The sequence below is a fragment of the Petrimonas mucosa genome (assembly GCF_900095795.1).
GTDB lineage: Bacteria > Bacteroidota > Bacteroidia > Bacteroidales > Dysgonomonadaceae > Petrimonas > Petrimonas mucosa.
This window is the reverse complement of record NZ_LT608328.1, coordinates 1,367,056-1,424,726: the sequence shown is the minus strand read 5'-3', so window position 1 is coordinate 1,424,726 and position 57,671 is coordinate 1,367,056. Positions and strand designations below refer to the sequence as shown.

46 protein-coding genes, 1 tRNA gene and 1 pseudogene (1 of these 48 running past the window's edge) are annotated in these 57,671 nt (G+C 49.4%); 25 read left to right on the top strand and 23 right to left on the bottom strand.

The window, feature by feature from the left end; all coding sequences use genetic code 11:
* Nucleotides 1–235 precede the first annotated feature (235 nt).
* The gene (locus tag ING2E5A_RS05640) at nt 236–1,627 is read right to left on the bottom strand and encodes an IS5 family transposase (RefSeq protein WP_394332597.1); all 1,392 of its coding nucleotides are present in this window, start codon (nt 1,625–1,627) and stop codon (nt 236–238) included.
* A gap of 84 nt (nt 1,628–1,711) precedes the next feature.
* Nucleotides 1,712–2,806, bottom strand: a pseudogene (gene tnpC, locus ING2E5A_RS05635) (IS66 family transposase); the annotation flags it as partial.
* 144 nt (nt 2,807–2,950) lie between these two features.
* Here tnpC and ING2E5A_RS05630 point away from each other — a divergent pair.
* On the top strand, nt 2,951–4,558 hold the full coding sequence (locus tag ING2E5A_RS05630) for an IS1634 family transposase (protein ID WP_071136568.1): 1,608 nt from the start codon (nt 2,951–2,953) through the stop codon (nt 4,556–4,558).
* 214 nt (nt 4,559–4,772) lie between these two features.
* Nucleotides 4,773–6,002, top strand: coding sequence for an IS4 family transposase (locus tag ING2E5A_RS05625; protein ID WP_083373209.1), 1,230 nt, complete (start codon nt 4,773–4,775; stop codon nt 6,000–6,002).
* Between the two features lie 195 nt (nt 6,003–6,197).
* On the opposite strand, the gene ING2E5A_RS05620 is transcribed toward ING2E5A_RS05625, so the two are convergent.
* Genes ING2E5A_RS05620 through ING2E5A_RS05610 form a run of 3 tightly spaced genes read right to left on the bottom strand, consistent with a single transcriptional unit; the run spans nt 6,198 to nt 8,192 of the window.
* Nucleotides 6,198–7,151, bottom strand: a complete 954-nt coding sequence (locus ING2E5A_RS05620; protein WP_071136566.1) for a nucleoside recognition domain-containing protein — start codon at nt 7,149–7,151, stop codon at nt 6,198–6,200.
* Nucleotides 7,148–7,600, bottom strand: a complete 453-nt coding sequence (gene smpB, locus ING2E5A_RS05615; RefSeq protein ID WP_071138216.1) for an SsrA-binding protein SmpB — start codon at nt 7,598–7,600, stop codon at nt 7,148–7,150. Before smpB ends, ING2E5A_RS05620 begins: the two co-directional genes overlap by 4 nt.
* Nucleotides 7,601–7,628: 28 nt before the next feature.
* Nucleotides 7,629–8,192: a hypothetical protein gene (locus ING2E5A_RS05610; RefSeq protein WP_071136565.1), complete on the bottom strand. Its 564-nt coding sequence runs from the start codon at nt 8,190–8,192 to the stop codon at nt 7,629–7,631.
* Nucleotides 8,193–8,297: 105 nt separating this feature from the next.
* On the opposite strand from ING2E5A_RS05610, the gene ING2E5A_RS05605 reads away from it, so the two are divergent.
* The 9 genes from ING2E5A_RS05605 (at nt 8,298) to ING2E5A_RS05565 (ending at nt 18,298) form a co-directional block, all read left to right on the top strand.
* Entirely contained in the window at nt 8,298–8,822 is a 525-nt protein-coding gene (locus ING2E5A_RS05605) for an RNA polymerase sigma factor (RefSeq protein WP_071136564.1), read from the top strand.
* A complete protein-coding gene (locus ING2E5A_RS05600) occupies nt 8,803–9,330 on the top strand; it encodes a hypothetical protein (RefSeq protein ID WP_071136563.1) in 528 nt (175 codons plus the stop codon). Before ING2E5A_RS05605 ends, ING2E5A_RS05600 begins: the two co-directional genes overlap by 20 nt.
* Before the next feature lie 18 nt (nt 9,331–9,348).
* Nucleotides 9,349–9,789: a DUF4252 domain-containing protein gene (locus tag ING2E5A_RS05595; RefSeq protein WP_083373208.1), complete on the top strand. Its 441-nt coding sequence runs from the start codon at nt 9,349–9,351 to the stop codon at nt 9,787–9,789.
* 107 nt (nt 9,790–9,896) lie between these two features.
* Entirely contained in the window at nt 9,897–10,832 is a 936-nt protein-coding gene (locus tag ING2E5A_RS05590) for a TIGR01212 family radical SAM protein (RefSeq protein WP_071138215.1), read from the top strand.
* Between the two features lie 22 nt (nt 10,833–10,854).
* Nucleotides 10,855–13,134, top strand: a complete 2,280-nt coding sequence (locus tag ING2E5A_RS05585; protein ID WP_071136561.1) for an alpha-L-rhamnosidase-related protein — start codon at nt 10,855–10,857, stop codon at nt 13,132–13,134.
* Nucleotides 13,135–13,214: 80 nt separating this feature from the next.
* Nucleotides 13,215–14,126, top strand: a complete 912-nt coding sequence (locus ING2E5A_RS05580) for an MBL fold metallo-hydrolase (protein ID WP_083373207.1) — start codon at nt 13,215–13,217, stop codon at nt 14,124–14,126.
* Nucleotides 14,127–14,216: 90 nt separating this feature from the next.
* Entirely contained in the window at nt 14,217–15,173 is a 957-nt protein-coding gene (locus tag ING2E5A_RS05575) for a metallophosphoesterase (protein WP_071136559.1), read from the top strand.
* 13 nt (nt 15,174–15,186) lie between these two features.
* The gene (locus ING2E5A_RS05570; RefSeq protein ID WP_154670041.1) at nt 15,187–17,055 is read left to right on the top strand and encodes a glycoside hydrolase family 127 protein; all 1,869 of its coding nucleotides are present in this window, start codon (nt 15,187–15,189) and stop codon (nt 17,053–17,055) included.
* Between the two features lie 40 nt (nt 17,056–17,095).
* Nucleotides 17,096–18,298, top strand: coding sequence for a glycosyltransferase WbsX family protein (locus ING2E5A_RS05565; protein WP_071136557.1), 1,203 nt, complete (start codon nt 17,096–17,098; stop codon nt 18,296–18,298).
* A gap of 15 nt (nt 18,299–18,313) precedes the next feature.
* Here ING2E5A_RS05565 and ING2E5A_RS05560 read toward each other — a convergent pair whose 3' ends face one another.
* The 8 genes from ING2E5A_RS05560 to ING2E5A_RS05525 all read right to left on the bottom strand — a co-directional run bounded on the left by ING2E5A_RS05560 (nt 18,314) and on the right by ING2E5A_RS05525 (nt 30,064).
* On the bottom strand, nt 18,314–19,087 hold the full coding sequence (locus tag ING2E5A_RS05560; RefSeq protein WP_071136556.1) for a lipoate--protein ligase family protein: 774 nt from the start codon (nt 19,085–19,087) through the stop codon (nt 18,314–18,316).
* Entirely contained in the window at nt 19,056–20,354 is a 1,299-nt protein-coding gene (locus tag ING2E5A_RS05555) for a class II aldolase/adducin family protein (protein WP_071136555.1), read from the bottom strand. Before ING2E5A_RS05555 ends, ING2E5A_RS05560 begins: the two co-directional genes overlap by 32 nt.
* A 24-nt stretch (nt 20,355–20,378) precedes the next feature.
* The gene (locus ING2E5A_RS05550; RefSeq protein WP_071136554.1) at nt 20,379–21,662 is read right to left on the bottom strand and encodes a zinc-binding dehydrogenase; all 1,284 of its coding nucleotides are present in this window, start codon (nt 21,660–21,662) and stop codon (nt 20,379–20,381) included.
* Between the two features lie 18 nt (nt 21,663–21,680).
* Entirely contained in the window at nt 21,681–23,642 is a 1,962-nt protein-coding gene (locus ING2E5A_RS05545; protein WP_071136553.1) for an SDR family NAD(P)-dependent oxidoreductase, read from the bottom strand.
* A 5-nt stretch (nt 23,643–23,647) separates the two neighbouring features.
* Nucleotides 23,648–24,814, bottom strand: a complete 1,167-nt coding sequence (locus ING2E5A_RS05540) for a PHP domain-containing protein (protein WP_071136552.1) — start codon at nt 24,812–24,814, stop codon at nt 23,648–23,650.
* Nucleotides 24,815–24,816: 2 nt separating this feature from the next.
* A complete protein-coding gene (locus tag ING2E5A_RS05535; RefSeq protein ID WP_071136551.1) occupies nt 24,817–27,276 on the bottom strand; it encodes an alpha-ketoacid dehydrogenase subunit alpha/beta in 2,460 nt (819 codons plus the stop codon).
* Nucleotides 27,277–27,341: 65 nt separating this feature from the next.
* The gene (lpdA, locus tag ING2E5A_RS05530) at nt 27,342–28,697 is read right to left on the bottom strand and encodes a dihydrolipoyl dehydrogenase (RefSeq protein ID WP_083373206.1); all 1,356 of its coding nucleotides are present in this window, start codon (nt 28,695–28,697) and stop codon (nt 27,342–27,344) included.
* A 17-nt stretch (nt 28,698–28,714) separates the two neighbouring features.
* On the bottom strand, nt 28,715–30,064 hold the full coding sequence (locus tag ING2E5A_RS05525) for a dihydrolipoamide acetyltransferase family protein (RefSeq protein WP_071136550.1): 1,350 nt from the start codon (nt 30,062–30,064) through the stop codon (nt 28,715–28,717).
* A gap of 466 nt (nt 30,065–30,530) precedes the next feature.
* Between ING2E5A_RS05525 and rhaB the strand changes: the two genes are divergently transcribed.
* The 4 genes from rhaB (at nt 30,531) to ING2E5A_RS05500 (ending at nt 35,370) form a co-directional block, all read left to right on the top strand.
* Entirely contained in the window at nt 30,531–32,018 is a 1,488-nt protein-coding gene (gene rhaB, locus ING2E5A_RS05515) for a rhamnulokinase (RefSeq protein ID WP_071136548.1), read from the top strand.
* Between the two features lie 24 nt (nt 32,019–32,042).
* Nucleotides 32,043–33,302, top strand: coding sequence for an L-rhamnose isomerase (locus tag ING2E5A_RS05510; RefSeq protein WP_071136547.1), 1,260 nt, complete (start codon nt 32,043–32,045; stop codon nt 33,300–33,302).
* Nucleotides 33,303–33,307: 5 nt separating this feature from the next.
* Nucleotides 33,308–34,336, top strand: a complete 1,029-nt coding sequence (rhaT, locus tag ING2E5A_RS05505) for an L-rhamnose/proton symporter RhaT (RefSeq protein WP_071136546.1) — start codon at nt 33,308–33,310, stop codon at nt 34,334–34,336.
* A gap of 128 nt (nt 34,337–34,464) precedes the next feature.
* A complete protein-coding gene (locus ING2E5A_RS05500; protein WP_071136545.1) occupies nt 34,465–35,370 on the top strand; it encodes an AraC family transcriptional regulator in 906 nt (301 codons plus the stop codon).
* Nucleotides 35,371–35,393: 23 nt separating this feature from the next.
* Here ING2E5A_RS05500 and serS read toward each other — a convergent pair whose 3' ends face one another.
* The 4 genes from serS to tilS all read right to left on the bottom strand — a co-directional run bounded on the left by serS (nt 35,394) and on the right by tilS (nt 39,628).
* Entirely contained in the window at nt 35,394–36,665 is a 1,272-nt protein-coding gene (gene serS / locus ING2E5A_RS05495; RefSeq protein WP_071136544.1) for a serine--tRNA ligase, read from the bottom strand.
* A gap of 116 nt (nt 36,666–36,781) precedes the next feature.
* Nucleotides 36,782–36,919, bottom strand: coding sequence for a hypothetical protein (locus ING2E5A_RS15280; protein ID WP_154670040.1), 138 nt, complete (start codon nt 36,917–36,919; stop codon nt 36,782–36,784).
* Nucleotides 36,920–37,049: 130 nt separating this feature from the next.
* Nucleotides 37,050–38,153, bottom strand: a complete 1,104-nt coding sequence (locus ING2E5A_RS05490; protein WP_071136433.1) for an ISAs1 family transposase — start codon at nt 38,151–38,153, stop codon at nt 37,050–37,052.
* A gap of 149 nt (nt 38,154–38,302) precedes the next feature.
* Nucleotides 38,303–39,628 (bottom strand): tRNA lysidine(34) synthetase TilS, encoded by a 1,326-nt coding sequence (tilS, locus tag ING2E5A_RS05485; RefSeq protein ID WP_071136543.1) that lies wholly within the window; start codon nt 39,626–39,628, stop codon nt 38,303–38,305.
* Between the two features lie 152 nt (nt 39,629–39,780).
* Here tilS and pheS point away from each other — a divergent pair, with 152 nt between their 5' ends.
* The 3 genes from pheS (at nt 39,781) to ING2E5A_RS05470 (ending at nt 42,877) form a co-directional block, all read left to right on the top strand.
* Nucleotides 39,781–40,800: a phenylalanine--tRNA ligase subunit alpha gene (gene pheS / locus ING2E5A_RS05480; protein ID WP_071138213.1), complete on the top strand. Its 1,020-nt coding sequence runs from the start codon at nt 39,781–39,783 to the stop codon at nt 40,798–40,800.
* A gap of 50 nt (nt 40,801–40,850) precedes the next feature.
* Complete coding sequence (locus ING2E5A_RS05475; RefSeq protein WP_092032861.1) at nt 40,851–41,933, top strand: DUF4831 family protein; 1,083 nt, start codon at nt 40,851–40,853, stop codon at nt 41,931–41,933.
* 80 nt (nt 41,934–42,013) lie between these two features.
* A complete protein-coding gene (locus ING2E5A_RS05470; protein WP_083373205.1) occupies nt 42,014–42,877 on the top strand; it encodes a DUF3298 and DUF4163 domain-containing protein in 864 nt (287 codons plus the stop codon).
* Nucleotides 42,878–42,951: 74 nt separating this feature from the next.
* Here ING2E5A_RS05470 and ING2E5A_RS05465 read toward each other — a convergent pair whose 3' ends face one another.
* Nucleotides 42,952–43,521 (bottom strand): YceI family protein, encoded by a 570-nt coding sequence (locus tag ING2E5A_RS05465; RefSeq protein ID WP_071136541.1) that lies wholly within the window; start codon nt 43,519–43,521, stop codon nt 42,952–42,954.
* 183 nt (nt 43,522–43,704) lie between these two features.
* Here ING2E5A_RS05465 and sufB point away from each other — a divergent pair, with 183 nt between their 5' ends.
* The 3 genes from sufB to ING2E5A_RS05450 all read left to right on the top strand — a co-directional run bounded on the left by sufB (nt 43,705) and on the right by ING2E5A_RS05450 (nt 47,869).
* Nucleotides 43,705–45,156, top strand: coding sequence for a Fe-S cluster assembly protein SufB (gene sufB / locus ING2E5A_RS05460; RefSeq protein WP_071136540.1), 1,452 nt, complete (start codon nt 43,705–43,707; stop codon nt 45,154–45,156).
* Nucleotides 45,157–45,218: 62 nt separating this feature from the next.
* Nucleotides 45,219–46,547 carry a GntP family permease gene (locus tag ING2E5A_RS05455; RefSeq protein ID WP_071136539.1) on the top strand — a complete coding sequence of 443 codons (1,329 nt, stop codon included), beginning with the start codon at nt 45,219–45,221 and terminating at the stop codon, nt 46,545–46,547.
* A gap of 11 nt (nt 46,548–46,558) precedes the next feature.
* Nucleotides 46,559–47,869, top strand: coding sequence for a glycerate kinase type-2 family protein (locus ING2E5A_RS05450; RefSeq protein ID WP_071136538.1), 1,311 nt, complete (start codon nt 46,559–46,561; stop codon nt 47,867–47,869).
* A 6-nt stretch (nt 47,870–47,875) separates the two neighbouring features.
* Here the strand turns inward: ING2E5A_RS05450 and ING2E5A_RS05445 are convergent, their stop codons facing one another.
* Nucleotides 47,876–49,519, bottom strand: coding sequence for an alpha/beta hydrolase (locus ING2E5A_RS05445; protein WP_231960448.1), 1,644 nt, complete (start codon nt 49,517–49,519; stop codon nt 47,876–47,878).
* A gap of 304 nt (nt 49,520–49,823) precedes the next feature.
* Nucleotides 49,824–49,898 (bottom strand) — tRNA-Pro (locus ING2E5A_RS05440).
* Nucleotides 49,899–50,042: 144 nt separating this feature from the next.
* Between ING2E5A_RS05440 and aspS the strand changes: the two genes are divergently transcribed.
* The gene (gene aspS / locus ING2E5A_RS05435) at nt 50,043–51,797 is read left to right on the top strand and encodes an aspartate--tRNA ligase (RefSeq protein ID WP_071136536.1); all 1,755 of its coding nucleotides are present in this window, start codon (nt 50,043–50,045) and stop codon (nt 51,795–51,797) included.
* Between the two features lie 90 nt (nt 51,798–51,887).
* Here the strand turns inward: aspS and ING2E5A_RS05430 are convergent, their stop codons facing one another.
* The 3 genes from ING2E5A_RS05430 to ING2E5A_RS05420 form a co-directional block, all read right to left on the bottom strand.
* Entirely contained in the window at nt 51,888–53,210 is a 1,323-nt protein-coding gene (locus tag ING2E5A_RS05430) for a Gfo/Idh/MocA family protein (protein ID WP_071136535.1), read from the bottom strand.
* A gap of 131 nt (nt 53,211–53,341) precedes the next feature.
* Nucleotides 53,342–54,655 carry a Gfo/Idh/MocA family oxidoreductase gene (locus ING2E5A_RS05425; protein WP_071136534.1) on the bottom strand — a complete coding sequence of 438 codons (1,314 nt, stop codon included), beginning with the start codon at nt 54,653–54,655 and terminating at the stop codon, nt 53,342–53,344.
* A 103-nt stretch (nt 54,656–54,758) separates the two neighbouring features.
* Nucleotides 54,759–55,421, bottom strand: coding sequence for a Crp/Fnr family transcriptional regulator (locus ING2E5A_RS05420; RefSeq protein ID WP_071136533.1), 663 nt, complete (start codon nt 55,419–55,421; stop codon nt 54,759–54,761).
* 205 nt (nt 55,422–55,626) lie between these two features.
* On the opposite strand from ING2E5A_RS05420, the gene hcp reads away from it, so the two are divergent.
* The 3 genes in view from hcp to ING2E5A_RS05405 are tightly spaced (at most 11 nt apart) and all read left to right on the top strand, a layout consistent with a single transcriptional unit that may run on beyond the window.
* The gene (gene hcp / locus ING2E5A_RS05415; protein ID WP_071138211.1) at nt 55,627–57,282 is read left to right on the top strand and encodes a hydroxylamine reductase; all 1,656 of its coding nucleotides are present in this window, start codon (nt 55,627–55,629) and stop codon (nt 57,280–57,282) included.
* Between the two features lie 11 nt (nt 57,283–57,293).
* Nucleotides 57,294–57,620, top strand: a complete 327-nt coding sequence (locus ING2E5A_RS05410; RefSeq protein WP_071136532.1) for a cupin domain-containing protein — start codon at nt 57,294–57,296, stop codon at nt 57,618–57,620.
* 3 nt (nt 57,621–57,623) lie between these two features.
* On the top strand, nt 57,624–57,671 hold the beginning of the coding sequence (locus tag ING2E5A_RS05405) for a DUF438 domain-containing protein (RefSeq protein ID WP_071136531.1). It continues 1,188 nt past the right edge of the window; 48 of the gene's 1,236 nt are visible here — the first part of the coding sequence; its start codon is at nt 57,624–57,626; the stop codon falls past the right edge of the window.

Here is a 57,671-nt window from a genome sequence, read left to right as displayed (position 1 = left end):
CCGGTAAATTGGGTGCATATGCTCCGGAATACCTTGTGTTTTTGCACCTCGCGACGAGACTGGGTGCATATGCTCCGGAAAAGGTGTCACCGACCCCTTTTCACCTCTTTATCCTATACTCATTCTTTACATTTTGTAAACACATAGGATGAATAAATGACCTAACGATTAAATATTAATGCAATTCCTTTCTTTCTGAATTATGGATATTTAGGGTCTGCTTATTAATTCCCAATCAGGCACACAATTTCATTTGTGGCCCGAGTGGATAAATGTTTATATTTCTCACTATCATTAACTTCTGTAGTAACGAGACAAAATAAGGTAAGGGAATATCCCTCATATGCCGGATCAGATTCATCACAAAAATGATAGCCCCTATCCAACTCCTTGACGTCGAGGAGAGTCTGGCCCGGATATCATTTAAACCATATCCACGCTTGCCTTGACCAAACTTCCCTTCAACCTGGTTGCGTTCTGCAGCCTCTCGTCGCTCTTTACGTTTTTGGTATTTGCTCTTGATCTCTTTTGCCGGCTTTCGTCCCAGTGGTTCCCCGGTGTAGCGGATTCTTTTCTCTTTCAAGAACCGTCTGTTCTCCCGGGTAAGATATATCTTGTCCACCTGAACCAGCTCCGGATACTTCCCTGTCAGCTTCCTGAAGCGTTCAACCTGTGACTGAAGATCCTGCCCCTCATTGAACGCATCCCAGTGGAAATGATCTACCCTGGCATAGCCATCCAACAGACTGATGTTGATCTTTGCTCCAAACTCCGTCTTGGCCTTGGCCTTGCCACGGACAATAGGGCGAACATGCGGCTGATGAATGCTCACGATGCGATCTTCTACCTGATGGCTCTTCTTCTTGTACATTGTCTCCTGTTGTTCCAGCAGATGCTGGATGACAAAAAAATATTTCAGTTGCCGCCTCTCGAAAGGAATCGGTTCATCCTTTATGGTGTCCAGCATCTTGTTAATAATCCGTACATCCCGTTTCAGGTAGTTGATCTGCTTGCGTATCGCTTTTCGTAACACGTTGGCTGGTTTTCTCTTCATTTTCGACACATTCAGGAACTCCTTGCGCGCTGCTCTCCTGTATGTGCGGGGTTTATCCTGAACTCCCAGTTTCAAACACAGTTCATCAATCAGTTCTTCTGCCTTTTGACGGCTTTCGTTCAACAAATCCAGGTCTGTGGGATACTTAATGTCCGCATCACAGACCGTTGCGTCCATTTGAAGCTTACCCTTGTTACCCGGATGCGGATCGTCATCATGATCATCTCCATCTTCATCTTCATCATCCTTCGTAACCGTGTCAGCCTCTTCTTGTTTTGCCCCGGCTTTTAGCTTTAATCCCTTTCTTATCAAATCATCTGTCAATGATTCAAAGACGTCCAGATCGATTCGCTTTCTGATAGAGACCAGCAGTGACGGTGTCATCACCTGTTCATAGGTGAAAGCTTCGAGACCAAGAAAATACTGCATGTAAGGATTCTCCTGGATCATCTCTATCACCCCGCGATCGTCCGTCTTCATGATGTGTTTGATGATGATCACTCCCAGCACAAGCCTGGCATCTTTGGTGGGGGCACCCCGGTTGCTTTTGAAGTTCTGTAAGCATTCGGTGATGTCCGTATTTGATTCTATGATTTCCTGGTCTAAGAAAGTGGACTTTCAAAAACCTCCAAAACATTCGGAGTCGATGTGGAGTTTTTAGGGGTTTCTCCTGGAGTAGTTGCCCGGGAGCAGTTCTGCAAGATCTCTGGTGTAGTCTTCGTCATAGTCGTGGATACGACTCAGCACATAAACCATCCAGTCACGGAAGTTCACATCGGCAGCCTTGCAGCACCCCAGCAATGAATACATGACTGCAGCATCCTCGGCAGCATCATGGTTACCGCAAAAAAGGTAATTCTTTCTTCCCAGGGCCAGGCCTCTCAGGCTGTTTTCGGCGAGATTATTGTCAATGCGGTATCTGCCATCCAGGTGGTAACGTGTCAAACGGTGGTAGATGTCATAAGTGTACTTTATCGCCTTTCCTATCGGGCTCTTGGGCAGAACCTTTTCATATTCACGCACCAGCCACTTTTCAAAGGCAACCATGATGGGGTAAGCATGACTCTCCCTGAGATTCGCCCTCTCCTGGCAAGAGAGTTTCTTATCATCGGCTTCCCTTTCCACCTCGTAGAGAAGGCCGATCTGCTCAAGGGCATATTCGGCCCTGGACCTGTCATTTTTCAATGACTCTTCAAACTTCCTTCTGGCATGGGCCCAACATCCAAGGGGCAGTACGCCCTGTTTCTGCTCGTAGATCTTGTACACGCCGTACCCGTCCGTCTGCATGGCACCACTGAAGTCTTTCAACAGGGACAAGGCAACATTCTGGGCCCTTGAACCATGGTCATAATGGAAGAAGAGCTGTGAGTCCATGACGGAACGCACCATCCACATGTATCCATTGACGGTTTTATGCTTCTCGTTATTGATCACGGGCACGGTTGTCTCGTCCACCTGGATGTAATCGGTGGCAAGAACGAGCTCCTTGAGACGATAATAAAGCGGTCTTAGTAAATCGGCCGTATCTTTGAACCAATCATTGACCGTGGGTGGTGGCAGATTGGCACCCATCTGCTTCATCATCTGTATCTGGCGGTAAAAAGGGAGATGATTTACATACTTGTTTATCATCAGCTCCGCCAAAAGTGAGGCTCCGGCATAGCTGCGTGCGATAGGCCGGTATCTTGTCGGCAGGGATGCCGTAACAATGGGAGAAGGCTCCTCTCCAGACTCCTGTGATGGCTTGTTTTTTAAAACTGAAATTCCCGCTTTTTTCTAACCAGATTATTGTCAATCACACGTAATTTACTGATAAATAGTGAAAATATTTTGGAAAACCCTTGTTTTTCTCAAACAATATGGTTACATTTGTAACCATATTGAAGATTCATTGTCATGGGAAAAAGGGTCATCGAGATCAAGGCGAAGAATGGAACGGTATATCTCTACGAGGATGAGTCATACTGGGACAGGGAAAAGGGTTACTCAACGCACAAGCGCACCTGTATTGGCAAGAAGGGGGCAGATGGTGAGGCTATTTACAACACTTACTATAGGAACCGGGAAAAGATGCATCAACTAGCCGCAGAGGTAAAGAAGCCCAACGAGGTATCCAACACCACATTCGTTGGAGAGACGATGATACTTGACAAGGTGACCCGGGATACTGGTGTTTCACGCGTTTTGACCGAGAGCTTCGGGGAAAATGATGCCCGCAAGATCATCGCGTTGTCTTACTACCAGATATGTCGGGGGAAGGCATTGAGCAACGCGGAAGACTGGTTGGAGCAGCGCGGTTTGGGGAATATGGGGTTGAGTTCACAAAGGGTATCCGAATTGCTCGAGAGATTGAAGCAAGACAAGGTGAACACGTTCTTTCAACTCTGGGCGGGGGAACACGCGGAAAAAGGGAGCCAGCTATTCGATTTGACCAGCGTGAGTACCTACGGCAAACGAAACCCTTACGCGGAGTACGGGTACAACAGGGATAGGGAAAACCTCGAGCAAATCAACCTGGCACTGCTGACCTCGTGTGGGAGCGGGCTGCCTATGTGGTACCAGGTGCTCCCCGGGAGCATGTCCGACAAGGTGATCCTGGATCAGGTGTTGTCGATGATGAAGAAGATGGAAGTCCCAAGGTTTACCTTCGTGGGTGATCGCGGTTTTTATAGTGACTACAACCTTGAGCTGTTGTCACGCGAGGGCTACAAGTTCACCATCCCGGTGCCGTCCAATGTCGCATGGCAAAAGAAATTGATCGCGGAACATCGCGACACACTTGTGCGCCCGGGGAACCTGATCGAGCAAAATGGGAGTATCATGTACGGGAAGACCATCTACAAGACTACCCCTGCTCATGGCAGAACCTGGTATCACCTGTATTTTGACCCCGCGAGAAAAGACAAGATCATAGCCTCTTTCATGCAAAAGCTAAGGGCTTTGAAAGATGAGCTGGAAGCAGACAAGCTTGTAGAATCACACCGGACGATGTATGAGCGTTACTTCATCGTCAAGGAGACCCCCGTTCGGGGCCGGTCGGTGAATTATAACGATGAGGCGATACAGGAGTTCATCAACAGTGACAGTTGTTACTGGGTACTGATCTCTACCTCAGCCAAAACGGCGGTTCAGGCACTGGAACAATACCGGGAGAGAAACGGTGTGGAATTGTACTTCGATGATGAGAAGAATCTCCTGGACTTGAGACGCCTGAAGAACCATAGCGAGCAGACGATCAAGGGTAAAATTTTCGTGACCTTCATCTCTCTGATCATCCTTGCAAGGTTACGAAAAATGGTGGGCCAGATTGACAAGAAGAAACGCAAACACTGGTCTGAACAAGATATGTTGCGCAAGGTGGAAACTTATGCAAGGGTTCACTTCGAGGGAAAATACAAGGATGTGTACTCCACACCCACCGCGGCTCAGCGACTAGTCTTCGACCTCCTGGAGATACCATACACCTTCAAGGGTAAGGAAAGAACATCGGGAAGAGAGCTGTAAATATGGTTACAAAAGCACGGGATTTTCGGTTATTAACATGATTTACTTTACCTGTGGCAAACTCAAATTTGACTACCCACAGTATTTCATATAGAACCAAATTTTTCTATTTTAAATCACTACTGACCGACAAAAATATTTAGAAAAAAGTAGGGGTTCCACCTAAGTTTCACCCCTAAGTTGTAAATTTGTATTGCAACGCAAATTTTCAACTATGAGCAAAGGTAAGACAAAAAATTTAGTCGGTCAGCCGATTTTTAAACAAATTGTAAAAATGCTGCCACGCGAGCAGTTTGACTTATTGGTACAACAATGCGGTAGCGACCGTTATTATAAAACCTTTTTTTCATGGGATCAGCTAATTGTCATGCTATTCGGGATATTTTCACGCTGCGATTCGATGGGCGAAGTGTGCGACAGCATGCGAGCTTTGGAAGGCAAATTGAATTACCTGAATATGGACTGTTCGCCGGCTAAAAGCACTGCAGGCGATGCTTTGCGCGACAGAAGCGAAGAGCTTTTCAAGCTTTATTATTTTGCATTGATAGCTTATTTTCGTCCGCTTTTGTCGGTCAGCCGAAAAAAAGATGTGAGTTTTGAAGAATTCTACGCCTTTGATTCAAGCACATTCACTCTGTTTTCGGAAGTCATGAAGGGTGTTGGGCGCAACCGTAAAGATGACGGCAAGAAAAAAGGCGGGCTAAAAGTGCATATGCTGACCGACATACACGCCGACACGGCGGTTTTTGCCACTATCAGCGAAGCCAAAATGCATGACAAAAAGTTTCTGGCACATCTAAATCCGGCAAAAGGCAGTATGTTGGTTTTCGATAAAGCCTACAACTTTTATCAGCAGTTTGCCGATTGGACAAGGGAGGGCGTAAATTTCGTCTGCCGCCTGAAAGATAATGCCAAAGCCCAATTACAGGAGGTTCTTTTTGAAAAAAATCTCACAAAAGAAGAATTTGGCGTTTATAAGATAGGACACATTCATTTGGAGTATAAGCGAGAGAAGAAACCCGAAACGCTATGTCTTCGCTTGGTTTACTACAAAGACGAAAAAGGCAGAAAGTACAAGTTTATCACCAACAATTGGGAAATAACGCCCGAAGAGGTGGCTTTGATTTATAAATACCGCTGGACGATAGAGTTGACGTTCAAGAAACTGAAACAAAACTTTCAGTTGCATTTCTTTTACTCAGAAACAGAGAACGGAATAAAAACGCAAATCTGGTGTACGCTGATTGCACACTTGCTGTTGAACGTTGTAAGGGTTTTGTCCGAAAGCAAAAAAGCGTTTTCAACCATTGCTGCTTTGATCAGGATACACCTAATAAGCCATTTGAACTTAACATGGGTAGTAACCGAAGGACGCAGAGCCTACACTAAACGCACAAAAAGTAGAAATAAAAGTCCAGCAAACGTGCAGATGTCGTTGTTCTAAGTGGGGGGGTAGCTTTTTGAAAAAAGGCAAGCAAGAAATACAACTAATTAATAAACAGTAAACTAAAAATAAATATCGACTGATTTTAAGTTTAGTCGGTTAATAGTAAAAATTTAACTATAATAAACAAGAAAAGAAACGAAAAAAATGATCAATTTTTTAATGAGAAAGCCATATCCATTCACCAGCTGCAACTTACTGCTTAACACCTTCACCTCTATAGGGGAAGTGGACTTTTTGTTTCATCTTCAGGAGAAACCGGCGAAGCCAGACTACGATCCAGGCGACCAGCAGCCGAACACCGAGAATCCACCATATCGATACGCCCAGGGCGACAAAGAGCAGGTTATCCTCGATTACGGAGTGCGAGACGGCCAGGTGGTAGTTCAACAGTTCGGCATCCTTCCGGCTTACCTTTCCCTCACTCATCTGGTCAATCATCAATGCTCCTCCATATGCCAGGCCGACAATATAACCGATAAGCCAGAGAAATCCAGTGCTTGCAGGCAATCCGAAGAACCGCAACAGCGGCTCGATGGCCTTGGAGAGTTTTGTAGTCAGGTTGTGTTGCTCCAGAAGCTTGTAGAGAACATTCAAGGAGGTGATGATTGTAAAGATCAACAACGACATCTGGAAAGATCCCTTCAACCAGAGGAGCAGTACGTCGGCGATAGAGGTCATTGCCTCGGCATCTATCTTGACGAAAAGAGGCATCCCCATGTCGGCGGGAAGAATATGGTTAAGTGAAATGCCAACAAGAATGCTGACAACAACCCGCAACGAGAACATAGACCAGAAGGAGGTTCCCGTCTTTGCCTGAATGGCGCTTTCAACCGGCAGGCTGTGGGCGATCTGGCACATCAGCGCCAAAATGGTCAGTTCACGCAGGGGCACCGTCATCGACATGATGATCGCCAGCGGAGCATAAAGGGGAAGAAAGATACTGGTGATGAATATAATTGCAGTGCTCCCCGGCAGGCCGAGATGGAGGAAAACGGGATCGAGAAATTGTGCAACGAATGCCAATATCCCAAAATAATCGAGAAACCTGACCAATAAGGAGATGGGCAAGATGATCTTGAGCAACCAGAGTGTTGTGTTTCCCGATTTCTTTATGGAGGGGAGAACTATATCCTTGAAAAAGCTCATTTCTTAAACATCCTGTCCATTGATCGCTTATCCTCTTTTTCCTTCAGCGATTGCCGCTTATCGTACTGTTTTTTACCTTTGGCAACGGCAATGACCAGTTTTGCCAGTCCCTTCTCGTTGATGAACAGACGTACCGGGACGATGGTAAATCCGGTCTCCTTGGTGGCACGGAGAAGCTTCCTCAACTCGCTCTTGTTCAATAACAGTTTCCGGTCTCGCCGTGCCGCGTGATTGTTGTAGGTTCCGTAGAAGTATTCGGCGATATGCATGTTCCTTACCCAGAGTTCGCCTCTTTCAAAGAGGCAATAGGTATCCACCAGGCTGGCCTTGCCCAGGCGGATCGATTTTATTTCGGTCCCGGTAAGTACAATACCTGCGGTATAGGTATCCAGCAGTTCGTAATCGAACGTGGCTCGCTTATTCTTTATATTTATGGGTGTTTGTTTCATTTTCATTCAAACTTTCCAACGGCATACATCAACCGGGAAGTATGGTCATCAACGATTTCAACAGGAGCGACAAACCAACTGGGACAACAACAATCAACAGTGACGCAATAACAGTGACACTCAGTTTTTTGTTCGCAGTTACACATAAAAACACTTCAGCACCCGCATAGACTACATAGAGCGTATAGATTGCGGCGAACCACAGATAGCCGGCCCCGTGGAGCAGCGGCATCAGGAAGAACAACAAGTATACCACCACCGACGAATAACCAACAAAGAGTTGTGCCACATGCAACTGCTTGACCAACCCGAATCTCGGAAAGAGCTCATTCAGCAGATACGACACAAGGTAAAATCCGCCGAAGAGGGCAGACACCAGAATAATTACCTGCTTTAATCCCCAGTGGATGCCTCCGTTATCGGTCAGCCACATTCCGCCGACAAATGCAGGAATGGCAATGAATCCAAATACCGGAAAGAGGAAATTACTGATAAAATCCTGTTGCTCAACATCCCTATCTGCAACCCTCCTCCATCCTCTGTGAGGAGCGGCGATAAGAAAGAAAATCGCTTGAATGATGTTTTTAACCATTCCCCTTTGATTTTGAAGTGCAAAGGTAATGAATTATTGTATTATCTTTGAAAAAAACCGCCGGACGATGTAAGGTTTTTCCCGGTCAGTCGTCTATAGAATTGTATGAACGCTCAGCAATTTCAACATCAGATCCTGTGCTATTCCGATAAACTGTACCGGATGGCACGCTCGGTACTAAAGGACGAAAGCCTCTCGAAGGATGCCTACCAGGAGTTGATGGTACGGTTATGGGAAAAACGGATAGATCTGGAGGCAGTGAAAAACCGGCAGGCCTTTCTGTTCACATCGATGCGAAACCTCTGTATCGATCTGCTGCGAAAGCAACAACCTAACGGGGAGATCCCCAAAAACATGCCATATTCCGAACCCTGCCCCCATCAACTTGCGGAAGAGGCCGACATGGTGAATATGATCAGTAGAATGATTGACATGTTACCCGAGATGCAACGAACCATAATCAGGATGAAGGATGTTGAAGAGATGGAGACTGCAGAAATTGCAGAGATTTTGTCATTGACAGAGAACGCGGTTACCGTAAACTTGTCGCGAGCCCGAAAAAAGCTTCGCGAGATGATTCTAACCCACCAAAAACAGGAGAGAGTGCTATATGAACAACAATATCGATAACATATTGAACAGCTATTTTGAGGGCTCGGCCTTGCCTGAAGAGGAGAGACAGCTGAAAGAGTATTTCAGGAGCAACACTGTTCTTCCGGAGCATGAGGTTTACAAGCCACTTTTTGCAGCTTTCGACAGGGAGAGGCAGATTGCTGCCCCCCAGTTTGAAGTTCCGGCCAGTAAAAAGAGCAAACCCAGGCTATCCAAAGTCTTATGGAGCGCCGTAGCAGGTGCAGCCGCAATTATTTCCCTAGTAATCATTCTCTTTCCAATAAAAGAGGAAAACGGAGTATCGCCCGATGACTATACGGTCTTCATCAACGGAAGAGCAGTTACCAACCCCAGGAAAGCGCAGCAATATGCCGACAAGATGTTTATGCAAGCATATGAAATCATACGTACCAGCTACCAGCCCGTAGTAGAGGTAAACGCGATACAAAACGAGATGGATGCCGACAAGATCTTCCGGAACCTGTCTCAAAAGATCAATTATATCGAAACTGGAAATCAACAATAACAAATAAAAAAAGTAACAATGAAGAAGATTCTATCAATTACACTGATGATGCTTGCCTTTGCCGCCGGCACATCGGCTCAACAACTCGAAAAGTTGTTCGAGAAGTACATGGAAGATGAACGGTTCAATTATGTCTATCAAAAAAAGCCGGGTATGGTAGAGAGACTGAACGATGCCGGAAGCCCCGATCTCTGGGTCTTCGAGAAATCGAACGCAAGCCTGGGACGCCGGATGCTCACACTAAATGGGGGGGAGAAGTCACTCGAGGAAAGCTTTACCCGGGAGGTGGAAACAGCTCTCAAAGCTGACAAGTACGAACAGGTTTCAATCGTGCGAAACGGGAAAAACCGGGTAGAGACATATGAGAAGATTACCGATCAGGGAATAGCCAAGGTGAACTTTATAAAAAATCCAGGCAACATCATGGTGACGTTAAATCTCTATGCCCAAAAAAAATAACTACTACTCTTAAATTATCATACTGTTACGGGAACTGGATGCAATATCCGGTTTCCGTTTTTCTATTTTTGATTATCTTTGTCCATCAAACGAGCAAAGAAAAACAGATGCAGCCAGCCAAACCCTACCGCGATTTTGCAGAATTCCTCTCACAGAAATTTGCCTTTAAGGTGCAGAAAATTTCCATCAATGCCGGCTTTACTTGTCCGAACAGGGATGGGAGCAAGGGTCGCGGCGGATGCACCTATTGCAACAACCAAAGTTTCAGCCCGGGGTATGGAAAGCCCACCAAAAACGTTTCGGAGCAGCTGCGCGACGGGATCGGTTTCTTCTCGCACAAGTACCCGGAGATGAAATATCTGGCCTATTTTCAATCGTATACCAATACATACGACACGATTGAGAAGCTTACAGCCCTATACGAGGAGGCACTCGCGTACCCCGACGTAGTGGGATTGATCGTCGGCACACGCCCCGATTGCATGCCCGGGGAGCTGCTCGACTATTTTGAGGAACTCGGCAGGGAGAGATTTCTCCTGATTGAGTATGGCGTGGAAAGCACTCTCAACAAAACACTGGAAAGGATCAACAGGCAACACAGCTGGGAAGAATCGGCAGAGGCGATCATCAAAACGGCCGAACGGGGTATCCCGGTGGGTGCGCACCTCATTCTTGGGTTGCCGGGGGAGACGTATGACGATATCTTGCGACATGCCGATGAAATCTCCAGATTGCCACTGACAACCGTCAAGCTTCATCAACTGCAGATTATCAGAGGAACGGCAATGGCAAAGGAGTACCGGTTGCTCCCCGAGTCATTCCACCTGTTCGAGCTCGACGAGTATGTGGATCTCTGCGTAGATTTCTCCGAACGGCTCAATCCCTCGTTCTACATTGAACGGTTTGCCTCGCAATCTCCCCCGTCACTGCTGATTGCACCCGATTGGGGAGTAAAGAATTATGAACTGACCGACAAGGTGATGAAGCGGTTCCTGAAAAGGGAGACCTGGCAGGGACGGAAGTTCAGTGTAAAGGATTCATAATATCTAATTACTAATAAAAACAATGTTACGACAACGATTTACATTATTGATGATCTGCATGCTTGTTGCCTGCTGCAAGGTGGCCGCGCAAGAAGTACTTTCACCACATGGCTTAACGGTGAATATGCTACAGAACACAGACCAGGCTTTCCTGAATGGATATCTGGCAGATACTCCACTGGAGAAGGCAATGCTCTATCGGGAAAACTGGCAGTTTGCCGAGATATCTACCAAGCGACCGGTCTTCGGATGGAGGTTCGGTTCAGATCAGGAGAACAGCTATCAGACGGCCTACCGCATACTGGTAGCTTCTACCCTGGAGTTGTTGGAGAGTGAGAAGGGCGACATGTGGGACACCGGCAAGATTGAGAGCGACCACTCTCTCCACATCTTGTACGAGGGAAAAGAGCTCACGCCCGGAGCGGTCTACTTCTGGAAAGTTAAGACCTGGGACAACCACGGTAGGGAGTCGGATTTCTCAAAAACGGCACGGTTCAAGATGGCCGACAAGCTGGTCAACTACGCAACTGACAGGTATCCTATCCAGAGAGAGGACAACTATCCGGTTCGTTTTGAAAAGTTGAATGGAAACAGCTATTTTGCAGATTTCGGAAAGGACGCCTTTGGAAGGCTGCGAATCAACCTCTACTCCGACAATGATGCCGACAGCGTGATTATCCATTTGGGTGAAGCGGTGAAAGAGGGTCGGATCGACCGGTCGCCAGGTGGCACAATCCGTTACTCACGCTATACGGTCAAACCCCGGAAAGGGTGGAACACCTATCTGATCGTGATTCGTCCCGACAAGCGGAATACCGGTCCCCAGGCCGTCCTGATGCCCGAGTATATCGGCGAGGTTACCCCGTTCCGATACTGTGAAATTGAGAACTACTCCCATCCCCTGCAAGAGAAGGACGTGGTGCGGGAGAGCGCCTCTTATCCCTTCAATGAGCACGACTCCCACTTCCATAGTTCCGATACGGTACTGAACCAGGTGTGGGAGATCTGCAAATACTCCATTAAGGCGACCTCATTCCTGGGGGTTTACATCGATGGCGACAGGGAGAGGATCTCTTACGAGGGTGATGCGGTAATCAATCAGCTGTCTCACTATAGCGTGGCTCGAGAGTATAACATGGCCCGATACTCCCACGAGTATCTGATCCACCACCCCACCTGGCCCACCGAATGGATCCTGCAATCGGTACTGATGGCGTGGGAAGACTACATGTATACCGGGAACAGGCAATCGATGGAGCACCATTATGCCGATCTCAAGGCCAAGACATTGACGACACTTGCGGACAAGAACGGATTTATCAGTACAACCACCGGAAAGGTTACCCCCGAAGTTCTGGAATCGATCCATTTCAAGGGACAGCTGCGGGATATTGTCGACTGGCCACATACCGGCATCCTGGGACTAGAAAAGGAGGAAGGGGGTGAAACCGACGGTTTTGTCTTTACAGATGTGAATACCGTGGTCAATGCCTTCCACTACCGGGCATTAACACTGATGGCGCAGATTGCGGAAGCCCTGGGCAAAGGCAACGACCAGAAATTCTATCAAGAACGGGCCGACCTGCTCAAACGCTCTTTCAACACCTATCTTTTTGACAGGAAGAGAGGGGTCTATGTAGACGGTATCGGCACCAACCATGCTTCGCTCCATGCAAACATGTTTCCGCTCGCATTCGGACTCGTTCCTGAAAAGCATCGCCAGAGCGTGGTCGATTTTATCCGTTCGCGCGGGATGGCATGCAGTGTATACGGATCGCAGTTCCTGCTCGACGGCATTTATGATGCCCACGATGCGGAGTATGGACTGAAACTGCTCACCTCGACAGCCGAGAGAAGCTGGTACAACATGATCCGTGTGGGCTCAACCATCACATTGGAGGCATGGGACAACAAATATAAGCCCAACCAGGACTGGAACCACGCATGGGGAGCCGCGCCTGCCAACCTGATTCCCCGCAAACTGATGGGGATAGAACCGATGGAGCCCGGATTCAGGAAAATCAGGATCAAGCCCCAACCCGGCGAACTCGGTCACGCCGAGATAAAACATCCCACCATCAGGGGTGATGTTACGGTAGGGTTCGTCAACCAGCCCAACCGGTCGTTTCAGCTCGAGGTGGAGCTCCCGGCCAATACCACGGCCAACATCTACTTGCCTTTCTATTCGGGAAAACAGACAGTGCGCATGGATGGCAAAACCGTAACATACAAAAGGGAAGGAAACTTCTCGGTCATTGAAAATGTAGGTTCTGGAAAGCACCGTTTCTCGGTTGAGAGATAAGAGAGGTGACCTCAACCGGGGAGGGAGCTCGGCCGGAAGGCCGACCATACGATTGAAACAAGAGTAAACTATTAAATATCATGAGAATAACAAGAAGAGAGTTTATCGCCCGCTCCTCGATGGGATCGTTGGCTATTCCGCTGGTAAAGGCGGATATGAATGGAGGAGACCGGAACAGTGCCCCCCGGGAAACTTTCTCCATACTCTGTTTGGGCTCCGGAGCTGCCGATTGGGATGTAAAAGAGTATCCCCAAAAGAGGGATCTCTTGTTATCCGGTACCTATCGAGGGCAATCCTCCATTCTGATCAACGGCTCCATTCTGGTGGATTGTGGTGAAACCGTACCGTTAGCATTGGATATCTTTGAGATCGATCCCGGTGCGATCACCGATATTGTGATCACGCACACCCACGGTGACCACTTCAATATCGATTCGATCAGAAAAATCGCAACCAAGGGCAACCGGCAGCATAAACCGAACCTCTGGGTAGAGCATCATGCCGCAAGCTACTTCACAACGCTCGAAAAGGAGAGCGGCTGCACGGTCAGACCGGTAAACTGTTTCGAGCCCTTCTCAATCGATGGAATCGAGATCACGCCTGTAGAGGCCAACCATTTTCGCGCAGATACCGGTGAACAGTGTCTGCACTATATCTTCTCCTCGGCGGGGAAGTCACTCTTCTATGCCCTGGATGGAGGATGGCTGACGATAAAAACCTGGAATCTGTTGAAGAAGATGAGGCTCGATGCCATTATCTGGGATGCAACCTGGGGGTCTGATGTCTACTATTGCATCTTCAGCCACAACGGCATCCCCTCCATCAGGATGATGAAAAGACAGCTGTTCAAGGATAAGGTGTTAACCCCGGAGAGCCAGATTATCCTGACACACCTCTCACGCAACTGCCACCCCTCTCACCGGAATGTGGAGATCAACATGCAGACAGAGCAGATCATCACCGCTTTTGATGGAGCCAGATTTTCAGTATGAGAGAATAAGAGAAGATCCTGAAGGCAATCTAAAGAGTAGCGGACGAAAGGTCGAGACAAAACAAATCACTAACTGCTAAATACAACAGAGATGAAAACTTTGAGTAAAACTTCAGGGAGCAGACTTTTCTGCTTGTGGGGGGTGTTGATGTTGAGCATTGGGGCTGTTTTTGCCCAGAAATTCACCATCCCGGTAATCCCCGATACCCAGGAGAGCGTAACCAGAAAACGGGGAATCTTTTTTTCCCAGATCGAGTGGATTGCCGCCAAGGCCGATTCGCTGAAAGCACCGATAGTACTGCATGTTGGTGATCTGGTAAATTTCAACAACTTCGATCAGTGGGAGTTGGCCTCGGTAGGCATGCGGATATTAGACAGGGCAGATATCCCTTATGCCATCGCATTAGGAAACCACGATACAGGAGCCGTGGGAGAGTTCAGTGGAAGTGCGGCCCCGGGTAATGTAAATGCGAACCTGCGCAACACCCATAAGTTCAACTACTTTTTCCCGGTCAACCGGTTCCCGTTGCAAAAAGGGAGGTTTGAAAAGAACAAGAGCGACAACGCCTACTACACGTTCCGTGCAGGCAATGTAAACTGGATTGTCGTGACCCTGGAGTTCTGCGCCCGTGAAGCAGCGGCCCAATGGATGGACAGGGTGTTGAAGGAGCATCCCGATCACAATGCAATTATCCTTACACACTACCACCTTACCGGAAGGGGTGAGATTGCCACCAACAATGCCGGTTATGGCGACATGAACGTAGTCGATATCTTCGAGAAATATATCAGACCCAACAAAAATGTGCTGATGGTGCTCAGCGGGCATACCGTCTGGAGCTCCTGGAGGGTGGACCAGGGGACGGAGGGAAACAATATCTATCAGATCCTTCAGGATTATCAACGTAAAGATGAGGGGTATATCCGGCTACTCGATATCGACACCGAAAAGGGCACCATATCGGCCAAAATGTACAGCCCGTACCTGGACAATACGCTGGAAGACAACTCCTCCTTCTCATTCACCGATGTAAAGTTCATCAAATAAAACAGTCAACATTATGAGGCATTCTCTTCTTATTCTATTATTGCTGAGCAGCACGATACTTTCGGCTCAGGTAAAACCGGTAGTGAAAGATAGCTACTCGCCGGCCACTTCGGCAATCATCCGCGAAAAGGTGGGAGAAAAACTTCAGGCGTCCTACAACAACAGGATACTCGCACAGGATATCGATAAGCTGATCGATCCTTTCACCCGTCACGACGAACACAGTTGCTGGCAGGGCGAGTTCTGGGGCAAATGGTTTACCTCGGCAGTACTGGCATACCGGTATCATCCGACACCCGAATTGAAACAGAAGCTGGACAATGCCGTAAAGGGGCTGATCGCCACCCAGACCAAAGAGGGATATATCGGTAACTATGCCCCTGAAAGCCGGCTGATGGCATGGGACATCTGGGGCAGGAAATATGTGATGCTGGGGCTGATTGCCTACTACGACATCACGAGTGAGAAGACATCGTTGAATGCTGCCGTAAAGGAGGCCGACTTCCTGATCAGGGAGTTGAACGAGAAGCAGACCCCGATCGTGAAATTGGGAAACCATCGCGGGATGGCAGCCTCGTCGGTGCTGGAACCGATCACGCAGCTGTACGTGCGCACCGGCAACAAGAAGTATCTCGATTTTGCCGAGGAGATTGTCCGCCAGTGGGAAGATAAAAGCATCGACGGACCACAGCTCATCTCAAAATCGGATCTTCCGGTAGGAGAACGCTTCCCTAAGCCTGAAAAGAGCTGGTACGGATGGGAGCAGGGACAAAAAGCGTACGAGATGATGTCGTGCTACGAGGGATTGACCGAGTTGCACCGGCTGACGGGTAAACCGCTATACCGGGAGGCTGCGGAGAAAACGTGGCAAAGCATTCTCGATACGGAGATCAACATTGCAGGATCGGGTGCCGCCATGGAAGCCTGGTTTGGAGGCAAGGCACTGCAGGCGATTCCTATCAATCACTTCCAGGAGACCTGCGTGACCGCCACATGGATCAAGTTCAGCCAGCAATTGTTGCGTCTCACCGGAGAGGCGAAGTATGCCGATGCCATCGAGATTGCATTTTACAATGCACTGTTGGGGGCGATGCGTCCCGACGGCTCCGATTGGGCCAAGTATACACCCCTGTCGGGACAACGTCTCGAAGGGTCGGAACAGTGTGGCATGGGGCTCAACTGCTGCAATGCGAGTGGGCCACGCGGACTCTTTACCATCCCTCACACCGCAGTGATGGCATCTGAAAAGGGTGCAGCGGTCAATTTCTATATCGATGGAGTGTATGAACTGAAAACACCCGGTGGCAATGCGGTGGTTATCGAGCAGCAGACCGACTATCCCCTATCGGGAGAGATCGCGATCAGCGTGAAGCTGAAAAAGCCGGAACAGTTCTCACTGGCTATCCGCATTCCGGGATGGAGCGAGAAAAGCACCGTGCGGGTCAACGGCGAACCGGTTGAAGGTGGAGTGCCCGGAAAATATCTGACCATTTCAAGAACCTGGAAAGAGAACGACAAGATCTCGATCTCTTTGGACATGCGTGCCAAGGTGCATTCAACCGGCGAGAAACCGGTCTACAAGGCCATCACGCGGGGTCCGGTTGTACTGACCCGCGACGAGAGACTCAACGGTCCGGGACTTGAAGCGATCCTTGCACCAATTAGCGATAAGGAGGGATATATAGAGGTAACGCCCAAAAAGAGCAACAATCCGGACATCTGGATGATCTTCTCGGCCCGGTTTATGCCCGAGTCCTACACCGAGACAGGAGCCTCTCCCGTGGAGGTGGAGCTGTGTGACTACGCCTCGGCTGGAAATACCATGACGGACTATCCATTTTTCAATGTCTGGCTCCCGCAGCTGTATGATCCCAGATATTGAGTGAGAACCTACTTGTATAACTTTTAAAAAAGAGAAAACGATGAATCGAATCAAGAACCTGGCATTGATTACCGGAGTTTTGCTGGTCGCCTTTTCCTGTGCAGGAACGGGCGGAGCAAAGAAGCAGAAACCTGATGAATACTATGTGGCGGCATACATCTGGCCTTCGTGCCACGACGACTCCCTGGGCAGGGCAAAACTGTGGGCAGACGGCACCGGCGAATGGGAGGTGATAAAAAAGGGGAATCCGAGGTACGACGGGCATTACCAGCCCCGTCAACCACTGTGGGGATACGAGATGGACAACGACCCGGAGGTGGTGGAACGGTGGATCGACGTTGCCGTGGACCATGGGGTCAATGTATTTGTGTATGACTGGTACTGGTATGAAGAGGGTCCATACCTGGAGAGCGCATTGAACGACGGCTTCCTGAAAGCCAGGAATAACGGCAAGATGCAGTTCTATATCATGTGGGCGAACCACGATGTAAAGCACAACTACTGGAACTATCACCGCTACGGCGATAACGACTCCATTCTCTGGGATGCCAAAGTGGACTGGAAGAACTACAAGATCATTGTCGACCGGGTCATCAATCAATATTTCAAACAACCCAACTACTTCAAGATCGATGGTCGGCCCCTCTTCTCCATTTTCAGTGTTGAGAAGCTGATGCAGAGTTTTGGCGGAAGTGCCGAAGAGACCCGCAAGGCGCTCGACTATTTCCGGGAGGAGGTGGAAAAGGCGGGATTCCCGGGATTACACATCCAGTGGAACCAGGGAGGCGGATCCTACATGTCGGAAGAGCGCGCCCGCAAGTTCAGGGAAGATGTCGACGCAATGGGATTCAACAGCGTGGCCATGTATAACATGGGTGGAATGAACGAAGACTATCTTCTCTACGGGGCAAACTCGATCAAGATCAGGGAGCAGATGGACGAGATACTGGATATTCCGGTTTTCCCGTGTGTCTCGATCGGATGGGACGATACCCCGCGCTTCCCGGCCAAGGGGATGAAGGATGTGGTACATTACCACAACACCCCAACCAGTTTTGCCGCACTGCTCTCGAAGGCAAAAGAGTATGCCGACCAGCATCCCGACCAGCCGAAACTGATCACAATCAATGCCTGGAACGAATGGGTGGAGGGAAGTTATCTGCTGCCCGACATGCTCAACGGATTCGGATACCTGGAGGCAGTGAAGGAGGTCTTTATTGAAAAGAAATACGACCGGTATTGAGCAATAGGAGTGGAGCTACATCCTGTAGTTCCACTCGCGTTGTGCATATTTGCTCCGTCGCAATACCTCGATCCTCTCCTCATCGGCGGGAGACAACGGGGTTATGCCGTCGATCTCGAGATGTCTCATCATTTGAGTGGCAAACCGCTCTGCAAATTGGGTGAAAGAAGGCGGATCTATCCTCTCCTCCTTCAGAAATGCAGATATGTTCTTTACGGGACTGGGGACCGAGGCGGTCGCCTTGGCGACAAGATCCCTCCTCTCGGGATTCAGCGAGCGGTGCAGCTGTTCGAGGTCGGTTTCGTAAAGCAGGGTTCCATGATGCAGGACACGCCCCTTGGAGACGTGCGATGCGGTTCCCGACACCTTGAATCCTCCGGGCAACCAGAGATCTTTTCGCTTACCGGCCTCGACCGGGATACCCAGTTGGCCTAGCACGGCTATAACAGGAAGGAGAAACTCGCCGCTGACGGGAGTTTCTCCTTTATCGGTTATAAATGTATAGTTCAGATTTCCCTGATCGTGGTAGACCGCTCCCCCACCCGACAGCCGCCGGATGATACGGATATCGTTCTCGATGCAATAATCGAGATCCACCTCGTTCAGCACCGCCTGGTTGTAACCGAGCACAACGCACGGTTGATTCACATAAAGCAGAAGATACTCTCCCGATAAGGAGAAAAGATACTCTTCCAGCGCCAGGTTGAAGGCCGGCAAAGTTGAACGGGAAAAAAGAAGTTTCGGGTTATGAATGAACCTATCCAACGTTAAAGGCAATTCGAAGATCATCAATCTCCTTGTCTCCTATTGGCTTCAACGGACCGATAGCAGACGCCATGACAAGCGAGTTGGCCGAGAACTCGGCAACCTCCAGGTAATCGAAAGTGGTGAGCAACTTGTCTCCCGTTACAAAAACGCCATCATTCTCTACCATGATCACCCGGTTCTTCTTGAACATCTTCGCCACATCTTCAATCTCGTGGTAGATCAACCCGAACGGGATGGAGGGAACATCCTGCAGGAAGATCCAGCTTTCGGGGATCGTCCGCACGTCGAATTTGGTCCCGCTAACGGCATGTGCCATCAGGTTGATCGGTTGAGTACAGATAATGGAGTTGATGTGCGGGTTGAGCTGATAGATCCGTTGGTGAAGCGCCACTGAGCGGCTGGGAGTCTTCCCTGCTTCGGCCATGCCGTTTCGTATCTGCACGATGTCGCTGGGCATGATATCCCAACGGGCCACGTCGCGCGGCGTGATCAGGAAGTCGTCGTTGCGCCAGCGGACACTAACCGTTCCGTAGGTAGATATCATCAATCCCTGATCGCAGGCGCGACGGATGATGTTGACCATCTCGGTACGCAGTGCGCGCTCGTCGGAGGGATAATCCACATCCATGAAATGAGCGATGTTCTTGGGGATATGGTTCACATAGCTGTTGACCTGCTGATCGGTCAGATAGTTCACCTTTCCGAGTTTTCCGGCATTTACAATGGTGCGGCAGCAAAACTCCAGGGTCTCGAACCGCTGGTAGGCATCCATCATGTCCGACCCGCCCAGCACAACGCCGTGATTCTCCATAATCACTGCCCGATAACGCTTATCTTGAAACACCTTGGCGATCTTTTCCCCAAGATCCTCACTTCCGGGTGTGCCGTATGGGGCAAAACCGATCTCACCGCACACGTTGTGGGCTTGAGGAACAATCTTGGTGTCGGGAACCGTTCCGGCGATGCTGAAAGCAACCAGTGCGGGCGGATGCGCATGTATGATGGCTCTGATGTCGGGACGGGCCTCGTAGATAGCCCGGTGGAAAGGATACTCGGAAGAGGGTCTGTGGGGACCGATTATGGAGCCATCCCTCTTTACGAGCATGATGTCCTTTGTGGTAAGGTTTCCCTTGTCTACACCCGACGGCGTGATCCAGATATCACCATTATCGTCACGGATTGAGATGTTTCCACCGGAAGTGGTGGTCATTCCGCTTCGATAGATTCTTCCGATAATGATGTTGATCTGCTCTACCGGATGCATTAATTGAACGTCCAACTGTTTCATGTGATATGATTTTAGGGTTATGGGTTACCTCTTCTGCAGTGAAGGGTGGTTCGACAGCAGGTAAGTCTCTGCTTCCACACTCCACAATCCGTTGTGCCTGTCGCAGATTTCAGCAAGTACACGGAAGAAACCGTCCGTTTCACCCAGTTTTGCAAAATCTGAGATCGGTGTCAACGGCATCTCCACGTGCGTATAGATCAACTTCTTGCCTCCGGGAATATGTGGCAGGTTGTTGGTCGCCTCGGCAACCGCATTCAATCCGCCAATATGGGTTACCAGTCCTGCGGGATCTAACCCTTTACTCATGATTTCCAGCGCCTCTACCATATCATCCTTGTTTCCGCCACTGGTGCCGACGATATGTGTATAAGCATAATGCACATTGTAGAAATTCAACATGGCGCTGAAGTTGGGATTGTCAGGACCTGCAAAGAAGTTGAGACAGCCGTCGAAGGCAAGGATAGCGTCACCCTGCTCCACAACTGGTCTCACGGGGGCAAACACAAATACATCGTCGAAACCTGTACCGCCACTGATTGCCTTCAGCTCTTCAACAGGATTCTCCATCTTTCCGGTGTTGACATACTTCAGGTCGATGCCCCGGGAAGCGGCAAATTCAACGGTATAGATGGAGGCGGCACGGTCGAGACGCGACTGGTCGATATCTGTCACTACAAGCAGGGAGGGTTTTACCTCTTCGCGACGAAGCACGAAATTGATGGCGGCAAGTCCCATAGGTCCGACGCCTGCAAGAATTGCCATTTTACCGCCGTCTACAATCTCCATCTTGTGCTGGTAGCTGCCGGGTGTGGTATGGTAATTGGCGTGCATGGCACCGATAACACATGAAAGTGGCTCGGAAAGCGATGCGGGATAGTACCCTTCACCATGGTAAACCAACAGGCAATCTTGCTCCATCACCTCGTTGGGAATTATCACGTAGGTTGCATCCCCGCCGATATAGGGGTAACTGTAACCGGGAGCACTCAGGATGCCAACAGGCCCATTTTCGTAGTACAATGCCGGTTGGATGGAAAATTTGTCGCCCGCCTTGAACTTGTCTGCCCACTTGCTGCCCACTTCCAGCAGCTCACCGGAGAATTCATGACCGATGATGATGGGGTATTCGGCCACATTATCAGGAATCCGTTTGTGGTCGGCACCTTGCGACGATGCCTTGTATGACGACATACACAATGAATCGGATACTACTTTGGCGAGAATTTCATCGTCCTTGATGGCCGGCAATTCAAACTCTTCCAGCCTGAGATCTTTTTTGCCGTACAAACGGACTGCTCTGGTTTTCATCTGTTTTTTCTAATTTAATCAATTCAACATCACCTGCCCTCCGGTTATGGGGAGAGCCTGGCCGGTTTCGCCGCATTGCTCCATCAGGTACAACACCCCCTTGGAGACGTCGTTGGGAGTACACCCTTTGCGCATCGGCACCTGTGCAAGATAGAACGCTTTTACCTCTTCAATAGTTTTTGCACCGGGAACTTTTCCTGCATTCAGGTACTGTACGAACAACCCGTTCTGTGGATCGCTCCAAAGCGGCCCTTCATAGAAGTTGCCGGGACAGATCGAGTTGACCTTTATCCGGAAGGGTGCCAGCTCCAATGCAAACGACTGTGTAAGACCGATTCCTCCGAACTTTCCACCGGCGTAGGCAAAATTGGCCTTGCTGCCGCGAAGTCCCGATTTTGAATTTATCTGGATGATATCGGCGTAGTAATCTTCCGAGGCATATTTAGTCTGCAGCTTCATCACCTTGCTGACCACTTTTGCGCAGTAGAAGTAGGCATTGTAGTTGATCCGGGTGACAAAATCGAAATTCTCGGGTGTCATCTCTTCCAGTCCGCCTGCCCGCAACACACCGGCATTGCTGACAAAACAGTCCACTCCACCGAAATGGCATACCGTCTCATGTACCAGGTTCTCCAGGCTTGGAATGTCTGAAACGTTCGTCTTCACGAAAATGGCCCGGTTACTTTTTGTAAGACCGTTGAATCTTTCGGCCGTCTTCCTGCCCACCTCCTCATTCAGGTCTGCCACGACAATATTGGCTCCCTCGCGCAACAGGCATTCGGCAATACCTTCACCGAACCCCTGGGCAGCACCCGTTACCACGATGGTTTTATTTACGGCCCTGCCGGAAACATTTCCGGCGGCCACACTGCGACGGTAGTTCTCCACTTCCCAGTTGTCGATAAAGTCGATCTGTGCCTGGGTCATCGGATGCTCACCGCCAAAAGAGCGAGCCAGAAATGCTATCTTCATGGCATCTTCAAACACATCGAGGATGGTGTCGCACTGCCGGGCATTGTCACCCACTGCAACCAGCCCAACCCCTTTTATCAGCAGGACTTTCGGCTGGTAACCAAACTTGGCGGTAAAGGCGGGTATCGACTCCTTTGCACTGGCAATGACCTGCTCGGCCGTATCTTCGTTGAAGAAGAGATAATTGGACTTGCAGTAGACAATTGCATCGGGCGTAAAGGGTCTCGAAATGGCCGACTGGTTTTCGGGGGTGTCGCAAAAATACCCGATCAGCCCGTTGTTGCGGACTTTCAAGGTCTTGAGGCTGTCGTCGGAAAGCATCATTCTGACGGCCGGCAGAATTTCGCACGCTTGACGCGATACTTCCCTCTCCTCCTGGGGCAGAGGGGTGGTCACGGCCTTGCCGAGCGTTTCAACTATCGAGTCGTATATCAACCTGATCTCTTCAGTACTGTCTGCCGCCACAAAGATACCGTGGTTCTGCAACCAGATCACCTGCGACTCCTCATTGAACCTATTGCGGTACTCCTTGATCTTCTCGTCCACCTTCTTGAAGAGGAGATATCCCGGATCGGTATACTCCACAAACAACACCTTTTCACCGAAAAGCCGTTTCAGGGCCGATTCGGCATCGGCTGCGCACATCAATCCGTTCACAACCGTCGGATGCAGATGCACTACATAGGCATAACCAATCACGTTGTGCATGGAGGTCTCTACCGACGGCCGTTTTCCCTTGGTGAGGGTGGCTGCGGCAAGATCGTTCTTCACCTGCTCCTCCCGCTCGGCCGGATCTCTGCTATACTGCTTGTCCGACATCGGGTTGAGCAGCGACCTGTCGAGCACGGCAAATCCATCTTCAGTGATGGTGGCCAGCGCAGAACCGCTGGCCTTGACCCATATCTTCTCGTTATTTTTATAGGATGTATTTCCACCTCCCGCAATGACAAAACGGCTATCCTTGCCGTAGAACTGCGAAATGGCTATTAACTCCTGAATCTCTTTCATCTCTGTTAATTTCCTGCACTGTTTCTGATTAATTCATCACCCAATTTCACGAACTCGCTCCTCTGCGTACGGTCTGCATTCCCATCTGTATCGACATAGCCGCTCAGTCCCTGCGCGACCAGATGCTGATGGGCTGCCACTACACAGGCTCCCTCGTAATTGATCTGCATCAGCTTTTCGGTCAAAGGGGTCTGGTTACGGGCAAAGAGTTCTACAGGCTCCATCACCGGAGAGTTGTGTTCACTTCCAAAAGTGACCACAAAACCCTGATCGTGGAGATAGGTGGCATATCTCTCCAGCAACTTCACGTCGTTGCGGGTAGTAATAAACTCCACCGAATGGAATCCACGATCGGTCAACTGTTTGGCCACACCTTCGAGGTCGCGCTCGAAATCGGTGTAGTTACCCTGGGCATCATCTGCCAGGAAGGGATAGGTGGGTATTCCACCGGCCGCCAAGATGATCTTGCAGACCGTCTGCATCGGGAGGAAAGCCTCGGCAGTTTCGGGCACGAAAGCCGCTCCGCCCGCCTTCAGCAAGTTTCCACGGATCTCATTCTCTACACCGGCAACGTTGTCGGTATCCGAACGCAGCTCCTTTCCGTCGAATAGTTCTTTCAGCAGCACTTTTATCCGGTCGGAATCACCACTGCACTGTTCATAGACCTTCAGGCGCAAGGCTTTCGCCAGGTGACGCTCCCGAACGGATCCCCGGGTCAGGTTCTCCTTGATCCACCCGATATCGAGGGTAAAGCCGGCCTGCTTCTCTGCAAGAATTCCGTTCAACTTTTCACACATCGCCTCCACCTGCTTGTTGGCTTCGGCCCGCACGTCCGCCAATTGCGAAGCATAGGGCTCATCCAGCCTGAAGGGGTGTGACAACCCCTTCCCGCTGATATAGGTCCGTCCCGGATTTCCGGGATCATTTACCCGCAGGCCGGCCTTCTGATCCTCTTCGTTGAGGCTGATAAATTCGATACCGAAAAGCGGGTAAAGAGCGCGCTGGCGGCACCCTTCCGCCCACTCTCCGTAACCTTCGGCAGTATAAAAGTCGTTGATACCTACCGCCTTCACCTCCTCTGCAACAGCCCGGTCAAGCGCATCGCTGATATCGCAAAATGCACTGAAGGAAAATGGAGTATGCAGGTGGGCATTTACTTTTGGAAAACTCATGATCAAACTCCTTTTTTCGCTCTCCTTATCATTTCGGCATCGGTAAAGTTCTCTCCGGGGATATATCCGTTCAACGGCTGAATGCGTTCGTGGATCATATCGATAAACCAGCTTGGCTGCGGGAAGAACGCACTTTCAAGTTCGTGTGCCGGAGTGATCCAGTTACGCGATCCAAGCACGCCGACAGGAGCATCCAGGTAGTCGAAGCAGAGCGAACTGATGTTTGCAGCCAGGTCGTTCAGGAACGAACCCCGGGCGGTTGCATCACCGGCAACAATGATCTTGCCGGTCTTCTTCACCGAGGCGATCACTTTTTCGTAGTTGAAAGGTACCAGCGACCGGGCATCGATCACTTCGGCACTCATGCCGTAAACCGTCTCCAGCTCTTTTGCAGCCTGGAGGGCGGGATAAAGTGTATGTCCGATGGTCAGGAACGTAATGTCCTTACCCTCTCTCTTCACATCGGGTTCTCCGATCGGTATCTCGTAATATCCGGTTGGAACACCTCCCTTGTGGAATTGCTCGCCGATATCGTATATGCGTTGGCTCTCAAAGAAGATGACCGGGTCGGTCCCTTGCAATGCGGCATTCATCAATCCCTTGGCATCGTAGGGTGTTACCGGGAAGCAGACCTTGATACCCGGAATATGTGCCACCAGCGATGTCCAGTCCTGCGAGTGCTGTGCACCATATTTCGAACCCACGGAGACGCGGAGGACAACCGGCATCTTCAGCACGTTTCCACTCATTGCCTGCCATTTGGGAAGTTGATTGAACACCTCGTCGCCACAACGTCCGAGGAAGTCGCAGTACATGATCTCGGGAATTACCCTGCCGCCACACATTGCATAACCGATGGCCGTTCCAACAATGGAGGCCTCGGAGATGGGCGAGTTGAACAGGCGATGGTAGGGAAGCGCCTCGGTCATTCCGCCGTAAACGGCAAAGGCACCACCCCAGTCGCGGTTCTCTTCACCGTATGCGATAAGGGAAGCATCCTTGTAGAATCTATCCATGATAGCTTCGAAGATGGCATCGCGCAGCTGGAACTGCTTCATCTTGCTGAAGGGTTTGCCGTCGGCATCGAAGGCAAAACGCTCCTTGGTGGCAATCTTCTTCACACGGGAGTTCTCCTCCAACGGCATCAACACATCGGGTTTGGCGTCGGAGAAGCTGTCGACCGAACCGTTGGAGAACATCATCTCTCCAATCACGTCGGGATTTTTCATCCGAGGCGAGATCTCATCGTCGATCGACTTGAGGAACATTTCGTGGGTAAGGGCCTTCACATCGCTCCAGACGGCATCCAGCTCGTCCTGGGTGGCAACACCTGCTTCCAGCAACTGCTTGCCGAACGATGCGATACAATCCTGTCTTTCCCAAGCTTCCACCTCTTCCTTGGTACGGTATGATGAAGCGTCGGAAGGAGAGTGTCCGCTGTAACGGTAGGTCAACACATCCAGCAGTACCGGTCCCTTCTTCTCCTCGATCACTTTGCGTTTGCGCCTGTAGGCGTCGATTACCGCCAGCGGATTGTAGCCGTCTACCCGCTCTGCATGCATCTGCTCATCATTGACACCGGCACCGATACGTGCAGCGATGCCGTATCCCATGGTCTCGCCACAGGTCTGGCCACCCATTCCGTACTGGTTGTTCATGATGTTGATAATGACCGGAAGACCACCTTGCATCTCACCTTCCCAGAGCTCCCTGAACTGGTCCATGGCGGCGAAGGTGATCCCCTCCCAAACGGGTCCGCAAGCCATCGATGCATCTCCAATATTGGCAACCACCAGGCCGGGCTTGCGATTGACTTTTTTGTACAGTGCGGCACCCACTGCAATATCTCCCGAACCGCCCACAATGGCGTTGTTGGGATAAACACCGAAGGGGGTGAAGAAGGCGTGCATTGAACCTCCCAGCCCCTTGTTGAAGCCAGTCTCCCTGGCAAATATTTCGGCCAATGTTCCATAAACCAGGAATCGGCGTGCCAGCTCCTTGGTCGTACCATTGAAATCTTTCTGAACGATCTTCAATACTGTTCCGTCGAAAAACTCCTGCATGATCTTCATCAGCTCTTCGTCGGAAAGCTTGTGAATGGCAGACATCCCTTTGGCAAGGATCTCACCGTGCGAACGGTGGCTGCCGAAGATAAAATCATCCACAGTTAGGGTCCAGGCCATACCCACGGCGGCCGATTCCTGTCCGATGGACAAGTGGGCCGGTCCGGGGTGATTGTACGCCACACCGTTGTATTCCCCTTTGGTCTTGATAAGATTGAGCATGGTTTCAAACTCACGGATGAGCACCATGTCGTGGTAGATGGCTTTTAGTTCTTCGTCGGTAAAGTTTCCACGCTCCTCCTTTACCGTTTTTTGATACTGATTAACCGGAATTGGCTGAAATTCCACAACGCCCGGTTTACGGGCTTCAGCCGGGTCGATAAATTGACTTTTAGGCATATCTTTTTAATGTTTCGATCGATTTTAATCGTCAGTTGTTCTTTTTATAAGCAGGTTGTCTGGCATCAGAATCCAAAAACAACCTCCTTGAATATTTCGCTGACCGTCGGATGGGGGAATACTACCTCTTTCATCTCTTCCAGCGTCATTTCCTGTTCAATCGCCATACATGCGCCATAGATCATCTCACTGCTGGGGTTTCCCAACATGTGGACACCAAGCACTTCGCCGTACTTCTCGCCGACGAGCACCTTGCAGAGACCGGTACCGCCTTCGTTTTCGGCAACAAAACGTCCAGCATAGGCCATGGGCAGTTTGGCCACCTTATAGGCAATTCCCTTGGCTTTGGCACTCTCCTCGGTCTCTCCCACGCCTGCAATCTCCGGATTGATATAGACAACTCCCGGAATGGCGTTGTAACGCATCACATCCTCCCTGCCGGTGAGGTTGTTCACCACAACTTCACCTTCACGGCTGGCGGTATGGGCCAACAGCGAGAATCCGGTCACGTCGCCCGCAGCAAAAACGTTGGGAACGTTGGTGCGCATCTTCTCGTCCACCTTGATGCCACCCCGCTCCAGTTCCACACCAAGGTTTTCAAGACCGAAACCTTTGGTAACCGGACGGCGTCCAACGCTCAGCAGTATCTTGTCTCCCTCAACGGTATGCGTTTCGCCTCCCTTCTCGAAAATCACCTTGTTTCCATCTATCTGTACCACCTTTGCATTCAGGTGAAACACAATTCCCTTTTTGGTAAAGAGATCGCGTGAAAGGGCGGAGATTTCGTAATCGTTGTTCCCAAGGATCTCGGGCAGCATCTCGATCACCGTCACATCCGATCCCAAGCTGTTGAAAAAGCTGGCAAACTCCATCCCGATAACACCGCCACCGATCACTACAAGCTTCTTGGGCTGCTCTTTCAGATCGAGGATCTCCCGGTTGGTGAGGATAATATCGCCAGCCTCCCTCAATCCGGGAATGGGGGGTACCGATGCCTCGGATCCGGTACAGATCAGCAGGTTGGCTCCCAGATATTGTTCGCCGTTGCAGACCACCTCGATTCCGTTGGAACTTCGGCCCTTAATCATGGCCTCTCCCTCAACGACAGTAACACCGTTGACCTTCATCTTGGATTTGACTCCGGCGACCAGCTTACGTACTACTTTATTTTTGCGGGAGACAATCTTGTCGTATTCAAAACGAACGGTTTCCGCAAAAACTCCATATTTCTCTCCATGGAGGGCATTCTCGTAGGTCTTGGCACTATAGAGCATGGTTTTGGTGGGAATACACCCCTCGTTAAGGCAAACGCCTCCCAGCTCCTTTTTCTCGAACAGCGCCACTTTCAATCCTTTATGTCCTGCTCGTTCGGCAGCCACATAACCGGCTGGCCCCCCCCCGATGATCAATAAGTCGTACATTATCATCTTTTTTTAGATTAGAATTCAAATTCAAGATTCTCGATCTCCAGAGCGATCTGCTTCAGGAAACGAGTCGCCTCCCCGCCATCCAGTGCACGGTGATCGTAGGTAAGGCTCAAGCCGATGTATGGAACAAACGCATAGACCCCGTCACCCAGATCCTTCGGACGCGGAACAATGGTGTTTACACCCAGTATGGCCGATTGCGGCAAATTGATCACGGGTGTGAAAATCTCCACTCCGTAATTGCCGAGGTTGGAGACCGTGAACGAGCCCGCTTCAGCCGAAAGGATATCGGGATTCACACTGCCTGTCTTGCAGGCGTTGGCCACCTCTTTCAACTGGTTTGAAAGTCCCACGATCGACAGGTCATCGGCATTCTTCACAACCGGAACCATCAACCCCCGCTCGGTATCGACGGCCACGCCGAGATGCACCTTATTAAAGAGGCGCATGCTCTCACCCAGAAAATGGGAATTGACGTTGGGGAACTTCTTGAGTGCCCGGATAACGGCAAAACAGACCATATCGTTGAGGGTGATGTTTGCCGAGATCTTTCCGGCCTCCAAATCTGCTTTCGCCTTTTTGCGAAGTTCGAGGATGCGGCGTGCATCTGCTCCGAGGTGATGTGTAAGCTGTGCTGAGTTCTGCAGCGAAGCATGCATGGCCCGCGCAATCAGTTTTCTCATATTGGAGAGCTTCTTGTCCTCATAGTCGTTGGCATAGACTGTATTTGCAGGCGGAACCAGGTCCACGGAACGGGCTGTTCCGGCCAATCCGGTACCCGATTGCGGCTGAAGGTTTTCCTCTGAGGCAATCTTCTTGGCCAGAGGTGTCATCTTGGGGCGATTCTCCAGGGCTGCCTGCACATCCTTTTCGATGATGCGTCCATGCGGTCCGGATCCGGCTATCGCAGCAGTGTCGATCACCTCTTTCGAAGCCAGATTTTTGGCCCGGGGAGAGATAAAGCGTGTTCCGATCTCTTCGCTCCGCGAATCGGGTTGAGGCTGGGATACGGCACCCTTCGCTTCGGTTTTCACACTTTCCTCCTTGGCAACAACCGGCGCCTCGTTCCGACTCTCCACCTCTGCACCCCGACTGCCCTGCAGCAAGGCCGAATAATCCTCGCCAGGTTCACCAATAATCATCATGTTTTCCAATACGGGAACTTCGTCTCCTTCCTGGTAAAAACATTCGAGTACGACTCCGTCTACCGGAGATTCCTCCTCAAAGGATGCCTTATCCGTTTCATACGAGAAAAGAACATCCCCCTTTTTCACAGTATCTCCTTTTTTCTTGTTTACTGAGCCAATGATACAACTCTCAACCGATTGCCCTTGCTTGGGCATAATAACTACTATTGCCATTTTTTTTGTTTTAGAAAACTCTTCATTAACTGATTATCAATGCAGCATCGCACACTACACTGATACAAAAGTACCCATATTAGCTAAAGTATCCAAAAAAATGCGTTTTTAATAAAAGTGTAAATATGGTAATCATTTGTAACCGCAAAAATAGAGGGTTTTGTTTCCCCCTCAATGCAAATATTGATTTTTGTACTGTATTTTTTGTCATAAAATCCCTCCTCCCGAAAGCAGCCTCAATAAATACGCCAAAGCACTGCATGTCTGCCATTTATTGAAAACAGCCATCAAAGCGAAAAAAAGTCGAGATAGATATTGCTACCCGATTGGCCATATTCCATAAAAAAAATGAACCTAAAATATCAAATAATGCAGCTACAAAATCATTTTTATTATTTATACTTACCATTGTTGTTCATACTTTTGTAATATTGTAACTTTTTTACATTTAATTATTAGCCTCATCATGAATGAAAGCAAATTAACCTCATTTTTAGCTATTGACTTAGGAGCATCCAGCGGACGTGCCATTCTGGGAACGATCCGAAACAACAAATTGGAAATGAAAGAAGTGAACCGTTTTGCTAATCCGATCATCGAAGTTAATGGCAGACTATTTTGGGACCTGTTTCATCTTTACCGGGAAATCGTGAAATCCTTAAAAGAGATTCAACTCCAGGGCATCGAAATTGCATCTATCGGTATCGATACCTGGGGAGTAGATTTCGTATCATTCGGCACAGATGGAGAACCTCTCCGCATGCCGTACAGTTATCGCGACACCCGCACCTTTTCGGCTCCCGAAAAGTTTTTCAGCAAGGTTCTCTCTAAAAAGGAGACTTACATGAAAACCGGAATTCAGATCATGAATTTCAACTCACTTTTCCAGCTGTTCACGCAACAGGAGGAGAACAATCCGATCTATCCCATCACGGACAAGTTTCTGTTCATGCCCGATGCACTCTCTTACCTGCTGACCAATAAAATGGTAACGGAGTATACCATTGCCTCTACCTCCCAATTGTTAAATCCGTTCACCCGCTCGTTCGACAACGAGCTGTTGCAGACATTGGGCCTGTCGGAAGAGAAGTTTGCACCGATCGTTTTCCCGGGAACAGAGATAGGAACCCTCTCCGAGTCGGTACAAAGAGAGACCCATATGGGGGCTGTTCCAGTAGTAGCCGTAGCCGGCCACGACACCGCATCTGCCGTCATTGCTACCCCTGCCGAGAACGAGCATTTTGCCTACCTGAGCTCCGGAACATGGTCGCTGATGGGAATCGAGTCGAAAGAACCGGTGGTTACCGAAGAGACCTTCTCGTTGAACTTTACGAACGAAGGTGGTGCCGACGGCTCGATCCGTTTGCTGAAGAATATCTGTGGCATGTGGTTGATCGAACAGTGCAAGAAAGAGTGGACCCTGGAGCGAAACATCTCGTACGACGACATCGTTCGCGAGGCTACCCAGTCGGAACCTTTCCGTTGTTTCATCAATCCTGATGCCTCCTGTTTCGCCAGTCCGGAATCGATGATCAATGAGATCCGGAACTACTGCAGAGAGACAGGGCAGCATGTCCCGCAGACCATTGGAGAAATTGCCCGCTGTATCTACGAAAGTCTTGCATTCAGGTATAAGCAGGTGCTCAACAACCTGAAGGAGCTGGCAGATTTCCCGATCGAGACGCTACACATCATCGGAGGCGGATCGCAAAACAAGATGTTGAACCAATTTACAGCCAATGCTATCGGAACGACCGTGGTAGCAGGCCCTTCGGAAGCGACGGCGATCGGCAACATCCTGCTCCAGGCAAAAGCGTCGGGAGTGGTGGCAGACAAGAGCGAGATGCGTCAGATGGTCAGAAACTCCGTTGACCTTGCCAGGTTCGAACCCCAGGAGACCGACCTCTGGAAAGAGAAATACTCAGAATACTTGAACGTATACAAAGAACTATAAACTACTCAGAAAATAAAAACAATCATGAAAGAAGAACAGATCAAAAAAGAGTTTGCAGCTGCAAAAGAAAAGTATGCTGCGTTGGGTGTTGATGTGGAAAAAGCCATTGAAAAACTGAACAATGTATCTATTTCCATCCACTGCTGGCAGTCAGATGACGTATCGGGCTTTGAAAACCCCGAGGGTGAACTGACCGGCGGTATCCAGGCAACTGGCAACTATCCCGGTAAAGCCAACACTATCGACGAATTGAAGAATGATATCGAGAAGGTGCTGGAACTGATTCCCGGCAAGCATCGCTTAAGTCTGCATGCAATCTACGGTGATTTCGGCGGTGAGTTTGTCGACAGGGACCAGATTGAACCGAAACATTTTCAGACCTGGATGGACTGGGCAAAGAAAACTGGAGCGAAACTCGATTTCAATTCCACCTTCTTTTCTCACCCAAAGAGCGGAAACTATTCACTTTCGAGCTTCGACCCCGAAATCCGCAACTTCTGGAAAGAGCACCTGCGTCGTTGCCGCCGGATTGCTGCAGAAATGGGTCGTCAACAGGGCGATGCATGTATCCACAACATCTGGGTGCATGACGGCGAGAAAGATAAAACGGTATCGCGCATACAGCACAGGGAACTGTTGAAGGAGTCGCTGGACGAAGTAATGACTGAAAAGATCAGCACCGACTACCTGAAGGATTCCGTAGAGTGTAAACTTTTCGGCATCGGCAGCGAAAGCTATGTTGTAGGTTCACATGAGTTCTACATGGGTTACGCCGTCAAGAACAACATGCTGTTGACGCTGGATGCAGGTCACTTCCATCCTACCGAAGGTATCGCCGACAAGATCTCCTCCATGCTGCTTTTCGTTCCCGAGGTCAATCTCCACGTCAGCCGCCCCGAACGTTGGGACAGCGACCACGTAGTCATCCTGAACGACGCGCTGCTCGAATTGTCGCAGGAGATCGTACGCTCCGGACAGATGGAGAAGGTACATATCGGATTGGACTATTTCGATGCATCCATCAATCGCATCGGTGCCTACGTAGTTGGAATCCGTTCAACCCAGAAAGCCATGCTGCAGGCACTTCTGGAGCCGACCGAAAAGCTGCGTGAATATGAAAAGAGAGACAACAACTTCCAACGTATGGCCTATCTGGAAGAGTTGAAAGCCATGCCATGGAATGCTGTTTACAACTACTATTGTCTCCAGCAAGGTGTTCCTGTTGGAGATGAGTATATCCAAGAGATCGAAAAGTACGAATCGGAAGTGACTTCTAAACGATAATCACGATGAATACCATTATTGGATTGATCATTATAGCGATAGGAAGTATGGGGCAGTCGAGCTCCTACGTTCCTATCAACAAGGTCAAGGAGTGGTCATGGGAGAACTTCTGGCTTGTACAGGGTATCTTTGCATGGCTCGTCTTTCCTCTCCTGGGGGCTTTCATGGCAATCTCCCTTCCCGAGTTGATCGCGGTCTACTCGGCAAATGCAGGAGCTGCACTGCAGTCTGTAGGTTACGGCATCCTCTGGGGAATTGGCGGGTTGACATTCGGGCTCAGCATGCGATACCTGGGTATCGCGCTTGGCCAGTCTGTTGCCTTGGGAACTTGTGCGGCCTTTGGAACCTTGATCCCGGCTGTTATTGCCGGTGACGACCTCTTCTCACCGAAGGGGCTGGTTCTGCTGCTGGCTGTTGTTGTGACCCTGCTGGGAATTGCCCTGGTTGGGTATGCCGGCAGTCTTCGTTCGAGAAACATGTCGGAAGAGGAGCGCAAGAAAGCCATCAAGGATTTCGCCCTGAAAAAAGGGTTGTTCATCGCACTTTTTGCCGGAGTAATGAGTGCCTGCTTCAGCTTGGGTCTAAGCGCTGGCATCCCGATCAAGGAAGCCGCGATTGCTGCTGGATCGAAGGAGCTCTTTGCCCAGAATCCCGTAACGCTTCTGGTTACAATTGGCGGCTTTTTCACCAATCTGGTTTACTGTCTCTACATGAACCGGAAAAACAAGACGACAGGAGAGATCGGAAAGACATCCAAACCGATACTTATCAACAACCTTCTCTTCTGTGCCCTGGCCGGATTGCTCTGGTATTCCCAATTCTTCGGACTGGGCATGGGACAGAGTTTCTTTGAGCCGGGAAGCGTGATGATGGCATTCTCATGGAGTATCCTGATGTCCTTGAACGTTGTTTTCAGCAATGTCTGGGGTATTATCCTGAAAGAGTGGAAAGGTGCAGGCAGCAAGGCTGTCGCATTCCTTGCCGTAGGAATGGCTGTCCTCATATTCTCGTTGATTATTCCAAATCTATTCTAAGTTCATTCATTCTCTCATTTTTACACAATGCCGTTCCGATAAATCAATTATTAGACGGCATTGTGTTTCTTTTTATCTATATTTGTATATTTGTGGAAGAGATAAGCAGGTCACCAAAAAGTGTAGCAATGAGATACAACGACAAGGGTATAGATTTTAAGTATTTGTTGGTCAGCGAAAAAGACAAGATGTTTGGACTGACGGTAAATACCGTCGGATTCCAGCCTGTTGCACCCAACTCATTATACCCTTCCACCGAGCATCCCAAAAGCTACTATTTCAATCCCAAGAAGGGACGGGTTTTGTCCGAGTATCAATTCGTCTATATCAGCAAGGGTAAGGGGGTATTTTCATCGGCCAATACAAAAAAGACACCCATCAAGAAGGGGCAGGTAATGTTTCTCTTTCCAGGGAAATGGCACTCCTATCAACCCCTGAAAGAGACCGGATGGAACGAATATTATATCGGGTTCGAGGGAGATATTATCAACACTTTGATCGAGAAGAATTTTCTCCCCTCTCAGAACCAGGTGCTGGACGTAGGTGTGAACGAAGAGCTGGTCAACCTGTTCCTGATGGCCATCAAGGTTGCCAAGGAGGATAAGAAATCGGCCCAGCAATACCTTGCCGGGATCGTATTCCATATCCTTGGAATGATCCTGTCGCTCTCACAAAACAGGAGCTACGACGCCAACGAATCAACACAAGTGATCGAACGGGCCAAGATCATCATGAGGGAGAATATCCACAAGGAGATTGATATAAAGGAGATTGCCTCGAATCTTGGCACAAGCTACTCCTGGTTCAGAAAGTTCTTTAAAGAATATACGGGCTATCCGCCCGCACAATATTTCCAGGAGTTGAAACTCCGGAAAGCAAAGGAGCTGTTGACCGAGACAAGCTTACCTATCAAGGAGATAGCGTATGAACTCAATTTCAGCTCCATCGAATATTTCCTGTCGTTCTTCAAGCAACGGGTAAACATAACCCCTTCCGAATACCGCAAAATAAACGGGACCGACAAACAGCAGTAGGAGTGGGTTTCCCCACCCTACGCTCAATCGATCAGCTCAAATCCGGTGTATGGTACCAGTGCTGCAGGGATTCTTATTCCTTCGGGGGTCTGGTTGTTCTCGAGGAGTGCCGCTACAATCCTTGGCAAAGCCAATGCACTTCCGTTGAGTGTATGGCAAAGCTGTATCTTGCGCTCCTCATTGCGGTAGCGGCATTTCAACCGGTTTGCCTGATAGCTCTCAAAATTGGATACCGAGCTCACTTCCAGCCACCGCTGCTGTGCTGCCGAAAAGACCTCGAAGTCGAACGTGAGCGCCGATGTGAAGCTCATGTCTCCGCCGCAAAGGCGAACAATACGCCAGGGCAACTCCAACTTTTCAACCAACGTCTGCACATACCACACCATCTCATCAAGCCGCATGTATGAGTTCTCCGGCTTGTCGATGCAGACAATCTCCACCTTGTCGAACTGGTGCAACCGGTTCAATCCGCGGACATCCTTGCCGTAGGAACCGGCTTCCCGCCGGAAACAGGCCGAATATGCCGTATTTTTTATTGGAAGATCCTTCTCCTCCAGAATCACATCACGGTAGATGTTGGTCACCGGCACCTCGGCAGTGGGGATCAGGTAGAGGTCGTCAAGCCCCACATGGTACATCTGGCCCTCCTTATCCGGAAGCTGTCCTGTTGCAAAACCCGAGGCGGCATTTACCACATAAGGTGGCTGAATCTCAACAAATCCCGCATCACGGGCATTGTCGAGGAAGAAATTGATAAGCGCACGCTGTAACCGGCTCCCCCTGCCCTTGTAGACAGGAAATCCGGCTCCCGTGATCTTTACCCCCAGTTCGAAGTCGATCAGGTCATATTTTTTTGCCAACTCCCAATGTGGAAGCGCGTCGGGAGAGAGTTGCGGAAAAGATCCACCTGAACGTTCAATCAGATTCTCCTCTGCCGAGTTCCCTTCGGGGACCGAGTCGTGTGGCAGGTTGGGGATGGTGACCAACAACTGCTGGATCGACTCTTCCACCTCTTTCAGCACCGCTTCATTACTTCTGGATTGCTCCTTCAACTCTGTAACCTGCTGCTTGACGGCATCGGCCTCTTCCTTTCTGCCCTCTTTCATCAATCCTCCAATCGATTTGGACAACCGGTTGATTTCCGACAGCTGGCTATCCAGAGCAGTCTGGGTACTGCGGCGTTTTTCGTCCAATGTTACTATCTGGTTGACAACCTCTTCAGCGGCGAATCTTTTCTTTGCGAGCTTGCGGATGACCTCCTCGCGATTTTCGTTTATTACTTTGAGTGTAAGCATAAAAAAACAGTTTCAACTATTTTGATTGAGAATATGCAAAGGTAACAAAAATTCCCGCGTCGAAACAGTTGCAACACAAAATATATTTACCGGCAATGATGCCGGTAAACAGGTAATCAGAACAATTGGAAGTGAACAAAATCCTTGATTTGCCGATCCTTGCTCTTTTTCTTCTGATAGTTTCGCATCACGATATACGAAACGGCTGAAAATGCGGCTACTACAAGGATATCTTTGAGTACACTATTTTTCATAATCGTCGTTTTTAGTTATAACCTTTTATCTTCCTTTTTGTTTTAAAAAGAACCATATTTTTCGGCATGAAGTTACAAAAAAATACCGTTTCGTCAAAGCAATGGAGTGAAAATTGCAGGGTCAACGCATTTAAATTTTCAACAACTGTAGCAAAAAGTTGTCATCCCACCCGGCCTTGAGACGTTTTGAAACCAAAGAACCCTTCGATGTGTCTTGTTTTAGAAGGTTGAGTGCTATTTTTCTGATGAAGGAAAAGTTTTGGGCGGAGTTCTTCGCCCTTTTCCTTTGCCGGTCTTCGTCAAAAACCATGTCCAATGTCCAGTGGAGTTTGTTTTCAATGCCCCAGTGCTGACGTATAAAAGTGTTGAAGTTTGCTGCTTGGTCAATGACACTGCTAATGTAGAAACGGGTTTCGGTCTCCTGTTTTTTACCCGTGTCCCTGTGGGCAGTAATCCTGACAATCGTCTTGAGTCCTTTCCAGTGTTCCCTGTTGTCGATGAAACCCAGGTTCGAGATAATTTCACAGGTACGTGTTTCAATCCGTCCGTGCCCTTTTTCCGTCACCTGATCGACCGAGTCCGGATTATGCCGGTTGAAACTGTCCTCCACCTGGGACAAAAGCTCTTTCTGGTTACCCTTGACCGAAAGGATATAATCCGCTTTATTTTCTATGATTTTTTCAGCAATCTTCGTTTGGGTACCAATGGCATCTATGGTAATAATGCTTCCTTCTATGTCAAGCAGGTCCAGCAATAACGGGATGGCCGTGATCTCATTGCTTTTCTCATCCACCTTGAGTTGGCCCAGGACCAATTGGTTTTCTGATGCCCAGGCGCTGACCATGTAGATGGGGTTCTTTTCATGAAAGCTGTCTTTGGACCCTTTTATACACTTGCCGTCCAAGCTGATAACCTCTTTTGTGATATGCTCATCCTTTAAAGAATCAACCCATTTGATGAAAGCTTCTTCAAAAAGACGTGGACGTAAACTGGAAAACACCCTGTTAATCGTATCGTGTGAGGGGATACCGTTGGGCAGTTTGAGGAACGTTTTCAGGAATGAAAGTTTTGTCTTGCCGAAAAGTTCAATTGAATCCCACGATTCCGCCCCACAAATAACGGCGAGTATCGACAGGATTATGATGTCGGATAGCAGGTGTTTCTTGTTCCTGTTGATTCGGTGGTCGGGAATGCACTCAAAATACCGGTGCAAAGAAGTGGCTGGACTTGTCATGTCTTTTTTGAGGCAAAGATACGCATTTACATTGCCTCAAAACAACACAAGTTATTAACAACCAGACGGATAAATTGTTGATAACACTGTCTTTTCTGATTTTTTTATGCGTTGACCCTGGTGAAAATTGTGTGGTGATCTGAAGCAGTTCAAACCGCCTCCTCACTTTTCAGTTCAACCAGCAGAACACGACTCGTCTGGGGGGTAATCCTGAAGCGGTTATCCGGCCGTAGCCCCACAACCCAAACCACCTCATCGCCCGACAACAGGAGCCATCTCTCCTGCTTCTCTTTCAGGTTCAACTTGAGATCGGTAAAAAAATCGCTCAACTTCTTTCTGCCGTTCATCCCGAAAGGGACAAACCAGTCGCCTGCCCGCCATCTTCTCAGCCTGAGCGGAAACTGCAACTTGTCGGCATCGGCATACAACAGGTGTCTCCCCTTCCCGATCGATGCAGGAGGATCGGTAAATCTGACCGTCAGGCGCAAGGGGGTGGAGATCTCCTGCGCAACTTCATCAATCAGATAGACCCGGTTGTCGTCCAACGGCTCCTCCATCCTGTCGATAACAAAAGCGGTGCGATCCTTGATCAGCCGGCAGGAGGGTGAGTAGAACACTTTCCCCGGCGTGGCATCCGTTCCCCTGTAGATATCCTCGATAACTGCGGGATGAAATCCCAGTGGAGAAAGAATCTCGAACAGGACAGACAGTGGAGAGACCCTCTCTCTTAACCGTTCGATATCGATCCTGTCGGCATGCAGCACCGCCTCGATATCTGCCTGAACAGCTCTCCTGTACACCTTCTCCACCTCCGACAAATTTCCGGCAGTGCGCAATATCGCCTCTACTACCGAGGGATTCAATTTTTTCAACTGCGGGATCACGTTCAGCCGGATATGATTCCGGGCATAGATATCCTCCCGGTTGGTACTGTCGGTCCTGAAAGGAATTCCTCGCTCATTCAGGTAAGTTTCAATCTCGCTCCGGGTGACACAAAGCAGTGGACGGACAACTTTTCCGTTTTGGGGCAAAATTCCACAAAGGCCGCTTATCCCCGTACCGCGCACCAGGTTCATCAACAGGGTCTCGGCCGAGTCATCCTTATGGTGGGCAACGGCAATGGCCTCGGCGTCGTACTGCTTCCGCACCATTTCAAACCAGGAGTAACGCAACTCCCTTGCAGCCATCTCAATGGAGATTCCCCTGTCGGCCGCATATTGCCGGGTATCAAAATCGATCGAGGTAAACTCAAGGTCGTTCTTCTTGCACCAACCCTTCACAAACCGGGCATCTTCGTCCGACTCTTCTCCACGCAGGTGGAAATTGCAATGTGCCACAATGCAACGGCAACCCAGCAAGGTAAGTATGTCGAGCAGCGCCATGGAGTCGGCACCCCCACTTATTCCGGCTATCAGCACAGCGCCCTCTCCCGGCAGCCGTTTCTCGTCGATAAAGGATTTTACTTTCTGAAACATCTGCAGAACCCCCGATAGAGGGGTGTTTTTTATTTACACAAAAATACGATTTGTTTTTCAAAAAAAGGGGCAAACGATTTCTTTCTTCAAAATCAAGGTTAATCGCCAAGAAAAATGTATTTTTGCATAAAAATAACGAGAATAACAACCGTATGTTAGATAGAATTCACGCCCTTCTTTCCGAGATAGATCAGCTCTCGGCAACGGGACCCGACGAACTGGAATCGCTGCGTATAAAGTACTTAAGCAAGAAAGGAATCATCTCCATGCTGATGGACGACTTCAGAAATGTTCCTCCTGCGCAGAAACGTGAGGTGGGGATGAAATTGAACGAACTGAAACAGAAGGTACAGGAGAAGATCCAATCGCTGAAAACCGCATTTGAGAGCAGCAGCGACAAGAGTGTGGAGATCGACCTGACCCGTACCGCCTACCCGATTCCCCTCGGTTCACGTCACCCGATATCGATCGTGAAAGAGGAGATCTGTGACATCTTTAAACGGCTGGGGTTCTCCATCGCGGAGGGTCCGGAGGTGGAAGACGACTGGCATGTTTTCTCGTCGCTCAATTTTGCAGAAGATCATCCGGCACGCGACATGCAGGATACCTTTTTCATCCAGAGCAACCCCGATATCGTTCTGCGTACGCACACCTCATCGGTGCAGACCCGCGTCATGGAAAAGACGACCCCGCCTATCCGCATCATCTGTCCCGGACGGGTCTATAGAAATGAAGCGATCTCCTACAGGGCGCACTGCTTCTTCCATCAGGTGGAGGCGTTATATGTGGACAAGGATGTATCCTTTGCCGATCTGAAACAGGCATTGCTTTTCTTCGCCAAGGAGATGTTTGGTGCCCGTACAAAGATTCGTCTCCGCCCGTCCTACTTTCCGTTCACCGAACCGAGCGCGGAGATGGATATCTCCTGCAACCTGTGTGGCGGAGAAGGTTGCCCATTCTGCAAGCACACCGGTTGGGTAGAGATACTTGGATGCGGCATGGTAGACCCCAATGTGCTGGAAAATTGCGGTATCGACAGCAAAATCTATTCCGGATACGCACTCGGAATGGGTATCGAACGGATCACCAACCTGAAATATCAGGTAAAGGACCTTCGGATGTTCTCAGAAAACGACGTGAATTTCCTGAAGCAGTTTCAGGCCGCACATTAGATCCTGAAGTTTGGAACGTCCAGAACTGAATATTGTCAAACAACAATGATATGATACAGATTAAACGCCTTATATTCTCTGCAGTAATTGTTTTGCTTCCCGTTGTCGGCATACGCCCGCAACAGACCGTCAGGATGAATGCCGTCAAGGCGAATAATTACGGGGTAATCTATTCATTGCCGAAGACATCACTTGTGGTAACATTGAAAGTGAAAAAAACGGTTTTCAACCGCGGTGAATTTTATCAGTATGCGCAGCGATACCTGAATATCGACCCCATTACCGAGAGCAGGACCGAATTCACACTGGAGGATGTGATGGTAACTAACCGTGGCGTAGTTGACAAGGAGAACTCCTACATGGTCATCTTCAGGCCCAACTCATTGGCACCCTATGTCTATCTCACACAGGAGGGACTGATCTCCACCATAAATGCCGAACCGGTAACCGAAGAGACACCCACATTCGAGCTTCCGGCACCATCGCCTGCCCCGTTAAATCCAAGGAGGTTTCTGTCGGAAGAGACACTGATGGCCGGTTCCACGGCCAAACAGGCAGAACTGGTTGCGAAACAGATTTTCGACCTGCGCCGTAGCCGCAATGACATCCTCATCGGCGAGGCCGACAACATGCCGCCCGACGGTGAGGCCTATAAGGTTGTGATGGAGCAGATCAATGCCCAGGAGAAGGCATTGACCGAGATGTTTTCGGGAAGTACGCAAACCGAGTATTTCACCAGGGAGATCGTGATCGTTCCTACTGAAAAGGAGATCGACAGGATGATCATCGGCAGGTTTTCAGTGAAGTTGGGACCGGTGGATGCCGACAATCTCGCAGGCGAACCCATCTATCTGACATTGAGAAACAAAACTCCAAAGATCGAATCGGCAATTTCCGACAAGGAGAGGGAGCGTCTCGAGAAGAAACTGTCTGAAGGGGTGGTCTACAATGTTCCCGGGAAAGCGCAACTGATCCTGGAATTCAAGAACAGGGCACTGAAGGATATGGAGGTGGATGTTGTCCAGTTTGGCACGAAGGATGTGCTTGTAAAAAAGATGTTCGACAACATGAAGCAGCCGATCAAGGTGATCTTCTATCCCGAGCTGGGTGCTATCCGGCAGATCATCCAGTAACATTTCATGCCGAAAGCATACAGGCAAAAGAATCAAAGAAAATCCCGAACTCTACGACACCGTTCAAAAAAATTTCAGGTATGAAAAACAAAAAATTAATCACAGTTGCGGTCTTCTTGCCCCTGCTTTCGTATATGCTGTTTTCCTGCAAAAAGAGTGCAAAAGTGCCCGCACCCATTGTTTACGACAGTATCGTGGTCAAGAAGCAGATCCCCATGTTCGAGACAAATGACACAACGTTGCCATTTGCCGACGTGAAGGTGAGCTTCATCTATCCGGAAGAATTTGGCAGCAAGGAAGATCTCGCCCGTTTACAACAGATCTTTATCGGCACCTTCTTCCAGAACCTGCAACTCGACTCTCTCGCTCCGCAAGCTGCGGTGGAGGCCTATCTCTCCGGATACATGGAGGAATACAGGTCACTGGCAGAGAGCTACAACGAAGAGAAGAAGAGATTTGCCGGAGATGAGGCGCCCTCGTGGTACTGGTACTACATGTACAATACCAACAAAGTGGTGTTTCAGAACGACCTGCTCCTGAGCTACGCGGTGGAATACAGCGACTATACCGGCGGGGCGCACGGGTCGCACCAGATTACCTATACCAATATCGATCTCGGAGAACTGGTCACCATTTCGGAGGAGGATATCTTTCTTCCCGACTATGAAAAGAGTCTCGGCATGATCATCACCAGCCGGTTGATGATGCAGTACAATGTCACTGAACCCGACTCGCTGATCAACCATGGCTTCTTTGATCCGAAGGAGATTGCACCCAACAACAATTTCTGGTTGGACGACAAGGGTATCCATTACGCCTTTAACCAGTACGAAATCGCACCCTATTCGATGGGTGTGATTGATGTGGATATTCCGTACGAAGATCTGGGACCCATACTCAAACCGGAATTCTTGAAAAAGTATTTTTCAAAGAGGGGTGGTTAAAATAAAAAATCCCCTCCGATCAGGAGGGGAACTACCTTTCTGCAAGATGCTATTCAGCAGAGAGGTTTATCTTTTCACTCGGCTACAAACTCCATGTAGAGTATGAGATCCACATCCTTGGCAATGGTTTTGCCATCGGGATCGTATGCCACATTGAAGTCGAACCGGTTGATCCGACCCTTGGCGATAAACCCGATCACATCCTTACCGCCCCTGCCGACAATCTTGCCACCATACACTACATCAAACGTTACGGCTTTTGTCACATCCTTGAGCGTAATCAAGCCTTTCAATTTATAGTTCTTGTCGTCGATCTTCTCAATCCCGGTGCTCTTGAAGAGTATTTGCGGATACTTTTCAGTGTCGAAGAAATCGGCTCCACGCAGGTGATTGTCCCTCGGTTCAATCCGCGTATCGATGCTTCTAGCATCAACCGTAAACTCGATTCTTGCATCCTGCAGGTTGTTGAGATCGCCCACTACAAATCCGTCAAAGGTGTTGAAACTACCGTTAACGAATGAGATGCCGTTATGCTTTACTTTAAAATTAACTGACGAGTGCGCCTTGTCCACCGAGAATTTCGTTTGAGCCATAAGGCCAAAAACCAGTGTGAACAGTGATAATGTTAAACATACTTTTTTCATACTTTTAATTCCTCTTTATTATTGAATTCCACCTTTTAACTCAAACGGAGTGGTTTTTGTTCAGAATTTGATGTAATTTTGCGCAAACAAATCTACTTATCGTTTGTTTATTCATCGGAAGGGATTAGCTCTTCCCGTTAATTAGTACGAACCGATCACATCGATCGACAATCAATATGTAAGATGCAGGAACTAGATCAGGATCAGATATTAAATGACATAACCACACAAGATTACAAATACGGATTCGTCACCGAGGTCGAAACATATACAATTGAGAAAGGGTTGAATGAAGAGGTCATACGGTTGATCTCTTCAAAAAAGAATGAACCGGAATGGTTGCTGGAGTTCAGATTAAAGGCCTATCGCCATTGGTTGACAATGGAAAAACCCGACTGGGCACACCTGAACATCCCGGAAATCGATTTTCAGGATATCATCTATTATGCCGATCCCACTCAACGGAAACGGCCGCAATCACTGGATGAGGTGGATCCGGAGCTGTTGAAAACCTTTGAACGGTTAGGCATCCCCCTCAACGAACAGAAGCAGTTGACAGGTGTGGCTGTGGATGCCGTGATGGACAGCGTATCGGTGAAGACAACCTTCAAGGAGGTACTTGCCGAAAAAGGGATTATCTTTAGCTCGTTCAGCGAAGCGGTAAAACACCATCCCGATTTGGTAAAAAAATACCTGGCCACCGTTGTGCCATACAAAGATAACTTCTACGCCGCTCTCAACTCGGCCGTTTTCAGCGACGGCTCGTTCGTCTACGTACCTAAGGGGGTGCGTTGTCCGATGGAGTTATCCACCTATTTCCGTATCAATGCACAAAATACCGGTCAGTTTGAACGGACACTCATCGTGGCAGACGACAACTCCTATGTAAGCTACCTGGAAGGATGTACGGCTCCCATGCGTGACGAGAACCAGTTGCATGCCGCAGTGGTGGAGATCGTAGCCCTTGAAAACGCTGAAGTTAAGTACTCTACGGTACAGAACTGGTATCCGGGGGACAAAAACGGCAAGGGGGGAGTATACAACTTCGTCACAAAGCGGGGTATCTGCAAAGGCAACAACTCGAAGATCTCCTGGACACAGGTGGAGACCGGCTCTGCCATCACCTGGAAATACCCCTCCTGCATTCTGGCGGGTGACAACTCCGTGGGGGAGTTCTATTCGGTTGCAGTGACCAACAACTACCAGCAGGCCGATACGGGAACCAAGATGATCCATCTCGGGAAGAACACCCGAAGCCGCATCGTCTCCAAGGGTATTTCGGCAGGAAACAGCCAAAACAGTTACCGGGGACTGGTCAAAGTGGCGAAAAAGGCAACAAACGCCCGCAACCACTCGCAGTGCGACAGCTTGCTGCTTACCGACCATTGCGGTGCTCACACTTTCCCCTATACCGATATCCAGAATCCCACCGCTATCCTGGAACATGAAGCTACCACCTCGAAAATCAGTGAAGACCAGATCTTCTACTGCAATCAACGCGGTTTGAGCGAAGAGGAGGCGATCAGCCTGATTGTGAACGGATATGTGAAGGAGGTGGTAAACAAACTCCCGATGGAGTTTGCCGTTGAAGCACAGAAGCTACTGCAGATCAGCCTAGAAGGCAGCGTGGGATAATAGAGATATAGCTGCAAAGGCGGGTGGCATAAGTTGCGTAGTTGTAAAAAACCTAAATACGCATGAGCATCCTTGTCATCTCTTTTCTCGTGGTGTTGAGTATTGTGTTGATTGTACTCCTTACCTCCGTCACCAAACTCAACGCATTTGCCTCGTTGTTCATTGTCTCTCTACTGCTTGCCATTACCGCACTGCCGGAAAAGGGTATTGTCGATATTCTAAAGGAGGGTTTCGGCAACACTGTGGCATCCATTGGATTTCTTGTCATTTTTGGGGCGATTATCGCCACGGTACTGGAAAAGACCAGTGGTGCATCTAGCATTGCCAACTATATCTTATCAAGGACAGGGCATCGGAATGCAGCCTCAGCAATGGGAATCTCCGGATTCATTGTGGGATTGCCCATCTTTTGTGATTCCGGATATATCATCATGAGCGGACTGGCAAAGAGGTTCAGCTCCAAGGCCAAAGTTGCACTGACTGTGATCGCTTTCGTGCTGGCCACCTCGCTCTATTCGGTGCATTGCCTCACTCCCACTCATCCGGGTGCTTTAGCCGCTTCCGGGATTCTGGATGCCAACATTGGCATGTTGATCGTTTTGGGAACGCTCTTCGCTATTCCTGCGGCCCTCTCGGCCTTTTTGTGGATTAAATGGCAAACCCGAAGCGACTTGTACAAAGAGAGGGAGGAGCTACATCATGAAGTTCCGTGCGAAGAACAGCTTCCTCCGGTTCATCTCTCCCTGCTGCCTGTAGTTGTTCCGCTACTGCTAATCGCTACCGGCTCATTACTCACAGTACTGGATATCTCCAACAGCAAGATGGTATTAAGGGGGTTGGCCTTTATCGGTCAACCGATCATTTCACTGATGATAGGGGTACTGCTATCGCTGCTTCTGTTGAAGAACAAGGGAATAAAAGATATCAACAGGGTTTTGGATTCCGCCATTGTGAAAGCAGGTCCGATATTGGTTGTAACCGGTGCCGGCGGGATGTTTGGACTGGTGATCAAGGAAACCGGTGTAGGCGCCTATGCGGGTGATTTTCTGCTGCAGACAGGATTGGGACTTCTCGTTCCGTTTCTCATCGCTTCCACTCTAAAAACGGCTCAGGGTTCCTCTACCGTGGCCATCATCACGACTGCCTCGTTGGTCGTACCGATGTTACCCACCTTGGGGCTTTATTCTGAAACGGGCAAACTTCTGACAATGCTTTCGATGGGGGCCGGCTCGATGATGGTATCTCATGCCAACGACTCATATTTCTGGGTGGTTTCCCGCTTCTCGGGAATCAGCCCGAACATTGCACTGAAAGTATTCTCATCGGCCACTGCAGTGATGGCGGTTGTAACTTTTCTATGCGTCTGGCTCACCTCTCTCTTTATTCTGTAATCCGATAAGATATGAAAGATATTGCAGAACAGATATTTCTTGCGGGAGTGGATGCTGTTCTTCCCGAGAAGTTGATCCGATCGCAGGTAAAACTCTCAGGAGATTTTTTGCATCTGGCGGAGTGGGAATTCCCGCTATCCCGTTTCAGACAGATATATCTCCTGGCAGCCGGAAAAGCGGCCGCCGCAATGGCCTGCGAGATGGAGCGGCTCTTGGGCGACAGAATAAGAGATGGACATATTATTACAAAGTATGGCCACGGAAGAGCGTTAAAGCGTCTGACCCTTACCGAAGCAGGGCACCCGGTACCGGATGCGGAGGGAGTGAAAGGTACTCAACGCATGCTCGATATTGCCCGTAAGGCTGGCGAAAACGATCTGGTTGTCTGTCTGCTGTCGGGAGGCGCCTCGGCACTGATGGCTGATCTTCCGGAAGGAATTTCACTCGACGATCTGAAACGGACCAATGAACTGCTGGTAACCTGTGGAGCAGATATCGCCAAGATAAACACTATTCGTAAACACCTGTCGGGAGTCAAGGGGGGAGAGCTGGCCCGTACACTTTTTCCAGCAACGACTGTCAGTCTGATACTTTCGGACGTTGTCGGCAACAGATTGGAGGTAATTGCATCGGGACCGACAGCAGGGGATAGAACCAACTTCGCCGATGCGATGGATGTGATCAACAGCTATTCGCTGAAAGAAAAGCTTCCCGCATCTGTGCTCCATCACCTGCAAAAAGGGGTGGCCGGCTCTATCCCCGACACACCCAAACCCGACGACCCTATCTTTCAGAATGTCTACAACTACGTTATCGGCAGCAATTCCACAGCCCTCCGTGCGGCTGCACAAAAGGCTAAGGAGTTGGGCTGTACAACAGAGATCGTAACCGAAACATTACAGGGAGATTATACCGCGGTGGCCGATTATATCCTAGATACTGTTGAAAATTACCAGCGCCCAAAGCGTGCAAAACCGCTCTGCCTGCTTTTCGGAGGTGAACCTACCGTCAAGGTATCCGGAAACGGGAAAGGAGGTCGCAATCAACACCTGGCCCTCTATCTGGCAACAAGGATCAGCCCCAAAAAGAGGATCACCATCCTTTGTGCCGGTACTGACGGTACCGACGGGCCCACCGATGCCGCGGGTGCAGTAATTGATGACAAAACGGTGTCAAACGCTTTGGAGAGGGGGATCAATCCCTATCAATACCTCAACGGCTGCGACTCCTACCACTTTTTTCAACAGGCCGGCGGTCATATCATGACCGGGAATACAGGTACCAATGTAATGGATATGATTGTCGCAATCGGTGAGGATTGACCCCAATTATTTATTAAACCCCTTTGATGTAAGAAATTCCCAAATACGATCGAGGAACGTATAGCTTCCTGTTCCGGGAGAAGCCTTTTGCTGGAAGCAGTGCTCACGCGTAGCCAAGGTGTGAAGTTCGCTTTGGATTCCCATCTCTTGCATCTTCTCCCAACTCTTTACCGAGTTCATCGCGGCCCATCCGTCAGCATCTCCATGTACAAACAGCATAGGAGCGGTCTTTAGATCGAACGAGAATTCCGGTACCAGTATGGCACTATCATCATTACCTTTTCCCTTATTAGGCTCTTCCGCACCGTCGGTCAGTGCATAGGCAGGATAGATACCTATTCCCCATTGCACGTTACAAGAAAGCTTATCAATCTCGTCGATAGGCAGGTAGGACTGATGCAGTGAGGAAGTTACACCCATCAAGGTTAGATGTCCACCTGCAGAACTACCCATAATGCCGATCCGGTCCGGATCGAGTCCCCGTTTAGCCGCCTCGCTTCGTACGATCTTGATGGTACGCTGCAGATCCTGCCAGGCGGTGGTGTGCTTGGATAGCCCCGTGGTAGGCCTGGGTGTACGGTACTTTAAAGTTACTACTGTCATGCCCAATTCATTGAGATAGCGACGGGCAGGTGCCACTTCAAAGCCGTCGGGGTCATTACCCTGGTAACTTCCGCCAGAGTAGATGATCTGTATCGCTTTTGTCTTGAGATTTTTCGGTGTATGCCATTCAAGATAGGGTGTGCACTGATTGGGTTGAACATCCGGCATCTTCCCATCCGGCCAGATGTTCATCTTGGAATAATCGGCACGACTGTGATCGGAAGCATATCGGCTCATCAGCTCCACCTCATCTTCCAGCTTGCCCATATAGCCCATCTGGCGCATAAACTCAACTCCTCTCTCCAGTCCAAAAGCGCCATGTCCCTTATCGGCATAGAGATGTAACTCGGCAGGAATATTCATCCGCCTGAGTTGTCGGTAAACCAATGTCGAGGTCCGTGCAGAATAGATATCGGTTCCGCCGTGATGAAGACTCATCGGACAGGTATACTCATCAAACTTGAAAACATTACTCAATTTCACATCTGTACCATATCCTTGACGGGGAGCAGGAATACCTGTTTCCGCATCGGTAGTACCATAAGCAGGAGCATTGACAATCGCCCAGTTAATGTTGCAGGGCAGTTCGTCAATCTGGTCCACTTTCTCATAGGCAGGTGTCTGTGAACTGGTGGCCAGCAACAAGGCTAAATGCGAACCTGCCGACATGGAGATAACCCCTATCCTATCTGGGTCAAACCCACGTTTTTTGGCTTCACTCCGCACTTTACGAACAGCACGTTGTCCATCCACCCATGCGGTTTGATAATAGGGAATCCCTACCGGTCTGGGTGTTCTATAGACCAGGTTTACACATTGAAATCCCAATTGGGTAAATGTCTTATTCCATAATTTGATAAGGTCCACATCACAACAGGACTCGTAAGAACCGCCCGAAATGAGAATCATGCATCCTCCATTCCGCAGTTCCTTGGGGGGCGCATCAAACCATTCGAGATATGCTATCCGATTCTTGTCGGCATTGAAATCCTTTTTCCCGGCCTCGTCTGTCATGGCTGCGATCTGATGGTCCTGCCGATATGGCATTCTATCCTTTGGCCAAATAGCAACTCTTTCAGTGGCAAATAGACTGATACTGAAAACAAAAGTCAATAAAAATGTTATCTTTCTCACAGCTGATATTTTTTAAGATAAAGTAACTATGCAAAAGTATGTAAAATCTATGAAGCAACAAGGCTTCGGGTTCCAAAACAGCAGCCTCCGGTCAGCTCCTCCAGGTCAAATATAGGGTTTTACTCCTGGCTTATCGAGGTCGCTTTTGTGACCCGACTGTTGCCTGTTTCCAAAAAATAGAGGGAGCTACAATATCTATTGTAACTCCCTCATCAAGTCGGGGTGGCGGGATTCGAACTCGCGACCCCCTGCTCCCAAAGCAGGTGCGCTAACCGGACTGCGCTACACCCCGGAACGTTCTCTTCAAAACGTGGGTGCAAAAGTACGATTTTATCCAATAATATCAAAACTTTTCAGCTTTTTTTATCCGGCAAGTGGTTTCAACGTCAGAAATGTGTAAATTTGCACTCCAATTAAATGGCAAACAAGCAATAATATGTATAGAAACAGGACTTGTGGCGAATTACGCATCGCCGACGTGAATAAGGAGGTTACCCTTTCGGGTTGGGTCCACAAAATCCGGAAGATGGGAGGAATGACTTTTGTCGACCTGCGCGACCGGTACGGGGTAACCCAGCTGTCGTTCAACCAGGAGAAAAACCAGGAGCTTTGCGAGCAGGCAAACAGGCTGGGCCGGGAATGGGTGATTCAGGTGACGGGAAAAGTGGAGGAGAGATCGAGCAAGAACCCCAATATACCTACCGGAGAGATTGAGATTGCGGTAACGGCCATTGTGGTCCTGAATGCAGCACAGACCCCCCCCTTCACCATCGAAACTGAGACCGACGGCGGGGATGATCTGCGGATGAAGTACCGCTACCTCGATCTGAGGCGTAATGTAGTTCGAAAGAATCTCGAGCTTCGTCACAAGATGGCGTTTGAAGTGCGGAAATATCTCGATGAAAGAGATTTCCTGGAGGTAGAGACCCCTGTCCTTATCGGATCTACACCTGAGGGCGCACGCGACTTTATCGTCCCCTCCCGCATGAACCCCGGCGAATTCTATGCATTGCCCCAGTCGCCGCAGCTTTTCAAGCAGTTGCTGATGGTCTCGGGGTTCGACCGCTATTTCCAGATCGTAAAATGTTTCCGTGACGAGGATCTGCGGGCAGACAGACAGCCTGAGTTTACCCAGATCGACTGCGAGATGTCGTTCGTTCAACAGGAGGATGTGCTGAACATGTTTGAAGGGTTGACGAAACACCTGTTCAAGACCTTGAAGGGGATCGACCTGCCAGATTTCCCCCGGATGAGTTACGCCGATGCCATGCGCCAATACGGATCTGACAAGCCAGATATCCGTTTCGAAATGAAATTTGTGGAGATTAAGGATCTGACAACCGACCGGGGTTTCGGGGTCTTCGACTCATCGGAATATGTCGGTGCCATCTGCGCTCAGGGATCTGCATCATATACCCGCAAACAGCTCGACGAACTGACCGATTTCGTGAAGCGGCCGCAAATTGGAGCCAAAGGACTGATATATGTCCGTTACAACGAAGATGGCAGCCTGAAATCGTCGGTTGACAAGTTCTACTCCGAAAGCGACCTGAAAGCGTGGGCAGAGCGATGCAATGCCAAACCGGGCGACCTGATCCTGGTGTTGAGCGGCGAGACCGAGAAAACGCAGAAACAGCTGTCTGAACTTCGCCTCGAGATGGGTAGCCGACTGGGATTACGCGACAAGAACAACTATAAATGTCTTTGGGTGGTCGATTTTCCGTTGCTGGAAAAAGATGAGGAACTGAACCGGTTCTTCGCCAAACACCACCCCTTCACGTCACCCAAACCTGAAGATATTGCGCTGCTCGACTCAGATCCGGGAGCCGTGAGGGCCAACGCCTACGACTTGGTGATCAACGGCGTGGAGGTTGGTGGCGGTTCAATCCGTATCCACGACAGTGCATTGCAGCAGAAGATGTTCTCCGTTCTGGGCTTCACCGAAGAGCGCGCTCAGGAGCAGTTCGGGTTCCTGATGAACGCATTCAAGTATGGAGCACCTCCCCACGGTGGAATAGCCTTTGGGCTCGACAGGCTGGTATCGATCTTTGCCGGCCTCGACAGTATCCGCGACTGCATCGCTTTTCCGAAGAACAACTCCGGGCGCGACGTCATGATAGATGCGCCATCGCGTATTGAACAGGAGCAGCTCGACGAGCTGGGATTGGTCATCGTGAACAGGGAGAAGTAGCCCGGCAGCAATAGCAACAATTATAGTTGACCCCCAAAAGTTTTGCCTTACTTTTGGGGGTCATTCCATCTCTTAAAGACTCTCCCGCTATCAGATCGAGAATCCCTCGCTATAGGTTTTCGTGAGGTACTTGGTCGCCTCAGGGTCATCTACAAATGTCTGGGTTGCCGGATTCCATTTGAGCGGGCGCTTCAGTTCGATAGCGATATTTCCGAGGTTACAGGTAGTACAGGTGCTGTGTCCTATCTCCACCGGAACAATGGGGTCGACATTCGACCTCACCGCATCGATGAAATTCTGGTTGTGAGGAACTCTCGTTTCGTATCTTCCCTCCTGCTCCTCAACCTTTGGAGGCATCAAACTCTCGTCGGATGCATGGTAGAACTCTCTCGAAACCTCTATCCAGCCTTTATCTCCCCAAAATTTGATTCCCAATGTCTTCTGCTCATTAAATGGCTCGTTGGTCACAACCACCCCATTGTCGTATTTGAAGGTCAGGAACTCCGTACCTTCATATCCGGCCGGAATGATTTCAACCGGACCACTCTTATCCATTCCTATGCCCCATTGAGCAATATCAAAATTGTGGGCACCCCAGTCGGTGGTGAATCCGCCGCCCAGTCCCTTGTTGTAGCGCCATTCGGCCCAGTAGGTCTCATTCTCTTCCGGATCGAGCGAAATGGGAGGATTCAACCGGGAGTTGTAGTGAAAATACTCCAGCGGGCCCAGCCACATTTCCCAGTTCAGATCGGCCGGCACAGGCTCCTCCGGCAAGTCGTAGGGATGCGGACCTGGCCCGACGTATGCATTTACCTTTTCAATCTTGCCAATCCGTCCTTCCTGGACCATTTTTACGGCGTGCTGGAAGTTGGGATCAGAACGTTGCTGGCTACCTACCCCAAGAATCACACCATTGTCACGAACCGCCTTTACCAGTGCCTGACCCTCCTTGATGGTGAAGGTAAGCGGTTTTTCCAGATAGATATGTTTTTTTGCCTTGCAAGCATCAATAGCAATAAACGCATGCCAATGGTCGGGCGTTGCTATCACAACGGCATCAATATCTTCCCGGGCCAGCAGATCTTTGTAGTTTTCATAAACCTCTACGGCTACCGATCTCTGCTGCGAAGCATAATGACTATTTACTCGTCTTAAAAAACGCTCCCGCTTGATACCGTACACATCACTTCCGGCCAATACCTCCACTCCCGGAATAGAGAGGAAGGCACCCAGCAATCCTATTCCCTGCTGACCTAAACCGATAAATCCCAAACGGACGGTATCGGTATCTTTATCACCTTTTCCCTTCTTGCTTGAACTGCAGGAAGCCAGAAACTGAGGAAATACAGTTGCACCAACCGCGCCAACGGCCGCTGTCCGGATAAACTTTCTTCTTGTTAATTGATTGTTCATGATTGTTAGATTAAAAAATTGAACTTACACCTATAGATTTAGTTACATTAGATGCTGGTGCGCCACACAGGAGGTCGGCAGAAAAAGAGTGAGGGTATCCGTTCAGGAGTACCCTCACTGTATGAATCTTTTTAAAGCTTATACCCTTCGGTATAGGTTTTATTGAACAGCCTGTTCTTCTCGGCTTCCGGATCATCTACAAACTTCTCTGCTGCCGGATCCCATTTTATCGGGCGCATCAGGTCGTATGCAATGTTTCCGAGTGTACAGACCGTGCAGGTGCGGTGACCGATTTCAACCGGTACAACCGGATCGGTTTTCGTCTTTACAGCCTGTATGAAATTGGCAAGGTGAGGAACTTTCGTTTCGTAAGCTCCTTCAGTTGCTTCAACCTTGGGTGGCAGCAGACTGTCGTCGGAAGCCAGGAAATGGCCTCTCGAAACCTCGATCCAGCCCTTGTCTCCCCAGAATTTCACTCCCTTGGTCTGCTTTTCGTCGAACGGCTCTTCCGTCATCACGACGCCATTGGCATATTTGAAGGTAAGGAACTTCGTATCTTCATATCCTGCGGGAATAATCTCCACCGGACCACTATTATCCATGCCCAGTCCCCATTGAGCAATATCGAACATGTGTGCACCCCAGTCGGTGGTGAATCCTCCACCCAGCTCCTTATACCAGCGCCATGCACCCCAGAACTGCTCTTTTTGTTCCGGATCGAGAGAAATGGGCGGGTTCAATTGAGAGTTGTAGTGTACATACTCAGAAGGACCTAACCACAGCGGCCAGTTCAGGTCTGCCGGAACAGGTTCTTCCGGGAGGTCGTACGGTGTGGGAGGTGCACCTACATAAGCGTTGACCTTCTCTATCTTGCCGATTTTTCCCTCCTGTACCATTTTAACGGCATGCTGGAAGTTGGGATCGGAACGTTGCTGGCTGCCTACTGCAAGAATCACCTTGTTTTTCCGGACCGCCTTTACCAGTTCCTGACCTTCCCTGATGGTGAATGTCAACGGTTTTTCAAGATAGACGTTTTTCTTGGCATTGCAGGCTGCTATGGCGATAAATGCGTGCCAATGGTCGGGAGTAGCGATCACAACCGCATCGATATCATCGCGTGCGATCAGATCCTTGTAGTTTTCGTACACCTCGACAGATACTCTTTTCTCCTGTTGGGTATAGTAATCGTTCACCCTTCTCAGAAAACGCTCCCTTTTGATACCGTACACGTCGCAGCCGGCAACGACCTCCACATCCGCCATACCCATGAATCCGTTCAACAGATACATGGCCTGTTGTCCCAAACCGATAAAACCCAAACGGATGATTCCATCGGATTTCTTATTGCTCTGGCAAGATGCTACGAACTGCGGAAAAACAGCAACGCCAACAGCACCGATAGCAGCTGTCTTCAAAAACTTTCTTCTTGTTAATTGATTGCTCATGACTTTTAGATATAAAATTTATTAAGAATAACTTTTTTCTTTAAACTTTACAAATATAGCGGATTATTTCAAATCTAATCCCATTTCAGTGGGTAAAAATGGTTCAATAACGCTCTAATTTTTCCCGGTTTAATACTTTCAATTCTCTTTTGTATAGAGAGATGACACCTTCGTTGATCATCTCTCCGATCGTTCGTGCGAGCGACGGACGTTGAACGCCAAAATACTCGGCCAGTTGTGTCTGGGTCCGCTTCAGCATGAAACTATTCTTTTCGTAGGAGGTGTTTTCCAGGATATACAACGAGAGCTTTGCCCGAAGGCTCTTGATCGAGAGCATCTTGAGCTTTCCCGACAGGAACACGGTCATATTGGAATTCAGCCTCAGAAAGTTTCTCAACAACGTTTCATTCAACATCATCTCTTTCAGAAGGAGCGATTTCGGGATTAAAAAGACAACGCTCTTCTCCATGGCAATGACATCTACGGGGAACCTGTGATGATCGGAAAAGAGAAATGCGGAGGCCAACGGACGGACAGCTTCAATAAACTCAATCTCAACCAGATTGCCCTCTGCCGTAATCATCCCGGTACGTACAATACCCTCTGTCAACAGGTATAAAAACGAGATGTTGTCACCCTGTCTGACTACATATTCTCCTTTCTGGAAAGTTCTCACCTCAGACACCGTACCGGATATGAACTGGTCGAGTGACTCCTCGTCCATACCCGAAAACAACGGACAGTCCGATAGCGCCGTGTTCTGCATCTCAGCTTCGTTTTGGAAGCAAAAGTAATTAAACTCTCACAGATAATCAAAATTATCAAAGGGTGGGAGTCGAAGTAGGGGCGTCGAAACATTAAAATTACTTAAAAAATCCGACTGTAACCTGGGTTACAGAAGTTCATGATCCTTCAGGATATCTTTGTAGAACTAAACATCAACAGTCAAGAAAATGAATAATATGGATAAAATGTTTTGCTTTCAATGCCAGGAAGCGGCCAAGAATGAAGGCTGCACCGTCAGGGGAGTCTGCGGGAAGAGTGCAGATGTAGCCAACCTTCAGGATCTGCTGCTCTTCCTGTGCAAAGGGATCTCACACGTCACTGTCTCGTTGCGGAAATATGGAATCGAGATTCCACAAATCAACAGGTTTATTACCGATAGCCTCTTTATGACCATTACAAATGCCAATTTCGACAAAAACAGGTTTGTCACGCGTCTGCTGATGGCTTTTGAGATGCGGAACGCGGCAAGGGAAAGGCTGGAAAATGCTGGCGGCGACATTGAGGGGATCGTTTTCGATGGTGCATGCTGGAGCGGGGAGACCGAAGCGGAGATAAGCCAGAAAGCGTTTGAGGTTGGCGTACTGAACACCGAAGACGAGGATATCCGTTCTCTGCGCGAACTCATCATTTACGGACTGAAAGGGATGGCGGCTTATGCCGAACATGCCTATAACCTGGGATATGAAGAAGAGGAGATATACGCATTCATGCAGCGTGCGCTGGTCGCCACCACAGACAATTCACTGACGGCTGAGGAGCTCACCGCATGGGTACTTGAAACCGGAAAATATGGTGTGCAGGTGATGGCATTGCTCGACAGGGCAAACACGACGAGCTACGGGAATCCGGAGATCACCAGGGTCAACCTCGGCGTGCGCAACAATCCGGGAATCCTTATCAGCGGCCACGATTTGAAGGATATGGAGGAGTTGCTGAAACAGACCGAGGGGACAGGAGTGGATCTCTATACACATAGTGAAATGCTTCCTGCCAACTACTACCCGGCATTCAAGAAATATAGCCACTTCGTGGGAAATTACGGCAGCTCATGGTGGCATCAGACCGAAGACTTTGAGAATTTCAACGGCGTCATCCTGTTCACTACCAACTGTATCGTACCTCCCCGGAAGTCGGCCACCTATACCGACAGGGTCTACACCACCGGAGCATCGGGATTCGAAGGGTTTAAACATATTGGTGACCGGAAAGATGGAAAGCCCAAGGATTTTACAGCCTTGATAGAACATGCTAAAAAGTGCGCGCCTCCCAAAGCGATAGAGTCGGGCGAAATCGTCGGAGGATTTGCACATCATCAGGTCATTGCCCTTGCCGACAAGGTGATTGCGGCATTGAAATCGGGCGACATCCGCAAATTTATCGTAATGGGCGGTTGCGACGGAAGAATGACCGGCAGGAACTACTATACCGAGTTTGCGCAGAAGTTACCTCAGGATACGGTTATCCTGACCGCAGGGTGTGCCAAGTACCGGTACAACAAACTGCCGTTGGGCGAGATCAACGGCATACCCCGCATCCTGGATGCCGGTCAGTGCAACGACAGCTATTCACTTGTAAAGATCGCACTCACCCTGAAGGAGGCACTGGGGCTGGATGATGTGAATGATTTGCCCATTGCCTACAACATTGCCTGGTACGAACAGAAAGCGGTGATCGTGCTGCTGGCCCTGCTCCATCTGGGGGTAAAGAATATCCACCTGGGTCCTACCCTGCCGGCATTCCTCTCTCCCAACGTGGTGAACGTACTGGTAAACAATTTCGGATTATCTGGAATCACGTCAGTAGACGAAGATATGGAACTGTTACAATTATCAACCATTTAAATAAGACAATCATGGCAACTTTTTTTGAACCTGCAACAATTTTCTCGATGGAGAATTCGATTGAGTACTCCTCCGGTGGAGTCATCAGCAAACAAGTCATCAAGAAGCAATCGGGAAATGTTACCCTCTTCTCATTCGACAAGGATCAGGGATTGACGGAACATACATCTCCCTTCGATGCAATGGTGCACCTGATCGACGGTGAAGCGGAGATCAGGATCTCCGGTACCCCCTACCACCTGAAGAAGGGGGAATGCATCATCATGCCTGCCGGTCATCCCCATGCGCTGCATGCCATTGAGCCGTTTAAAATGATACTTACAATGATAAAACAATAACCCATGAGCGAACTGATCAACAACTCGTCGCAGCGCAAGGAGCTGCTGCGG

Coding starts and splice junctions, on each gene's coding strand:
- ING2E5A_RS05555 (WP_071136555.1), bottom strand. CDS start 20,354: ATGAAACAGTTGGACGTTCAATTAATGCATCCGGTAGAGCAGATCAAC.
- ING2E5A_RS05630 (WP_071136568.1), top strand. CDS start 2,951: ATGGGAAAAAGGGTCATCGAGATCAAGGCGAAGAATGGAACGGTATAT.
- ING2E5A_RS05600 (WP_071136563.1), top strand. CDS start 8,803: ATGAACAACAATATCGATAACATATTGAACAGCTATTTTGAGGGCTCG.
- ING2E5A_RS05560 (WP_071136556.1), bottom strand. CDS start 19,087: ATGATCTTCGAATTGCCTTTAACGTTGGATAGGTTCATTCATAACCCG.
- ING2E5A_RS05610 (WP_071136565.1), bottom strand. CDS start 8,192: ATGGTTAAAAACATCATTCAAGCGATTTTCTTTCTTATCGCCGCTCCT.
- ING2E5A_RS05545 (WP_071136553.1), bottom strand. CDS start 23,642: ATGAAAGAGATTCAGGAGTTAATAGCCATTTCGCAGTTCTACGGCAAG.
- rhaT (WP_071136546.1), top strand. CDS start 33,308: ATGAATACCATTATTGGATTGATCATTATAGCGATAGGAAGTATGGGG.
- smpB (WP_071138216.1), bottom strand. CDS start 7,600: ATGAAACAAACACCCATAAATATAAAGAATAAGCGAGCCACGTTCGAT.
- ING2E5A_RS05455 (WP_071136539.1), top strand. CDS start 45,219: ATGAGCATCCTTGTCATCTCTTTTCTCGTGGTGTTGAGTATTGTGTTG.
- ING2E5A_RS05445 (WP_231960448.1), bottom strand. CDS start 49,519: ATGCCATATCGGCAGGACCATCAGATCGCAGCCATGACAGACGAGGCC.
- ING2E5A_RS05580 (WP_083373207.1), top strand. CDS start 13,215: ATGAGAATAACAAGAAGAGAGTTTATCGCCCGCTCCTCGATGGGATCG.
- ING2E5A_RS05465 (WP_071136541.1), bottom strand. CDS start 43,521: ATGAAAAAAGTATGTTTAACATTATCACTGTTCACACTGGTTTTTGGC.
- ING2E5A_RS05605 (WP_071136564.1), top strand. CDS start 8,298: ATGAACGCTCAGCAATTTCAACATCAGATCCTGTGCTATTCCGATAAA.
- ING2E5A_RS05550 (WP_071136554.1), bottom strand. CDS start 21,662: ATGAAAACCAGAGCAGTCCGTTTGTACGGCAAAAAAGATCTCAGGCTG.
- ING2E5A_RS05595 (WP_083373208.1), top strand. CDS start 9,349: ATGAAGAAGATTCTATCAATTACACTGATGATGCTTGCCTTTGCCGCC.
- ING2E5A_RS15280 (WP_154670040.1), bottom strand. CDS start 36,919: ATGAAAAATAGTGTACTCAAAGATATCCTTGTAGTAGCCGCATTTTCA.
- lpdA (WP_083373206.1), bottom strand. CDS start 28,697: ATGTACGACTTATTGATCATCGGGGGGGGGCCAGCCGGTTATGTGGCT.
- ING2E5A_RS05410 (WP_071136532.1), top strand. CDS start 57,294: ATGGCAACTTTTTTTGAACCTGCAACAATTTTCTCGATGGAGAATTCG.
- ING2E5A_RS05570 (WP_154670041.1), top strand. CDS start 15,187: ATGAGGCATTCTCTTCTTATTCTATTATTGCTGAGCAGCACGATACTT.
- ING2E5A_RS05430 (WP_071136535.1), bottom strand. CDS start 53,210: ATGAACAATCAATTAACAAGAAGAAAGTTTATCCGGACAGCGGCCGTT.
- ING2E5A_RS05535 (WP_071136551.1), bottom strand. CDS start 27,276: ATGCCTAAAAGTCAATTTATCGACCCGGCTGAAGCCCGTAAACCGGGC.
- ING2E5A_RS05475 (WP_092032861.1), top strand. CDS start 40,851: ATGATACAGATTAAACGCCTTATATTCTCTGCAGTAATTGTTTTGCTT.
- tilS (WP_071136543.1), bottom strand. CDS start 39,628: ATGTTTCAGAAAGTAAAATCCTTTATCGACGAGAAACGGCTGCCGGGA.
- sufB (WP_071136540.1), top strand. CDS start 43,705: ATGCAGGAACTAGATCAGGATCAGATATTAAATGACATAACCACACAA.
- ING2E5A_RS05450 (WP_071136538.1), top strand. CDS start 46,559: ATGAAAGATATTGCAGAACAGATATTTCTTGCGGGAGTGGATGCTGTT.
- hcp (WP_071138211.1), top strand. CDS start 55,627: ATGTTTTGCTTTCAATGCCAGGAAGCGGCCAAGAATGAAGGCTGCACC.
- pheS (WP_071138213.1), top strand. CDS start 39,781: ATGTTAGATAGAATTCACGCCCTTCTTTCCGAGATAGATCAGCTCTCG.
- ING2E5A_RS05575 (WP_071136559.1), top strand. CDS start 14,217: ATGAAAACTTTGAGTAAAACTTCAGGGAGCAGACTTTTCTGCTTGTGG.
- ING2E5A_RS05470 (WP_083373205.1), top strand. CDS start 42,014: ATGAAAAACAAAAAATTAATCACAGTTGCGGTCTTCTTGCCCCTGCTT.
- ING2E5A_RS05565 (WP_071136557.1), top strand. CDS start 17,096: ATGAATCGAATCAAGAACCTGGCATTGATTACCGGAGTTTTGCTGGTC.
- ING2E5A_RS05585 (WP_071136561.1), top strand. CDS start 10,855: ATGTTACGACAACGATTTACATTATTGATGATCTGCATGCTTGTTGCC.
- ING2E5A_RS05425 (WP_071136534.1), bottom strand. CDS start 54,655: ATGAGCAATCAATTAACAAGAAGAAAGTTTTTGAAGACAGCTGCTATC.
- rhaB (WP_071136548.1), top strand. CDS start 30,531: ATGAATGAAAGCAAATTAACCTCATTTTTAGCTATTGACTTAGGAGCA.
- ING2E5A_RS05420 (WP_071136533.1), bottom strand. CDS start 55,421: ATGCAGAACACGGCGCTATCGGACTGTCCGTTGTTTTCGGGTATGGAC.
- ING2E5A_RS05540 (WP_071136552.1), bottom strand. CDS start 24,814: ATGAGTTTTCCAAAAGTAAATGCCCACCTGCATACTCCATTTTCCTTC.
- ING2E5A_RS05490 (WP_071136433.1), bottom strand. CDS start 38,153: ATGACAAGTCCAGCCACTTCTTTGCACCGGTATTTTGAGTGCATTCCC.
- ING2E5A_RS05510 (WP_071136547.1), top strand. CDS start 32,043: ATGAAAGAAGAACAGATCAAAAAAGAGTTTGCAGCTGCAAAAGAAAAG.
- ING2E5A_RS05500 (WP_071136545.1), top strand. CDS start 34,465: ATGAGATACAACGACAAGGGTATAGATTTTAAGTATTTGTTGGTCAGC.
- ING2E5A_RS05620 (WP_071136566.1), bottom strand. CDS start 7,151: ATGAGCTTTTTCAAGGATATAGTTCTCCCCTCCATAAAGAAATCGGGA.
- ING2E5A_RS05525 (WP_071136550.1), bottom strand. CDS start 30,064: ATGGCAATAGTAGTTATTATGCCCAAGCAAGGGCAATCGGTTGAGAGT.
- aspS (WP_071136536.1), top strand. CDS start 50,043: ATGTATAGAAACAGGACTTGTGGCGAATTACGCATCGCCGACGTGAAT.
- serS (WP_071136544.1), bottom strand. CDS start 36,665: ATGCTTACACTCAAAGTAATAAACGAAAATCGCGAGGAGGTCATCCGC.
- ING2E5A_RS05590 (WP_071138215.1), top strand. CDS start 9,897: ATGCAGCCAGCCAAACCCTACCGCGATTTTGCAGAATTCCTCTCACAG.
- ING2E5A_RS05625 (WP_083373209.1), top strand. CDS start 4,773: ATGAGCAAAGGTAAGACAAAAAATTTAGTCGGTCAGCCGATTTTTAAA.